The sequence below is a fragment of the Paenibacillus sp. MAH-35 genome, from assembly GCF_058135425.1.
Genome location: NZ_JBYUPU010000014.1, coordinates 1 through 57,671, shown reverse-complemented (window position 1 = coordinate 57,671; position 57,671 = coordinate 1). Strand labels below are relative to the sequence as shown.

The window sequence follows — 57,671 nt, the reverse complement described above, 5'->3', positions numbered from 1 at the left end:
CGCCGACCTGCAGCGCGACTTCGTCTTTATTTTCGAGCGACGGGTTTTTGCTGTCGATAATTTCCCGCGTCTTGTCAATCGACTGGCGCAGCAAATCTTCCAGCAGCACGACGTTGCCCTTGCGCGTCGCGAAGCGGACGCCTTCGAGACTGACGCGCCCGAACGCCACATGCACGAGCCGGTTCGCCCAGTCGTAGCCCATCAGCTCGATGACTCTGAACCACTGGGCAAAGTGCAGATTTTGCGCATAATCGGTCACATAAATCGCCTTGTCGAAATCGTACGTTTTTTTGCGGTACAGCGCAGCCGCTATATCCCGCGTATGATACAGGGTGCCTCCGTCTTTTTTCAAAATAAGCGCCGGAGCCATGTTATATTCGTCGAGCCGGACGAGATAAGCGCCTTGGTCTTCCTCCAGCAGCCCTTTCTCCTTCAGCTCGTCGACGACCGCGCCCATCTTGTCGTTATAGAAGCTTTCGCCCGCATCTGAATCGAACGTGACGCCAAGCAGCCCGTAGATCCGGTTAAATTCCTTGTAGCTGATCTCCTTGAACCAGCGCCACAGCCGCAGCGACTCTTCGTCGCCCTGCTCCAGCTTGACGAACCAGGCGCGCGCGTCGTCCTCGAGCTCCGGTCTCGCTTCCGCCTCATCGTGAAACTTCACGTACAGCCGCATCAGCTCTTCGATCTCGCCTTCCTCGACCTGACGCTCGTCTCCCCACAGCTTGTAGGCGGTAATCAGTTTGCCGAACTGCGTTCCCCAGTCGCCCAGATGGTTAATCCCGACACAATCATAGCCGAGGAACCGGTGAATCCGGTACAACGCGTTGCCGATCACCGTCGATCTCAAATGGCCGACGTGGAACGGCTTGGCGATATTTGGCGAGGAGAAATCGATCACGATCGTTTTGCCCTTGCCCAGCTCGCTCGCTCCGAACCGTTCTCCGTCATGCTCTACCGCGCGGAGCACACCTGCGGCAAACGAACGTTTATCCAGAAATACGTTGAAATATCCCGATACGGCCTTCGTCTCCGCAATCGAAGGATGCTGCGGCAGCGAACCTGCGAGCCGCTCGGCGATTTGCTGCGGCGATTGACGCAGCGCTTTGCTTAGCTTGAAGCAAGGGAGCGACAGATCGCCCATCTCCGCGTTGGGCGGCACCTCCAGCATCGACTCGATCGCGGCGGCGTCCAAGCCTTCCATCGCCGAGGCAACCAGAGCCGCCACCGTTTGTTTATACTCTCTCATTTGTTCTCCATCCTTTATATACGAGTGTCTGGTCCCGGTAACCAGCTTTCCGGTTCGCCGCGATTGTTCCTGCGAAGCCGTTCGGAAGTCATCCGTCCTCCATTCGCTTTCGTCTAGCAAAAACACCCCGAACGGGGTGCTGACGCTTGGAACAATCGCCTTCCTATCTTTTTTTCCATTATAGAGAACCGACTTGGCGAAGTAAAGCGCGCTTTGGCAGGCTATCGGTCTTCTTATCGTCCTGTCCGAGGCGGTCTCGCCACATGATAAAAAATGGCGTACACGGCTCCCGTAAACAAGCCGAATGCGAGTATAAACAGCAGCGCATCCGGCCGATGCACAATCTCTAGCGAATCGGCCGCGATCCTCCAGGGGCGCGTCACCAGATCCCAGCTGTTCCAGCGCAGCACGCGTCCCAGATAAACGCCAACCGCCCCCAGCAGCAAGACAACCGCCGCGAACAGATGACCCGCAACCGGTCCGACGCGCCGGAGCGCCTCCAGGTGCAGTCCGTACAACGAGATCGCCCCCAGAAACCAGCCCAGCATCGCAGCCAGCATGTTAACCGACAAGTCGAAGTACAAGGTCGTCTTACCGCTTGCCCAGCTCAGATGAATCAGATCCGTCACGATATAAGAAGAGTTCGGATAAAAAGCGAGCCAGACAAGCCCCCACGCCGCAGCAAGCAATCCGGGCTTGCGGCCGCCGGCCAGCGTGCGGCAAGCGAGGCGGGAAGCAGCGAGAGGTACCCAGGCCAGCAGCAGATTCGGAACTATCAGCCACCTGAACGTCCCCTCGCCGGTATAAGCGATACGCAGGCCGACCATCGCCGCACAGAGGACGCTTGACGCGATTAATGCCCACAGAACCGGGCGGGACCAGCGATCGTCCAATCTCTTCTCCCCTCTCCTAGAAAATGGTTGCTATCATCATACCGGATTAGCCGGTAAAGCGCAAAAACTCCCGGTACGGATCAAGATCCGCTGCCGGGAGCCGCTGCCTGCAAGTTGGACTCTGCCTCCGTCTCGTGACGGGCCAGAACCTGCTCGATTTGAATGTTGTAGTCTTTGCTTAAATCAATGAAACCGTCGTTTGTCTGAACGAGAGGACGCGTCTGGTGGTGAGGATGAATCAGGACGATTTTGCCTTCCGTTCCGTCCGTGAGCATGACCTTGTAACCGAGCAGCGCCTGCATAAATTTCCGGATAAGTACGGCTACGACGGCCGGATCAAACGTCCCGTACGCATGGCTCTCCATCTGCTGGAGCACCCGGTATACCGGCGACGGGTTGCGGTATTCCGTCTTTGACGACATGGCGTGGAAAACGTCGGCGACGGCTACGATGCGGCTGAACAGGTCGATTTTGCCGCTTTTCAGTCCGAACGGGTAACCGCTGCCGTCGATCCGCTCATGATGCTGTAACGCTACGGCCGCCTGCCGATGCGTCGCCCCGACCGTCTTCTTGATCATGTCGTACCCGAGCAGCGTATGCCGCTTCATCGTATCGTACTCGTCCTCGGTCAGTCTCTCCGGTTTGATCAGCAGTTCGGATGCTATCTGCGTCATGCCGGCGTCGTGAAGGATCGCGGCTGTAGTCAGCTGCAGCAGCTCCGCCTCGCCGAGGTCCAGCCATTTGCCGAGCAGCATCGAGATCGCCCCGACCGCTACGCTGTGCCGGTACAAATAATCGTCCTTCGCCTGCAGCGTAGCCAGCAGCTGGAACAAGGGCAGCTTCCCGGTTGACGAACGGATCAGCGGGATGACCCGGCTGCGAATGCCGGCGAGCGGGATTTGTCTGGAAAGCCGCATCTGCTCGAACGCTTCGCGGACGATGCCGACCGCTTCTTCGATTTCCGCGTGGTGCGAGCCTCCGGCGGACAGATCTGCATACGGTCCGACTTCTTCCACCTCGTTTACAGGTAGCTGCAGTCCGTGACCGGCTATCGTTTCCAAGTGAATTTTATTCAGAACGGTCCCGGCCGGCAGCACGAGCACGCCTTCCTGCGAAGTCATATCTTGACGCAGTCTTTTGCCGAGCAGCGATTCGTTAATAGATAGCATGCGATGATCCATGAAGGTTCTCCTCCTTACGGGAGCAACTCCATTGTACCCGAGACGGCCGGCAATCGGGATTAAAGCATGTTGAAATCTTCATTAAATATGATATTCAAATCGGCTCGTCACAAAAACCTCAATGCAGGGTGAACGGCTGCATCCCCCGCCTGCCCGCCGGCATGGAAGCGGTCGTCCGGAAAACCGATTGCCAGCACCCCTACGAGATGCTCGTCGTCCCCGATCCCGGCGAAGGCACGCAGCCCGGGGCAATCCGTATAATCGGCTACGTCCCAGTAAACGTCCAGCCCTTTGTCCGAGCCGAGCAGTTGAATATTCGTAATCAGACAGCATACGGCGGTGAAATCGTCCTGATCCATTTGCCGGTTCGCTTGTTTCTTCGAAGTGACCAGCAGCGCAGCCGATGCGTCCGACAGCATCTGCTGCAGTTCTCCATGCCGGGCCGAATCGAATGTTCCGGCCAGTTCTCGCTTTCTCTCTCCTTCCGCGTATATAAAACGCCACGGCTCCCTTAATTTATGATTGGTAGCCCATACCGCGCTCTCCAGCATATCCAGGATGTGCTCCCGCTGAATCGGGCGTTCGGCATATTGGCGAACGGGCGTGCCGCTCTGAAATGCAGCATATCGGGTCATTCGGTCCAGCTCCTTTATAAAATCGTCATCTTCTCCACGGGCGGCCTGCCGTGCGGTTACTGCGATTATAAATGCGGGGATTTTAACGGACCGGTCTTCCATCAATTTGCGGATCGCCTGCGGAACCCATCTATACTTTTTTTGCTCGGCGTAACAGTCCAATATCGCTTTGGCGGCTTTTTGCTTGCCCTCCTCGCTGACAAACAAAAGAAACCGGCAAGCCGGCTGGCCGCCCCTTATGTATGGCGGCAAGGCTGACGCCGTTCGGAGCAACTCCGCAATTGGCCCGGCCTGGAGAGATTCAGCCGTATATTTGCGTATCGTTCGTCTCTCCCGGATCAATTGCGGGAGGGAGGATAGGAAGTTGAACGTTTGTTTAACGTTTGCTCGTTTGACATACGCTTCAACCCTTTCGGTCCGATTCATCCCCCCTATTATAACGATAATGATAATCATTATCAATATTAAATTGACAAATCAAACCAGACGGCTCCGATCAGGCCATCTCCATCCATAACGAAAAGCGATACCGGAACTTGGGTAAGCAGACCTCGTTAGAAAAGTTTCCGGTAAAACCGCGTCCGGATTGTCCTCTGGTGAGCTAACCTATACGGAGGTGAACGGGTACCTTCACTCCAGCCGCTCGTGGAAATCGGTCGGTCTCGTTAGATCTGGCGGTACCAACCCGGCTTCGAATGCGGCCCGAGTGTAGTGCTGGCGAAGCTTCTGTCAAATTCACATGCAAACTTTCCGCCCGGTGCCCATTCCCTCTTGAGATTTGTTACGAGTAGTCTTCCGCATTGATCAACTCGACGCTAGAGGCGGCTCGTAAACATTTGCTTGCGTGCAGGTCGTGTCCGCCTTCGCCAAAACGTATGCGCGCAGGTTCTAAACCATTTAAGAGTCTTTGGGAGCCTCTATTTTCGGCCTGTTCCAAAAAACGAAACGAATAGAAGCGGTTTGCACCCCTTATTTCAACCAACTCGTCGCATCTGCACCCTTTCCGCCGGTTTTAGCGGCTCCAAACCGCTCTTATTTCCTCCATCCATGCAGGTTTGCACAGAATAGAGGGTACAAACCGCTCCTATTCGTTGTACCCTCCCCTTTGAAGTAGGGCAGGAAGTTCGAACAGCCACGAAAGTCGACTTGCGACACTTGCTGACTCAAACGACATCATGAAGGGACACCGTCCCGGCGGCCGGCGATTCTCTCGTCGACAGCATTGATCCTTTTCCAATTTTCCACTTTACCACGGTGAACAACTTGAACTTCCTGATCCTGCAAGAAATGTCCGCCTTAGGGCGGACATTTCTTGAAAGAATTTCCCGGCCCATCATACGCAAGGCCATCGGTTCAGGACCTATGCGCAAAGCCTCGCTTACTCGGGTACCACTCTGTACACGCACCGGTTGTCGCCTTTTATGATATGCTCGCCCCGGGTAATCTCCACCTTGTTTCCCAGGACGTCCTGGAACATCTCCAATTCTTTCAAGCACAGATTGGTGCATGCCTTGGCCGCCTCGCAGATCGGACAATGCTTCTCCACATAATGATAAGAGCCGTCAGCATTCTCGACGACATCCGCCATATAGCCTTCAGCCGTCCGTGCTTCGGCGATCGCTGCCAATTTGTCCTTCAGCGGAAGATCCGCCGGCGCCCTGCCCCGGTAATCGAGCACCTGCTTGCGGTTGCGGATCTCCAGCAGCTTCTCCAGCCCTTCGTCGCCGAACGCTTCTTTCATCGATTCGATCAGACTGACCGTAAGATCCGCGTACCCGTCCGGAAACAGCCGATTCGCCTCGGAAGTAAGCGTCCACATCTTGGCCGGACGCCCCATCGCTCTGGCTTCCTCTGTGAATGTGACCAGCTTTTGCTCCTGCAAATCATACAAATGCTGCCGCACAGCCATAGCGGTAACCCCGAGCTGGACAGCCAACTGATGGGCATCCATAGACCCATTCTGTTTGAGCAGCTTGATAATGGCTCTTCTTGTTCGTTCGGCTCCGTCTTTAGCGTGCGGTTTCATTGAGTCTCATTCCAATCTTTTTTAACTTTATCACTATCTAGATTATAAAGAAGAATATTGACAAAGTCAAAATCCAGGTATATTTTGTTTGTAAAGATCTTTGTTTATAAAGTATCCGGATACAGGAAAACCCAGATTACTCGATGGAGGGTGAACAGGTTGTCTTCTGCGCAAAGCATTTTCGGCCCGCGTTATGTGGCATTATCGATCGGCATCATCCTGGCGGCCATGACGATCGGCTTCGAGGGGCTGGCCGTAACGACGGTCGCCCCGGCCATTGCCGGCGATCTGAATGGAATCCATCTGTTCGGATGGATATTCAGTGCTTATCTGCTTGCACAAATCGTCGGCACGCTGGTTATCGGCAGGCAAATCGACCGGAAAGGTCCCGCTTCGTTATTTACGATCGCCATCTTGTTGTTCGCGGCCGGTCTCGTGCTCGCAGCCGTCGCTACCGACATGTATGTCCTGATCGGCTCACGCGCCTTGCAAGGCTTCGGCGCAGGCGCCATGTACACTTGCATATATACGGCGATTTCATTAAGCTACCCGGATGAGCTGCGCGCCAAAATATTGGGCGCTCTCGGTACAGCCTACGTGCTGCCTTCGATGCTCGGTCCTTATGTGGCCGGCCTGATCGCCCAACATTTTTCATGGCGGTTCGTTTTTTGGGGGGTTCTTCCGTTTCTGCTGCTGGCGGTTCTCCTCAGCTTGCCGGTTTTCCGGAAACTCAAGATGCCCGTCGTTCAAGAGAAAAACGAAACGGGCGTCATCGGGCTTTCCGTTCTGCTGGCGATCGGCACCGGTCTTTTTCTGAGCGGCCTGGGCATGCTGCCCAAGGCGCTGGGGATCGCGCTGCTGATTGTCGGTCTCGCTCTTATGGCGCAGCCTCTCCGCAAGCTGCTTCCGTCCGGAACGTTGATCTTTCGCGCAGGACTGTCTTCCCTGATCGCCTCGCGCGGATTATTTTTCGCCGCTTATGTATGTACGCAGAACTTCCTGGTGCTCGCCTTAACGGATACGAAAGGATTGGCGGCCGACAGAGCCGGACTTATCGTGGCCTGCGCTGCGCTCAGCTGGTGTATCGTGGCGATTCTGCAAGCCCGCTGGGATGCGGCGGATCAAGGTCGGGGCCGGAATAAACGGATCATCGCCGGCATTCTGCTGATGATCGCCGGGATCGGAATTATGGCTTGGGTGCCTGTGCTTAACATTTGGCTCGCGATACTCGGCGAGATCGTGGCCGGCATCGGCATCGGCCTGGCTCATACGACGAGCGGTACCGTGGCGTTCTCCTTCTCCAAGGAGGGGGAGTCCGGTCAAGTTTCCGGCAGCTTGCAGTTTGCCGACTCGTTTACGCCCGGCGTAGCGGTCGGAATCGGCGGCGCGATCGTGGCCCTGACCCAGACCGGCGGGATGTCCATGCAGGCCGGAATCACCGCTGCCATGATGTTTAACCTCGCCTTGGTATTGCTCAGTCTGGTGGCGAGCGTCCGAACGAAACGGGGTCAGCCGGTCCATCAGCCGGCCAGCCAACCTGCCAACCAGACGTCCACGTAATCACATAACCGCCCTTGTGCGGGGAAACGGAAGACGCCTTCCAAACCACTTGTCGAAGTGGATGGAAGGCGTCTGCGCGGGGGAGAAGCTTCAGGCGGAAAAGCCGGTTCAACGAGTCAAACGCCCCCTCAAGGTCGAGCCCGTATACCGGAACAAGCCGAGCTCCACAAGCATTGGCATCAGCTTGCCGAAAAACCACGCCATCGACGTTTCCGAACCGCCCGGAAGAGCTATAAATCCGTCGATCGCGCCCGCGTCGAACCGCTGTATAATATCGTTCAGCACATCCTCAACCGTTCCGACCGATACCCAGTGTGCCGATCCGACGACTTCCGGCCTTGCCAGAACTTCCGCTACGGTAGGCTGGTGGTTTCTGATGTACCGGCGGAGCAGCTCGGTGTGCGTTCTGCTGCGGACCGGCTGATCCGGGTCGGGAAGCATCTCTTCGCTTACCCGGTCCTTCAGATGGCAGCCGGTTAGATCAAGACCCAGTACGGACTTGAGCGCCGCATGTCTGCGTTCGACGCTGAAGTGCGCGTTCGCGGCTTCGAATAACGCCTGCGCTTCCTCGCGGGTATCGGCCAGGAAATAGTACAGCCCCGGCAATACTTCGCGTCCGCACTACGCCCGTGCTCCTCCGCTCTTCTTCTCAGATCGCCGCAAAAATAGCGTCCGCTACCGAAGAAGCGAAATCCCGCCCGATATCCGAACCGCCCGCTTGAAACAGCGGAATCGTTCCCGATTCGTAGGCAGGCATCGTAAGCGGGCCAGGCTGCCTCGTTCTCCATCTGCTCAGTCACCCTTTTTCTAACATCCATGGTGTGGGCGAAAAGATCGAAATCGTGAAGAATTAGTCTTCAATTATGGCTTGTTAAGGATTCTAGTAGTGAAAAAGCAACAAAGGCTTCCTAGCAGCCTACCGAGGCGGCTTTTAACTTGAAGACCGGAGCAACTTTGTTTTATTTTTAGCGACTTCTTCTAATGAGTCCGCTTAAATCCGCATGTATATCCAGATTAGATAGATTTCTGTATGGACTGCTTCGACAAGCTGTAGTTCGACTCAAATTGAACGCTTGCTCTCAGTTCGTTGTGCTGTAATGCAAAGTTGAAACAAACCTCACCGTGCGTCCAGTTCGTCTTGTACTTGAGCACTTCGATCGCCTTCTTTAGTAATAAACGCTGCTGCAATTCCGTCAATCCTTGCGTCTTCGTCTCGACTTGGCTGTCCGTCTCCTCCAAAGGATTCGTTCGAATACCGAATTTGCCGATAATATTGTTTCGGATTTGCGCATAAATGGTCCCGGAAACTAATTGGGACAGTTGCTGCCGCAATTCTTCAAAGACCATTTCCAATTGACGTTCCATAGACAGTTGATCGACGGTCGTATGGGGAACCGGGCTCCCCACTCTAAAACGAGGCGCTTTCTTTTCCTCCTCATAGGTGCGTTCAATCAAAAATTCTTTTATAAGCGTTTGATAACCCTTATTTCTCATCTTAGCCAAAGTGCGAATGCGCAGGAGCAAATCCTCGTCAAGACGAATGGAAATAGTTGCGGATTTTCTCTTTGGCAAGTCGTGATCCTCTTCTTCAATAATGGAAGTTTCCAACAGTTCATCGCTCAAGGTGTGGTTCGACCAGAAATCCGCTGCTTCTGCATCACTCATATGTTCCGGAATCTGGTCTCTTGAAGTGATAATTTTCATAGTTATCGATTCCTCCTTCTATAAGCTCTGGCCTCAGACTCGGTGGCATCCCGTGCGGTTATCACTCGTATTTTTCTATTTATTTTCTTTAAATAAATTACGACCAACCGTCTTCCGCCTTCTGTAGAACCGATAATACCCAAGTTACCGCTGTGGGCTGAAAATTTTATACGCTGCGGGTCCATCAAAGCATCTTCTGCTTCAAACGGTTCAACATTGTGACGTGAAATGTGTTGTACGTTTTCTTCGTCCCAAATGAATAATGACACTCAGCTTCCCCTGACCATTTATATTTTTTAGTATATACAATTGTAACACTTTTTTATACAAAAAAGGGATTGCTTACAGGAGCTTATCATTGAAAATTAATAAATATCACGTCTTTTTGAGTTTCTGCTGAATAAAGAACAGCGTCAGGCTTCTCTCTAATAAATACACAGTGATATCGTTTCTGATATTCGCAGACTTATTTTAAGATAATGAAACAAAAAGTTCGCTAAGTAGCAACCAAATCCTTCTATAATTTCACAACATATCTACATACTTAAATCTTACCTGTTAGTCCCTAGTCGACATGGCACATCCCCTTTGTTAATGGTAGTATTAGTTTATAAGCGCTTTAGTTAGGAGGTCTTGTACAATGAATTGGAATGAAGTCCGAAAACTGTATCCCGAACGATTCGTTAAACTCCACATCTTAAAGTCTCACATTGAAAACCAGGTACGATATATTGACGATATGGCCGTTATCCAAGCCTTTGACGACCAAAGGGAAGCAACCAGGGAGTTGGTCCGCTCCAGAGACGATGTAATCGTATACCATACGGGCAAAGAAAAAATCGAAATTCAAATCAAGCCTTTGTTTGGCTTCAGGGGTCAATATGACAAACATCGAGTATAGAGACGGGCTTTTGTTCACTTCAATGGAGGTTTTCTTTCGAGGGAAATCAATTGTAGTTGATAATATTGTGGTTGATACTGGAGCTGCGGAAACGATTATTTCCCCCGATGTCGTCGAGGAAATAGGAATTTTTGCGGAGCTTGACGATTATGTACATTCTTTCTATGGCGTGGGCGGGAGCCTGCACAACTTTTTCTCCAAGCAGGTTGAAGAAATCCATCTTGGGTCAGTAAGTCTTAGCAAAATGAAGTTGGATTTTGGAATTATCGACCCTCAGGGCAACATTAATGGACTTCTCGGACTTGATATTCTTATGAAGTTACATGCTGTGATTGATTTGAAGCAGCTGGCCTTAATTTTAGAGAAGTAACACAAAAGTAAAAAAGGCTTCAAATCGGAAAAAAGCAAAACCCTTCGAACTTAATCGAAGGGCCTTGCTTTAGATATGCGGTCGAGAGGACTCGAACCTCCACGGCTGTTACCCCACTAGAACCTGAATCGCGCAGGCTAAAGGGAGCCAAGCGGAAATCATCATGTTCATTCAGGGGAACCAAAAAACCGCGAAAAATCTTGTAGATTCAGGGGTTTCGGCGTTTTACATCGCCTTTTCCTATAGCCACAAGGCGTCTCGGAAAATCATCAAAAAGTAACCAGGTTCGGACGTTTGAGAGAACTCGGAGAGAACGACACTCAAATCAGCCCTGCTCCACTACCATCGACAAATTTTAACGGAGCAACGAAATACATTTTTGAATCCCAATCGGTCATAAAACCACCGGAAGCACCCATAATAATGCAACTCTGTCCGAAAATCCGGATAGTTCCGCATTTTTTTGTTACCACTTTACTTACCAAAAATCTTAAGTTTCACAATGGTCTCGCGGAGTGTCGGTGGTTTTGTTTGTAGTACCTCTACGGGGTCGAACTGCTGAACGCTTATAATAAATAATTGGTCAAATAAAGTTAAATGCCTTTGCAAAAGCATTAAGGTCATCAATGATAAACAAATCACTTCTATAATTACCTGGCCAAACAGCATACAACGTTGTGGTTTTATTCATAACCCTTTGATAGGCCTCCAGAACATTTGGTCTATCCGACTTATTCTTATGATAAACTTGCGACACGTTACCATTTTTATCTACCTCAAAATAACAAACTATACTTGAGTTATACGGAAAGTTATCAACTTCTTTAGCGCTTCTCATTAATACCACTCCTTTGTAGTTACTCTATCATAAAATCCCACATGACCATACGATTAACATAATCAGGAACAAAAACATGAACCTGCTACGTATTGAAAAACAGTTGCGTGATTAACCTGGCTTACCAAAACAAAAAAAGATTCTCCCAAAAGAAGTACCTTTACTTTAAAGGTTGGTGCGGTCGAGAGGACTCAAACCTCCACGGGTGATTAGTCAACGCGGACCTAAAGTCGGCGCGTCAGCCAATTCCGCCAAGACAGCATAGTCTTTAGATAAAACATACGTATAGCGTTTGCCTGCACTTTTTACGAAAAATAAGACTTAATTGCTTCCATGTTCTAACTCCTGCACCCTATTTAATATGTCCCTACTGGATCACAATCCTCCGCAGCTTCCCGCACCAATTGGATATAAGTAGAGAATGATTTCTTTGTTATCTCATCCTCACATGTTACAACAAATCGTTCCAACTCCTCGGCATAATCACGCAACTTGTTCGCTTTTACCCAGTTCTTCATTTGATTCTCAATGTTTTGTTTTAGTTTCTGTTTGCGATGATTATACTCTTCAAGCCGCTGAAGCTCCTGCTTCTTATCCCTTTCTATCGCTTCAAGACGTTCCTGCTCTTTTTTCTTTATCTCATATTCGCGCTCAGCTAGATGTCTAGCCACGCTTATCCCAATTGCATTTCTCAAAAAATCTGTGAGAATCTCCCCTATTTGTTTTTCAAACAGTCGATCCAGGGTTTCATTAAAACAAAGGGATTGTGCCGTTTTATTTCTGTGTGCGAAACCGAGAATCTCCGTGAACTCCATTCTGAGCAAACCACTGGGGATCTTTTCATACATGGGACTCAAACCCGTCATACCTCCAGATTGTACCTTCGACAAAAAAGAACGTCTTTTGACCATAATTTCGATCAATGAGGCGGAATACTCATGGTCTAGTAATCGTATCCGGATATTGTCCTGTTCTCCTGCGAATACGTCCACCCTTCCACCCAATTCACTAATTGCATCAATTAAGCTATTCATAATTCCATATGCCCGATTGGCTTGCTTACCGGATACGTTTATGAACAACACAGCTTTGTTCCTGCGATTTTCAAGCTTTGAATTCCTTAGCGAGTATGGATCAATCTCTTTATAAAATTGATGTTCTTCATCACGGGCCTTGCGGTAAGCAACCTCATCCTGATATTCTATGATCAATGGATGTAGGTACTTATTGTGCTTCACAGCTTGAATATCCTTGCGCCATTGATTAAATTTGGTCATTGATTCCGGTATTAGCAGTTCAAATGCATCAAGTTCTTTTAACTGATTTATCGGAAAATTGTTCATGTCTATTAGTTCTATAAAACCATGTCGCCACACCACCACCTATTCGCCCTCCTGACCGGAAAAGGAGAAACCACCTCTTAGCAGATCATCAACTAATTCTTCAAGCTCAGCTTCAGAAGTAATCCCCTCAGGCACTAAGTAACGGCTCAAGTTATCATTTAGCAACGCTGAAAATGAGCCTAAGAAATCCGAGTTCTCAGGATAATCATATTTATATAAATACGTATTTCCATCTTTATGATGTTTATAAAAAATCCCGTTCGGCTAGGAAGCCTAGACAAATGAATCCCGAGGATGCTCGTTCTGATCTCAGTAAGTAGATTGAAGTCTTCCTCGAATTCCCCCTTATAATTCTTCCGCTTGATCAGCCTTGAAATATCTATAGTAAACTTTAATTTAAACTTCATTTCCTTCACTATTTTATGGATATTTACAACATCCTCAGCTGTTTGCATCAAATACTTTAACTTTCCACTTTGCTTCTGAGGTCCATTAACTAAAGCAATTTTTATGGTTTTATATTTTTTCAGACTTTTTTCGAGAATTGAGTATTGCTTGAAGAACTCCTCTTCACCGTAGGTTTGAGACCGTAGTGGGGGTAATAATTCTAGTGTGTCAGGCACCCCATATTGGGAGAACGTATCCATCAGATTCTTTAAAACAACATCAAGTCGTGCTGCGTCTTTCCACAATAAATCATTGTCTTTCTCATAACTTAGACGCAAAATGTACGCTTCATTTGGAGCAACCTTTATAGTTCCTGTTGTCGTTTCTAGAAATAACATATTACTCTTGACATCTACCGGGTACATCATGCCTTTCGTTGTTACCGGCACTAACACATTAATCCGTTTTACCAAGCTTACTCTTCCTGTCGAAATACATAGATTTACATACTCAGGCCAATAGTCCTCATCACTTGCATCTTCAAACACCCATACATACATGATCAGCATTTCCAACTCGCCTTTACGTCCATGAATAAAAGGGCGATGCTCGTTCTCTCTATAAAGAACATCCATATTAAAAGGATTATCGTTGTATCTATGGTTGTAACGATTGATGTAATAGAAATGTTCCGATTCTCTGATATAAATGCGCTCAATGTATTCGTCAAAAAAAGTGCTTGTATAGCTCTGAGCAAATTCGAATAAATTCACGCCGTAACTGCGGTGTGTCTCCTTTACCCAGCTAACCAGCGAGTTATCCAAATACTTGAATCCAGAAATGGTCTGTCTTACCGTCTCTTTTGTTTTTATCTCTTTTGCCAGAATGATCAATTGATCCCGATACTGCTCTACTTCTGTTCCTTTCATTTTTGCACTGCTACAGAACTTATGAATCGTATTCTCATAATCCTCGGTACTATAAATAAGATGAACGTATTTCCGTTCATACATCCATGACTTCAGTAATCGATCGATCCGGCTCTATGTTTTTTTATAGTATTCAATAACAAATCCCTGACTTTCAGGAAATAAACCTTCTATCTCTTGGGTGATTTTTAATGCTGATTGTTCTGTCTTGATGTTCTCATAATCGTATTCTTCCGGATTCAGATACTGATTGAAATAATCCATGACATACTTCAGGACCGTGGACATATTTTCGGCATGATTTTTAAAATTAAATTCATCAAGGTTATCTTTTTTCTTCATCTTTGCTATGTATTGTTCAACTGAAAGCATATAGTTCCCTCACTTTCGAATCGTCAGGATTCAAATGCAAAAATTCCGAATCAACGGATTCTTCTCATCGTCAAGTCGTGTTTACCATTCTTCTTTCCCAAGGCTTGTTGGTAAACATAAACGATGATTTGCTCGAAGAACTCTTCTCGGATGCGGCGTACGACATCGCCAAGCGTCATATCTCCCATCACTCATCTATTCCTGCCGTTGAAACTCAAGGACGTGTTGCATCAGAAACTGAATGGGCCAAAATCACTGAAATCCCGTATACGAAGGCAACTGATAGTGGTCAAAGCCTAAAAGCTCCTTTAAATAAAGATATCCCGTCTCGATGCTTTTCTAAATTATCGCCGAAGGCGTATAGGCATTCAGCTGCATTTGTCTAAGGCCCAAATGGATTGCCATCTATGGCAAATCAATTTGGGTCCTTTTTGTTCTGCAAAACTTCGCCCGAATGGCCGCTATTACCATCGTGCCCCCTTACACAAGAAGTTGAAGTTTACAACAAACGAAAGCAACACATCACAGTACTCACGCCAGATGGCCGAGCGCATCCGAAGAAGGGAAAGAAACCGGGCAGGAAGCTTGAAATTAACTAACCCTGTGTGGAGATCCGCAACCGAGACAACCTGGAGATAAGAGGCGCTGCTCAATCTCCAGGTTGTATTCAAATAGAAAGGGCTACAGTTTTATTCGAATTGCGGTTATTTGCACGCGCGGTTTGATTACAGGTCAAATGATAGGACGTTGGGGAAACTTTACGAATCAGGTGGCGCATGGAGGAGATGGATCTATTCATCCTAACGTTCCTTTTCGATCTCTGTGGAGTCTTGCAGGACTTACCATTTTCTTGTTTTTGCGTCGGGCCAAGTTTCTTTTAGGGTAATCTCAGGGGCCAACTCTTTTACGGATTTTCCTGAAATTGCGGATCGTGGTGAGAGAGTAATGAAGGAATAACCGGGGAAAGCACCTGTACAAGAAGGTCAACACACCTACATAGGACGGGAAAGTAATGATCGCGCGATTTTTCTCGACTCCCCGCAGGACAAGACGGGCTGCTTGATGCGGGTCAATCATTTTGGCAGGGATTTGCGAAATGACATCCGCAGAGTCGGCGTTGAAAGTGCGCATGTTGTCGATCATGGAGGTGTGAATATAGCCGGGGCAGATCACGCTCACTTTAATGCCCAAATCCAAGCCTTCGCAGCGCATGGTCTCCGACAGCCCGACAACACCGAATTTCGCCATCGTATACGGCAGATTGGTCGGACCTGGCACAAGGCCGAAGCCGGAAGCGGTGTTCACAATATGCCCATATCCTTGTTTTGCCATGACTTGATAGGCATAGTGAGACCCGTGAAGAATACCGGTCAAATTGACGTCCAATACCTTCTTCAATTCATCAAGCGGCAAGTCCCGAAACTCGCCGACTACCGTTATGCCGGCATTGTTGAACATATAATCCAATCTTCCGTATTGCGCCAATGATGCGTCCATAAGAGCTTCTATCGATTTGGGGTCTGTCACATCCACATAGGAAGCGATTGCCGTACCGCCATGTTTCGCAATCATCTGTACGACATCGCGTGCGGCTTCTTCATTCAGGTCGGCAATGATCACGTAAGCTCCCCGATCTGCTAATTGTCTGCATATTTCAAGACCAAGCCCAGACCCGCCGCCTGTAACCAAACAAACCTTCTCGCGGAAGATACTCACTTTGCATTCATCTCTCCTGCCGATTTTGTTTCGATCGTTCGAGACATTCTCCCATTATTATACATGAAGCACGAGTAAGCTGGACAGTGAAAAGTTCTAGCGCTTAAGCTGAAAAATGTTCAATAAGAGCTAGGGTATAGCCACTATTCTACGACGGCAAACATCTAAGGCATCTTGAGTACAGTTCAATAAATTTCATCTGCCATGTCATGAGCAACACATATATGCGACGGCCTTCGTTGCAAGGCAATATGAGCAGGATCAGAAAGAGCGCTCCTGCAGGTTCCAAAAATTTTAGGACGCCCGTTGACTTCAGTTTAGACGGTGTGCTATATTAATTCTTGTCGCTGATGACAGCGTCAATTGAATACGCGGTCGTGGCGGAATTGGCAGACGCGCTAGATTCAGGTTCTAGTGGGGTAACAGCCGTGGAGGTTCGAGTCCTCTCGACCGCATATCAAAAGCGAGGCCCTTCGATTAAGTTCGAAGGGTTTCGTTTTTTTATCCGATTCGGATGCCGCCTCATAAAAAGAAAAGAAACAATTCCAAAAGGGAAATCCCGCTAATCGTCGCATCCATCATCGTTGCCGCTGAAAATACAGCCCACTCCTAGATCTGTCTATTCCTTGCCCTCTCCAAATAAATCCCCATCGCCTGCAGAGCCGCCTCATATACAGTCCTGCCGATCAGATGCCCTACCCGCGTCGCTGTTCCCGCATACCGGTACAGTTCTCCACGTCCCGTGACCGCGACGAGGACGGCGTCCGTCGTCGTGCCGGTGGCCAGCTGTGTGCTGTTGCGCGCGGTAATGCCGAGCTCCTGGAGAGCGGCTGCCTTCGCCTCGGTTGCGGTAATGACAGCGTTGACCATGGCGGCGTCGGTCATCCGGCCGTCCACGATCACGATGCTGTTGATCGTCCCCGGATACAACCGGTCCGTTCCTTCGCTTGTACCGGCCCGGGCCGCGTTGCCAAGGCCCGCCGTCACCCATGCCGACACATGCAGCCCCTCATTGGCGGCGGCATGGCACTCCCCTGCATCTTCGATGAAGGCGGCGGTCAGCATCGCGGCCGTATCGCCCGGATCGAAGCCGCTCCCCCGGATGAACTGCTCCATCTCCGCTTCCGGATCGTCGCACATGTACGATTTGGAAACCTGCCGGTTGACGATCCGCCGGACATGCTGGAAACCGCCGCCCCATATCGAAGAGTTTAACGCATACAGCCGGCTCGCCGCCTCTACGGTCAAGCACATACTGCCGTTCATGGTTCCTTTGCTGCTATGTACGCCCGATACCGGCTCCGTGCATAATTGTATATTCATTGAATCTCATCTCCGCTATCGGTCCTGGGCAGCACCGCAGATTCGGATCGGCCGCCCGCCTGTTCTTCGCTATAACGACTCCGGACGTTTGTCGCTGGCCGGCTGAATGAAATATTCTCTCGACAGCTTTACGACCCGGCGATTCGGCCTGCGGATCAGAACCGATTCATCGTCCCAAGCGACGACAATTCCCCTCACATCGTTTTCGGGGCTGGCATCCCGCACTACGCGCACTTTCATACCTTCTACACGAAAAGCGTCCAGCTGTTCATCCGTTATCATCACAAGTCCTCCCTTGTCTTCTTCGTTGACGATAAAAAAAGGACCCAAATGCCGAAACATTCAGGTCCCTCAAGCGACGCTATGATCGACGGAATTAACCGACATGTTCCTTCGAATCGTTTTTCTCGAACCATTCGTCAAGCACTTTGCCCGACATGACCCGACTTTCGATATAATCCGCCTGCTGCTGAGAAAATTGAGTTTTCCACTCGATGTCCAGCTCGTTGCATAGTTTGACGATCGTTAGGAGCTCGGACCAAGCCACATAACGTTTGTACCAGAAAAACTGAGGATGCTCGATCATATAGGGATACAAATCATCGAACTCCGTGTGCTTGCAGTCAAGAGCGCGTTCGAAATGAACTTTGGATTCCGACAGTTTCGTCATCAGAAACTCACTTGACAAGTGCTCTTTCCCCATATTGTACCCTCCTCCCATTCGCCTTCATTCATTATATCGAAAAAACGGCGGGGAGAAAAGACTCCAAATCCTCTCACTGCGATTCAAATTGTACGGCGCCGCCTTCCAGCGACTTGATGGAGACGATCGATTCGAACCGGTAGCCCATCTCGCGGATCAGTCTGGCGCCGGCCTGGAAGCTCTTCTCGACGACGACTCCGACTCCCGCCAGTTCCGCTTCCGCCCGCTCCAATATGCGGATCAGTCCGCGCGCTGCATCCCCGTTTGCGATAATATCGTCGATGAGCAGTACCCGGTCCTGGCTCGACAACACATTCTTGGAGATGAGAATATCCGTAACGATGCCCTTCGTAAAGGAAGGCACCCGTTCGCACCATACTTCCCCGTCGGTCGTGAGCGTTTTTTTGCGGCGAGCGAAGACGAGCGGTACGCCCAGCTCCAGCGCAGTCGCGAAAGCGACGGTAATGCCGGACGATTCGATCGTTAATACTTTTGTAATCCGTTCTTCTTTAAACCGGCGGGCAAATTCTTGGCCGATCTCCATAATAAGCTTCGGGTCCACCTGATGATTAAGCAGAGCGTCCAGCTGAAGCGTCTGATTCGACAAAATTACGCCTTGCTCCGCGATCCGTTGTTTTAAAATATCCATACGTCTTTCCTCCGTTAAAATAGGTCTTGGACTAACGTACCATAACGGGGTTCGCACATTCAAGAGAGGGAATAGGGGAAGCTTGGTCTTCAAACAAAAAAAACATAAGATTTCCGGCAAATGATGCAACTTTTTACCAGTTCAAACCGTCTTACTAGTATGAGAAAATAAATCATTGCTAGGGTGTTTCGTCCCGAAGTTTCCGTGGTAATATCCAAATGAATGAGCTCCACGGTGAATGAACGACATGCGGAACGTAAAGCAACGATCGGATTGGATTACCCGCATTATTCCGGCTCATTTAGGCTTTGTCAAATCCGGAACACAGTCGTACCCTAGTAGTGGCTCCGTCTCCATGCGGAGGAAAGGAAGATCATCATGACAAAACGCCGCTACGTCCGTTTTTGGCTGGCCGCCGCCATGGTAAGCGCACTTGTGGCCGGCTGCAACACCACAAAACCTGCTGCAACCAATCCGGAGGCATCCGGGTCCGCACCCCGGTTCGGACAAGAACCGGTCATCCCCCAGCCTACCGGCAACGGGCCGAATGTGACGGGGGATATTACTAAACCGGAAGACAGCGGTGCAACTACGGTTGCCGTAGAGCCGCAGACTCCGCCCAAGGTAACGCCGCCTCCAACTGACAAGAAAGTGGAAACGTCGTCCGATACGAAGCCCCCCGCCTCGAAGCCGGATTCCAGCACGCTTCAATACGACGCCAAAAAGCCCGCATTGATGGGAGTCCGTCTGACCGACTCGAAACCCTCGGTGAAGCAGAAGCTCGGCGATCCCGTTTCCGAATTCGTGATGGAGGACGAGAAAGATCCGATCGACGTTCAGGAGTACGACGGGTTTTCCATCGGCTTCAACTCCAAAGGTTTCGTTGAATTTATCGAGATTACTTCCAAAGACGTCAACCCGGGACTAAACGGCCTTCGGCTCGGCCAGAAAGTAAAAGATGCCGAGACGGCTCTCGGCAAACCCGATACGAATACAACCTATGCCCTGCATTACAAAGCGGGCGGTACGATACTGAAGCTGGACATCGACAAGAAAACGGAAGCGATCACGTCGATCAAACTGTTTGCAGACCGGAAATAACAGGTTTGCCTAGCCGGGCAGAATCGGCAAACGGCCTTCTCCAATCGGAGAAAGGCCGTTTTATTTTGCGTGAAGCCAGGTCGATTTTGAGGAAAGCTCTGTCGGTGCCAGGTCCCGCCCTCCTAGCGGCGAATCTGCATCCGCCTGCGGAAATCTTCGAACAGTCATGCCGGACGGTCCGTCCACATACCCTTGTACTATAGCCAAATGTAGTTTAGGGGGAGATGGGATGCCGTCATGGGGCAGAGCGGTACAAATCGCATTTACGTATGTCGGCACGATCGTCGGCGCTGGCTTTGCGACCGGGCAGGAGATTTTGCAGTTTTTTACGAAATACGGGGCGGCGGCCACCGCAACCATAGGGATAGCCGGCCTGCTGTTCGTCTGGCTCGGTACGAAAATGATGCTGCTCGCCCGTTCCATCCGGGCGGTTTCCTACGAAGATTTGAACAAGCATCTGTTCGGCACGAAAGTCGGCGAATGGTTCAGCTTGTTCACGCTCGTCATGCTGTTCGGCATAACGACGGTCATGCTGGCCGGAGGAGGCTCCGTTTTTAACGAGCATTTTCATCTGTCGTATCAGGCCGGACTGCTGCTGACCCTATTCCTCGCATACTGGATTATTACAAAAGGACTGCAAGCGATCGTGACCGTAAACAGTATCGTTGTACCGCTTATGATCGTATTTTGCCTGCTTGTCGTCTGGTCAACGGCGGGCTCGCCGAACGCCGGCAATTGGCTGACGCTCGGCAGCGACCGTTCGGCACTTCAAATCTGGACCGCACCGCTCTTGTACGCCTCTTATAATCTGGCGACCGCGCAAGCGGTTCTCGTCCCGCTCGGAGCTTCGGCGCCGGACCGCAAGTCGATTATTCGCGGCGGCATCATCGGCGGCATTCTGATTACGTTCATGATGCTTGCCGGCCATGTTGCGCTTGCTTCCCAGATGCCGGGCATCGCTCAATATGAAATCCCGATGGGCCAACTGATCGCGAGGCTGGGCGGCGCCGTACAATTGCTGTTCGTAGGTGTCATTTTCGGCGAAATCTTTACAACCTACATCGCCAACGTCTACGGGCTTATGCTGCAAATTCGCGAACGTACCGGCTGGGCGGCCAAGCCGATCATCGCCGTCATCCTGGCCGGTACGTACTTGATCGGACAAATCGGCTTCAGCAAGCTGCTCTCGACGTTGTATCCGCTATTCGGCCTGCTCAGCTTGATCTGGTTTGTGCGGATGATCGCCGGCCGGCATCAGTCGGCCCGTTAGCCGAAGCACCATCGCCAGCCTCACGAACGTAAACAGCATGCCAAGAAAGCTAAAAATAAAGCCGCACAACAAATAAGCAAAATGATAGTCCGGGTACAGGTCGCGGTCTTTGGACACCCCTACCAGATTGACGATCAGAAATACGGCTCCGAAGCCGAACAGAAAAAGCGCCGAATAATCCGCAACCGTCCACCGCAGAAACCAGCTCCAGGGCGGTGCCCCGGCTTCTTGCACAGCCAGCTCGCGACCGTCGGCCGCTTCCGCGGTTTGCGCCTTAACCTGATTTTTGCGGGTGGCGAAAAACGCCCAGGCGGTAAATACAGCGGCCCCGGTTACGAACAACCCGACGATACTTGCAAATATGGCTAAAGGAAGAAACATGCCCTCTCTCCTTTCCAAATACGTGCTCTAAGCTTCATTCATAAGCCGTGTTAAACCCTCATCAGCATATAAACCATCCACCAGACGAAACCGAAGGTGATGAGCGGCAATGCAATCAGCAGATACGGAATTGCCGCCAAAGGCAAAAACGAGGCGCGCCGCCATATGTACCGATCCAGCAGACGGAGCCAGAGCGCCTTCTCCATGAAAACGACCGCAGACTCGGAAGCGGTCACCTGGTTGTTCTCGCCGACCTCCAGCTTCCCTTTTTTCCAGCCTACCCGGTATGTAATCTCCCTGGCCCGCGGCTGTTTCCTCGGTTGTTCTTCCATCGTCGATCCCTCCATTTCCGTGCCGACCTTCTGGTTTATTGTACAATACCCGCTCTCCCTTGTCTTCGAAAAATTCGGTTGACGAAACACAAATCCGGGCGTATAGTGGGATCAACTTTTGGAACGCATACCGGAAGGGGACGCTTCATCATGTGGCTCGCATACTCGGTTTTGGCTGCCGTATGCTTTGGATTCAGAGGAATATTGTATCAGTGGACTTCGCAAAAGCCGATCGAGCGCAACTTGATGCTGCTTGGCGTTTACTTGTCCGGAGCGGTCGTCTCCGTCTCGGCCGCCGCCATGTTAGGTCAATCGTACACCCCGGCCGTATGGACCGGGGCTTTTATGGGCTTTTTCTCATTTATATCGAACGCCGCGATCTACAAAGGATTTGCGGTCGGCAAAGCATCGCTGGTCGCCGTATTCACCGCTCTAACTCCGATTGTAGTCGCTTCCCTGTCGTATGTCCGTTGGGGAGAAAGCTTAAGTCCCATGCAGGCGGTCGCCTTTGCCGTCATTCTGGCCGGTATCGTCATTATCCGGTACTCCAGCGATTTGTCGTGGAAAAACTTGCAGGGCGTTCAATGGGCGCTCCTCGCCATGGTTACGTTCGGCATTACCGACGTCGCTTCCAAGCAGGCGATGCTGTGGCAGGCCGACAAACTTCCTACGCTGGTCATCATGTACGGCACGGGAGCGGTCCTGTTTTTCCTGTTATGGTATGGGGGCAAGCTGAAGGAGCGAAGAATGGTCAGTCGGGCCAAGCAAGAGGTTGCCGTCGCTTCGCTCGGCGGTGAGATGCACCCGAAAGCGGGTACGGCCGCTTTTCGGGAGAAACAGCAGGCGGCGAACTGGCCGGTCGCCAAAACGATCGGCTGGGGCGGAATCGTCGGACTCAGCAACATTTCGGGCATGGTTTTCATCATGCAAGCTTTTTCGCTCGGCATTACGGGTCTCGTCTCGGCCGTCGTGACGACGAACGTACTGCTCATCCTGCTGTACGCGCGGATCGTTCTGAAGGAGCGCTGGTCGCTTCACCAAATCATCGGGATTTGCTGCGCGCTTGCCGGCGTGCTTGGACTTAGGCTGTTGGAGTAGTGGCCGGGGACCGGTTATAGGTTTTGAGGGTTGTAGAGGTTGTAGGGTTGTAGGGTTGCTGGGGTGCTTCTGTTAAAATAACAGGTACAAACGAGGCTGTCGATTCATTGTGTAGAAGTGTTAGCGGGCCGTTCCAAGTGAAAAGTTACCTTCTTCTACTCAAACAGGTTGTCTATAATGAATCGACAGCCTCACAAACCACCCTTATTCCGCTCCCGGGCGGTGCTCAGCGTCGCATGACGGCTAACAACCACAAGGACCGGCTTGCCCCTCACGGGACGAGCCGGTCCTTGCGCCGCGCCTGCTTACAGCCGGATCACCTGCAGCCCCGGAATTGCGGCAGCGGCGGCTTCCGTCACATGGCTATGGCATGTGAAGAGCAGCAGCTGTCTGCGTGCGGATAGCTCGGGTAGCAGCTCCAGGCAGCGGCGGAGACGATCCGCGTCGAAATTGACGAAGACGTCGTCCATGATAAAAGGCAGCGAAGCGGACGGTGCCGTCTCATCGGCGAGCGCGAACCGCATCGCGAGATACAGCTGCTCCGCCGTTCCGCGGCTCAGCTTGGAGGAATCGACCGGTTCGCCCAAGCCGGTCACGGCGACCAGACGTTTTTCGCCGACAGGTGCGATGACCCGGGTGTACCGCTGTCCGGTCAACGCGGCCATATAGTCCGATGCCCGCCGGAGTACGGCAGGCTGCCGCTCCGTCTCGTACAGCTTCCGCGTATGCGCGAACAGCTTTCCGGCCATCGCATGAACCGCCCAGCGGCGCATCTGCTGGCGGAGCTCCGTCTCCGTCTCTTGAACGCGCTGCAGCTTGTCGGCATGGTCGCGGCCGGATTCCAGCCGTTCCATCTCCCCTCTCAGCCTTCCCCTGCGGTCTCTCCGCTCATCGAGCTTACGCTCCAGCTCCTCTTGCAAACTGCCAAGCCGTTCGAGCTCCCGCCGCAGCTCCTCCGGCGGCTGCCGCATCGCCTCCAGCGCCTCGTCCCGCCGGTCCTTTCCAAGCATCGAGTCGAGCGTCAACAAAAGCTCCTCCCGCTCCCGCGAGAGCAGACTTCCCTCTTCATGAAGCCGGGCCCGTTCGCGGAACTGCTGCTCATCGGCCGCTCCGGCTTCCTGCCAAAGCCCGCCGATCTGTTCCCGGACCCGGGCCAGCTTGTCCCCGATCAGCCGGATCGCGTCCCGCAGCAGCTCGGCTTCGCGGGCCAGCCTCTCCCGCTCCGCAAACGCCGCCGCCTCCTTCTCCGCTTCCGCCTTGCGGCGTTTCAGCTCGAAAAGCGGATCGGCTTCCGAAGCCGTACCGCACACGTCGGCCGTCTCCCGCTCGAATGCCGACGCTTCCGCTTCCATATCTGCAAGCCGCCGCAAGCTGGCATCACGGCGCAGCAGCAGCTGTTTGCCCTGCTCGCAGACGAGAAGCCATTCTGCCGCTCCGTCCGGGCGCAGTCCGCCGGAGATGCCGCGCTGGCCCAGCCAGCCTTCCCACTCCGCCTGCCACGCCGCAAGACGGCTCTCCGCTTCGTCCAGACGCTCCGTGGCAGCCTTGGACGCTTCGCGTAGACGGGCGGCGTCCGAAGCAGCTTCCGCATACCGATTCTCCCGCTGCTCCAGCTCGATCCGCGCCTGAAGCCAAACTTCCCCGGCAAAACGCGCTTCGGCGAGCCAGTCGTCCGGCAGCAGCGTCCCTGTCCCTGTACCTGCTGTCCCCGGGCGGCGATCTGCGGATGCCGCAGCAGCCTCGGCAACACGGCTAATTAACGGCACCGCCCAGCTCCGGGTCCGCTCCAGAATCGTCCGCTCCAACCCGGCCAGCTGCCTGTCCAGCTCCGCTCTCTCCTCCAAAAAGGCATTGCCGGAACGATCATAAGACCGAGAACGTTCCCCGCTCGAAGCTCCTGCCAGCTTCCAGGCATACAGCGATATAACGGCAAAAACCAGCAGATTCAGCACAGACAGTACGGTCTCTCCCCGAATCCACAGTACCGCGGAAAGCACAACACCGGTCACGACCGGCACCAGTCTCAGCCAGAGGAGGCTTCCCCCCGGTATCCCGCCAGGCTGCCGCCTGCCCGCGGAACGGCCGCCTGCAGCGGAAGGCGCCTCCATCTGCAGCCGCCGGTAATCGTCCTCCCGCTGCCGCAGATGACGCATCTCTTGGCGGAGCCGGCTCCACTCCGCATAATCCGCGCCAAGCCGCTCCAGCTTGCGCCGCATCGCTTCCGCGGACGGCTCCCATAGGAGGGCCTCGGGGCCGCTTGCAGTCGATCTTGCGCTCGCGCCTGTTCGTATGCCTGTACCTATTCCTGCGCCTGCACCTGCGCCTGCTCCGGCACCAGTCCCGGCCGCCTCAAGCTCCTGCCGCGCCTGATCCGCCCTCCGCTCCGCCGCTTCCAGCTCCCGCGACGCGCGATTCGCTTCAGCGCGGGCGAGCTCGGCTTCGCCCCGGAGCTGCGCATGCTGCTCCTTGGCGTCCCGCAGCCGCTCCCGGTCCGATACGGACAGCGGGTACGACGCCAGCTCGGCGTCCGTCCAGCCGACGTCTAGCCGCTCCAGCGCCTGGTTCACCCCGCGCCCGAGCGACTCCGCTTCCTCGCGCTGCGCGGCGATCGCGGCTTTCGCGTCGCGGTACAAGCCGGCTCTCTCGAGCAGCGCCTCGAGCTTCGGACGCGATTCGAGCAGCGCCTGATCCGGCTGGAACGCGCCAATCGCCCGTTCCGCCTGCCCGAGCTTCGCTTTCGCTTCCTGCCGCTGTTCCAGCAGCCGCTCCTGCTCCGTGCGCATCGCCTCGAATCGAGACAAAGCGCCGTGCGGAAACTTCTCCGGCGGAGGCAGCTCCCCAAGCCTGCGCTTCACGGCCTCCAGCCTAAGCCCGTGGTCGCGGGCACGCAGCCACCTCTCCAGGCTCGCCGCCTTCTGACGCACTGTACGAAGCTGCTCGTCCGCCTCCCGGATATCCCGATCGGCGCCCTCCAGCTCCTCTATCCATTTCCGGTATAACGCCAAACTCTCCTTACTTCTTCGAAGATCGGCCTGTTCCTGCTCCCACCGTTTCAGCAGCAAGTTCAGCTCCTGGGTTTTGCCGCGGGGCCGGTACAGCCGGTCCATATCCTGCGCGAGCTTTCGTTCCGCGGACAGAATCGCCCCTCCACCCGCTCCCCAGCCGGCGTTGTACAAATAAGCGGCCACTTCCTCGGATTGCAGCGTGCCGAGCTCCTGCAGCTCCGTCAAGCTAAAGGCAAAGACGCTGCGGAACAGCTCGCCCTGCACGCCTCCCAGCAAGGCGCGCAGCGCCGCTTCGTCTTCCGCCGGGCTGCTTGGCCCGGACGCCGGGACATGATGAGCGCCTCGGTGCAGCCGGGTTAATCGCACCCGGCCGGCGGACGCCGCTTTCCCCCGTCCGCCGGACTCTCCCTGGAACGCTCGCTCGACCAGGATTACGGAGCCATCCGGCAGTTCCAGCGTCAAAGCGCCGCCGTAAGCCCCTCCGAGCGTCGGCTCATATTTGTCCGCACTTGCTCCTCGCGTTGGCTGCCCGAACAGCACGGCGCGAACAAGCGCCATCAGCGTGCTTTTGCCGGCCTCGTTCGGGCCGTAAAACAGCGTGATCGGGCCGTCGAGCTCATAGCGCCGGTCGCGTAACGAGCCGAAGGAATCGAGCCTTATACCGCGAATGTTCATTCGTCCCAGCCCTCCTCTTCGGCGACCAGTCCGAGAGCGAGCGATTCCGCCGCTTTCAGCCACTCCTCCCGTTCGTCCGCAGCCATCGCCTCGGCCAGCGGTCCCGCCTTCGGATGGGCGAACAGAGGCTGGAGCGCCTCCTCGATAAGCGACTTCAGGCTGTCCTCGTCCCCGGTCAGACCTGCCGACAGCTGCAGCATGTCGCCGATAAACCCGTTGCGATCCGCCGCCTGCTTCGGATCGAGCTCGGACGCGGTAGCTACGTCCACGGATTCGATCCAGACGAACGGCGAGTCCGGTTCGGACGATTCCGCCCTCCGGCGCTCCAGCTCCCGGAACTCCTCCGTTAATTCAAGCAGCAGCCCGGGCTTCCGCAGCGTTTTGTGCAAAGGCCCCCGTCCGTTCAGCCGAAAACGGACGATCGCAGGCCGGCCCTCCGACCGCTCCTCGCACAGACGCAACTCTTCCTCCAGCCGGTCGCGCAGCTCCTGCTCCGTTGATAACCCTTCGATCGACACGTTCGCCGTATGCCACCTGACCGCATCAAGCGGGCGGAACGATATCGCCGCGCTTCCGGATTCGGATACGTCCACGATACAGCAGCCGCGCGGCCCCGTCTCGCGGACGCTCCTCCCCTGAATATTGCCCGGATACACGATCGCCGGATTTTCGCTGAGCACGGCCCGTGTATGGATGTGCCCCAGCGCCCAATAGTCGAAGCCCGCCCTTTGCAGTTCCTTTATGGAACATGGCGCATAATTGTCGTGACCCGCATCCCCGTCCACGTTGGCATGAAGCAAGCCGATATTGAACAGCCCCGGCTTGGGGGCTCCGAACCGGGCGAGCGGATTGTCCGTTACGGCGGCGGTCGGGTACGACCACCCGTGTACGCAAGCCAGATCGGCACCCGACCGATCCCGCACTACGAAGGCATCCGCCTGCTCCCCCGACGAAAAAAAACGGACCGTATCCGGCCAGCGCAGCGACGCGCCGTTACCGTCGTCCGGATCGTGATTGCCGTGAATGACGTACACCGGAATGCCCCGCTCCGCCAACAGTCCGACGGCGCTCTGAAACCTCAGCTGCGCCTTAAGCGAACGGTCGGCCGAGTCGTAGACGTCGCCTGCGATCAGAACGAAGTCGGCCCGCTCGGTTACTGCAAGCTCGACCAGATGCCGGAGCGCCCGGAACGTCGATTCGCGTATCCGTTCGCGTATGACGGAAGGCAGCGCCGACAGTCCCTTAAACGGGCTGTCCAAATGCAAATCCGCGGCATGAATGAACCGGAATGATCTCATATAACGTTCTCCCCCTCCGATCCGTGCGAATCTCATAGATACTGACTCCATTGTACAAAGGATCGGATACGGGCACAAGTGTTCTCATCATCTGAAATCCGTTATGGCTTATTGGCCGTGATGACGCCGAGCGAATCTTCCAGCCGCTCCCTCCGAATCTCGTACCCCCAAGCTTCCAGCCGCTCCAGCAGCGGCAGCGGATCGGCGGCCCGCAGCATCGGCTTCGGATAAGCGGTCCGTGCCTCCTCGTGAAAGCGGTCGACGATGACCATCCGCCCTCCGGGACGGAGGACGCGGTCCATCTCCTGGATTGCTGCGAGAAGCTGGCGGCCGTTCAGATGCTGTAAAGCGAAGCTCGATGCGACGAAATGAAACGTGGAATCGAAATAAGGGATCGCCAGCACGTTCCCGAGCTTCGTCTCCACTTCGGGATATTTGCTATTGCAGCGGCGCAGCATCTCCCGCGATTGATCGATTCCCGCCATCCTCGCCCCCCTCGAAGCAAGCAGACCGGCCAGATTGCCGGTGCCGGTTCCCGCATCGAGTCCGCGTTCCCCGGCCGCCGGGGCGATCCGCTCTGCGGCCAGCTCGAGCAGCGGGCGGTACGACGCGCCGAATCCGGTCTCTCCGGCCTCGGAAGCAAGCCGGTCGAACGATTCGGCGAGCACGTCGTAATTCCACATATCTTTCCAGTCCGCGCGCGCAGCCTTCAACTGTTTCACGCCGTCGGCCATCTCCGCCAGATCCGTGCCGGACAATCCTTCCTCGCCCGACGCCCGCTCGATGACCCGCTCCAGCGTCTCAAGCATCTGCCTCGTCTCGACCCACCTGGCGTACATTGCACTCCGCTGCGCCTCCAGAAATTCCAGCACCGCTTCCCCGTCGCCGCTCCCGATATTCCGAAGCACCGGTGCGATGTCGTTCAGGCGGAAGCCGATCTCCTTCAACGAGACGATCGTCTGCAGCTTCCAGGCGTCCTCCTCCGAGAATGTCCGATAACCGTTCGCCCTTTCCTTGGCCGGCTGCACGAGCCCTTTCTGCTCGTAAAATCGGATGGCACGGGCGGATACGTCCAGCCGGTCCGCTATTTCTTTAATCTTCATCTCGCGTCCCTCCTCCGCCCATTGTAAACGTTGACGCTGCGTCAATGTACAGAGCGTTTCTTCCATCAGACGGGCTGTCTGCCGGTCCATACAGCAAAAACCCCGCATCCGAACGGAGCGCTCGTCAGCGGGGTGCAGCCTTGTATCCGGTTGTCGGTTGCGGTTGGTTACCGTTTGCCCATGACGAGGCTGTACTGCTGCTGTAGCTGTCCGATTACCCGGTTCAGCGAATAGGAGCTTTTGGCTTTGAGCCATGCGGAGCGGGCCAACTGGTACCGGTAGTCCGGATCGCTCATTACCTTCTCGAGCGCATCGGCGAGCGCCGCATGATCGTCAACCGGCACGAGCAGCCCGTTCACCCCGTCTTCGATCTGCTCGGACACTCCGCCGACATCGGTGCCTACTAGCGCCAGACAGCATAACGCCGCTTCCGCGAAAACCGAACCGAACGCTTCCGCCCTCGACGGAAGCACGAAAATATCGAAAAACGGCATAAATTCCTCGGGGTGCAGCATATAGCCGTAAAAAATCGTTTCCTCGTATATGTTCAGCTCCACCGCCATCCGCTCCAGCTCCTCGCGGATCGGACCGTCCCCGATCAGATGAAGCACGAACGGGAAGCCGCGCTTCTTAAGCTCCGAGCAAGCCTGAAGCAGAACGTCGATCCCTTTGGCCGGAACAAGGCGGCATACCGAGATCAGCTGGGGAACGGCATTATCGTGAGCGACCGGCCGGAACCTCCGCTCGTCGAAGCCGTTCGGGATGACGCCGATGGCTTCCCCCTTTTGAACATAACCGCCCAAATATTGTTTGAACGACTGCGAGACGGTCACGATGCCGTCGACCTGGTGCTCCAGCTCGCCGTACAGCTTGGTCAGGAACGTTTCCTCCGGGCCCCCCGGCAGGATCTTGCCGTTCAGAATCAGCTCCTTCTCGTAGCTGGAGTGAATCGTAGCCAGCACCGGCGTATCCGGGAACAGCTGCTTCATGGCGAGCGCCGCGATCGGATGATGGGCATGGATGAGATCGTACCGCTTCCGGATGCGCATCCGGGTCCACCACACGTAATCTTTGAAGGTTTGAATGTATTTGTCGACGACCGGGTTGCCCGCATACTTCCGCCAATCGAACGTTTCGAAGCGGACCTCCTCCGTCCCTTTGGCACGAATTCTCTTCGGGAGCGAGAACAGCTCCATCTCCCACCCTTTATCCAAAAACGAATGCTGAATATACGGAATCATGGATGATACCCCTCCGGGCTGTTCCGGAGGGAAAAACAACGCTTGCAGCATGTTCATCTCGCTAGTCTCTCCCATATGGTGAATGATGGTCTAAGCAGTCGAAATTCGCCGTCCCTTGGCTCGGGATACGGCACCTGCAGAAACTTCGGATACAAACAAAAAAGTGTCCGTCGATGTTTATTCGTTCTGATGATATAATGTAGTCGAATCGAGTCGAATGAACGGAGGCCATTGTGAGTTTATCTGCGCTTTTTATCGGAACGTACGCCCAGGTGTATTCGTATACCGGCATTCTGGTCATTCTGATCATGATTCTGGTCATGTCGGTTCGCCTGTTCACCAGCCGCCGGCGCAAAGCCTACTTGTCGCTGACGGTAGCGGTATTCGCTTTTGTTGTAGAATATGTGCTGCAAATCGCGCTTGCGCTCACTCCCGACAAGCCAGCCGGCTGGGCCGACCTCTTCGTACAGACGCTGGAGGTCGCCGCCTTCGTGATGATCAACCGGGCGATCTACCAGCTATATAATTCCACAAAAAGTCGTCATCACCTTTATTTTTATTTTACGCTGATCGTTACGGTTCTGCTAGCCGCATTCCGGATCAATGTGCCGCGCTTGTTCGCCGGGTCTCCAGAGCAGATCGCCACGCTCGAGCAGATCGGCCTCGATCTGTTTCTGCTGCTGATCCTGTTCGTCTGTTATTTGACGATTCCCGACCGGATCGGGCAAGCGCGGACGTACAAGTTCGGACTGTTTGTCTTTTTTATCGTCCATTTGTCGCACCTAGTCAATCTGTATATGATGGAAGAACCTCACGTCTTCCTTACGCTGACCGAGCTGTATGTGCCGCTGCTGTATTATTTTATCTTGTTCCTGCTGCTGTTCGAACGAATCGTCGAGTTGATGCAGGCCAGCTACCGCTCCTCCATAACGGACGGCTTGACCGGGTTGTATAACCGCCGGTTTTTGCTCGGCCGGGCGGCGCAATATATCAAGCACGGCTACACGGTGTCGGTGCTGTTCAGCGATATCGACAATTTCAAGAAGCTCAACGATACGCTCGGCCATCAGGCCGGCGACGAAGCGTTAAAGGACGTAGCGAACATCATGATCGAGGAAAGCGAAGAGATCGGGATTGCCGGCCGGTTCGGAGGCGAAGAGATGGTCATTCTCGTAACCGACTCCTCCGTAGATATGGCCAAGTTCGCCGAGAAAGTGCGGGCGCGCATCGAGAGCGATGCGGGAGTGACGGTCAGCGTCGGCTACACCAAGTCCCGCAAAGGGATAACGGCCGAGCAGCTGGTTGCGCAGGCGGATCAGGCGATGTACGCAGCAAAAACGACCGGCAAAAACAAAGTGGTCAAATATGCCTCGAATATGCCGGCCGCCTCCAAACATGCGCAGTCCGCCGAGCGGTAACACACCCAGCCCTGGTCGGACCCGGGAACATCCGGAGATGCACATCTCCGCTATAAAAAAAGGCTGGGGCGGGCCGTCGGCCGACGCCTTGCCTCCTCGGGACAAGCTCAGAATGGTACGGGAGGACTCCTGCGATCTACATAACCACTCCAAAGCCGCGATTGCGGCTTTTTTTGGTTTCAATTTCACGAAACCGAAACCGGGCACGTTGCGCCCGCAGGATAAGCGGTCGCCTACGCTGCAGGTCGCACGCGATGAACAGCTTTGTTCAGCCGGATCTTTTTTACGCGGCAGGCTTCTATCTCGGTCCGGCTCCCCTACGGTTAATCCCCGCTCCACCCCCGGTTCGCCTTCCGCTGCAGCAAAAAACTTTTCTCCGGCCTCATCGGCGAGTATAATAATCATGTTCTTGTTAGAGAAAGGTTGACGCCTTCTTGTGCATTTTAACGAACTCTAACAGCGACTAGCCCCGATACCGAAGGAGAAAAAACGGAATGATACAGCTCCCTCCCCTTTATATAGACCGGATTCGCTCCCAACTGGGGGATGACGCCGGCGCTTTCCTGCAAACCTACGAACTGCCCCGTCTGCTCGGGCTCAGACTGAATCCGCTAAAAGCGACAACGGGGCGACTTACAGACGATCCGCGGCTGGACCCGATATTCCGTCAGTTCGGCCTTAGCCCGGTACCGTGGTGTCCGGACGGTTACTATTATGAAGAGTCGGTCAGACCCGGGAAGCATCCGTTCCATCAAGCGGGCATTTATTATATTCAAGAGCCGTCCGCGATGTCTTCCGCCGAGCTGCTCGATCCGCAGCCCGGAGACATCGTTCTCGACCTGGCCGCCGCTCCCGGCGGCAAAACGACGCAAATCGCAGGCAAGCTGGGCAACCGCGGCGTTCTGATCGCCAACGAAATCCACCCGGCCCGGGCCAAAATATTGTCCGAAAACGTGGAACGGATGGGCGTCGCAAACGCCGTCGTCACGAGCGCGTCGCCGGACGAGCTGGCCCGCAAGTTTCCCGCCGCGTTCGATAAGATTATGCTGGACGCCCCTTGCTCCGGAGAAGGAATGTTCCGCAAAGCTCCGGACGCCGTCGCCGAATGGTCACCGGACCATGTACGGATGTGCGCCGACCGCCAGCTGGACATTCTGGAATCCGCAGCGTTGATGCTGAAGCCCGGAGGAGCGCTCGTTTACTCTACCTGTACGTTTAACCGCGAAGAAAACGAAGACGTCCTCGAACGGTTTACGCAAGCCCACCCGGCCTTCTCGGTACTAAAAATCGAGCGGCTGTGGCCTCACCGGGTTCGCGGAGAAGGGCATTTCGCGGCTTTGCTGCGCAAAAGCGGGGACAGCGCAGCACCTGTCTCTTCCGGCTCCCGCAACAATCAGGGCCGACGCGGCAAGGGCGGGGCGGAACCGCCGGATAAGCTTCTGCGGGAAGCCGTAAAGCTCGCGGACGCGATGATGAAGGAGACGGTTCCGGGCTTCGAACCGCCGCAGGGCGAGCCCGTCCTGTTCGGCGATCAGCTGTACGTGCTTCCGGCGGCTCCCGGCCTGAAGCTCTCGGCAGCCGATCTGAACGGCCTCAAGACGCTACGGCCGGGACTTCATCTCGCCCATATCAAAAAAAACCGCGCCGAGCCCGCTCATTCGTTGGCACTCGCCGTCACAGCCGGCATGTGCCGGCATACCGCCGACTACGCTGCGGACAGCCCCGAGCTCAGCGGCTACTTGAGAGGCGAGACGATCGCCGCCGCAGACGATTTACCGGGGTGGACAGCGGTAACGGTCGAAGGCTTCCCGCTGGGGTGGGGCAAGGCGAGCGGCGGACAGATCAAAAACCATTTGCCAAAAGGGCTGCGCATTCCGGGCTGAATTCGATCAACGCCCCTCTTTCCGTCTTCGGCAGCCGGTCGTAAAAAACGGGCACCTCCCGATCAACCGGAGATGCCCGTCTGCGCCGCGAACGGAAATCACCGGCTTAATGCAGCGTTTCCGTACCGAACCATATTTCATCGATTCGTTTGTTGTTCACCAGCATCGTCAAGTTAAGCGACCGGCATTCCCGTTCTTTATCGAGCTCCCGCATAAGCAGCATCCCGATCAGCTCCCGGTCCTCCGGGCTTTCCGGATGACGGAAATCGATAAAGCCGGTCAGCTCGCAGCTGCTGGTGTCGACGGTCGCCTGACCGACCGGCAGTCCGCCGTGAGACTGCTCATACAAGTCGTAGGTTAGCGTATCTCCGTCGTCCCGGACCAGAATGACCGAATAGTTGTTTCCGCTATCCGGCTCCGGCATCACCAGCTCCGGCTCCAGTTCCAGTTCCCTGTCTGCCAGCCAGCCGTGCTCATCAAGCAAGTCCTCGTGCGTCAGCTCGATCGTCTCGACGATCCTGTCGTCGAATTTCATATTGAGCACGAACGTGTCGACTTCGTCGGGATTAAAATCGGATACGATCAGATCGGCCAAATGTTCGGTCGCCTCGTCCGAAGGTTCGACCTTCCATTCGATCTCCCCGACCACATCCGCTCCGAATAAACGGACCGTCGATTCCGCAAGCAGATCTCCGTCGCGATCGTACAGATGGTATTCGACCCGGTTGCGGGTTTCCCCGATAATAACCAGCTCCCAGTCCATGTTCCCGAACCGGGAAACCATCTCCATCGTATCGATCTCGTCCGGATCGATATCGGTAACCTCCAGGTCCTCGTCATCGTGGAACCGGACTGGGTCATATCGTCCGTACGGGTCCTCCTCGCCGGACTCGGAAGACAGGAGGTGTTCGTAAGCGCTGCAGGTAACGATCACTTCGCACTCCCGGACTTGCAGCGCATCCGCCAACTGCCTAACGTAATCTTTGGCGGCGCGGAGCGCGAGGTTCTCCGAGACGGCGGATAACGACTCGCTATCGAGCTGAATCGAGCCGGACAATCGCTGGCCTTCCCGGTATACCAGGGTCATCGCTCCGACGAATGTACCATCGAGTAGGAGTTCGGTTACTTCTCCGCCGGCCGTTTTCAGGTCAGGCCTATAGGTGATCGCTGCCACTTTGATCTGTCCCCTTTCGGTAAAATCCCATTTCCCCCTTTATTATCCTAAGCGCGCCTAATTTCTATGCGTACGGGCAAATGTCCAGTCCTTTGTGTGTCCGTCGCCATATGTTATTTGTATACCGGGTGCGTAACCTTACAGTCAATGCCCACCGGCACCTGCATGGAAGCGCAGGGCGCATCCGGGAATACAATCACTAGGGGAGGAATTGCAATGTCTGGAGTTGGAGGACTTGTCACGTCGACTGGCGTTATTCTTGTTCTGTTCATCCTGTTGGTGATCGTATCCCGTCCGTTCATCTACTAATTTCGGGCTCTGTCCACATTCGCTTACGAAGAGACAGCAAATAAGATCGCCCTCTTGGCAGTAACACTGCCCCCGAAAGCGCGGTTGTGCTCCGCAACGAACGGCCGCCGCTTTTGGGGGAGCTCCGTTCGTCACAGGAAACGGCAACGCCTGTGTTCCTGTATAACCAAAAAGGATTGGCGCCTCCGGGCGTCAATCCTTTTTGGTATGCAGCGGTTCTCCAGCCTCCAGCACATGCCGGACCAATGCCAGATGCACGCCGTCTTCGTTGTTGGAGGCGGTGACGGCGTCGGCCGCCTCCTTTACGCCGTCCGGCGAATTGTCCATGGCAATTCCGAGGCCGGCAAACCGGATCATCTCCACATCGTTGAAATAATTGCCGATCGCCATCACCTGGGAGCGGTCGATGCCGAGCGAATCGGCCAGCCGCTTCAGCGCGTTGCCCTTGGTCGCCTCCGGATGCATCACATCGATGAAGTAATCGCCGCTGCGGATAATCGCCAGCGGCAGCTCCATCGCCAGCCAATCGCGCTCGACCCGGTCCATCGTTTCTTTATCGGCGAACGCGGTAAATTTGACGGGAGAGACAGACAACCGGGCAAGATCGTCCGTCCGCGACGGCTCCAGCATAAATTTCGCATACATCGCCGTCTCCGTCTCCCCGATCGCCCCTTCGACAAACGAGTTGAACGGCGTGCACAAGTCCATGTGGACCCGGTGCTCGCGGCAGTACCGGATCAGCGGATGCAGCTGTTCCATCTCGAACGGGCATTCCGCAACTACGCTCCGATCGGAGGAGAGGACGGTCGCAGCTCCATTATGCGTAATAAGCGTCCCTTCCAGGCCCAGCTCCTCCATGATCGGCAGCGTATTAACGGGTGAGCGCCCGGTGCACAGCACGATCGTCGCGCCCGCTTCGTGTACGTCCCGAACCGTCCGCTTCGTCCTTTCCGTAAGCTCGTACCGGTCGTTCAGCAAAGTTCCGTCCACATCGAGTGCAATCAGCCTGTAGTTCATCGTTTCTCTCCCTCTTTATCTGTTTATCCGCCTTGTATACGAATTTGCGGTTAATGTCCCGCATCGCCCTTCAACTGCGCCAGCTCCTCCTCGGTTAGCTCCCGGAATTGTCCCGGCGCCAGGTGCTCATCGAGCAGCAGCGGTCCCATCGAGATCCGTTTCAGGAACACGACTTTTTTGCCGACCGCCTGGAACATCCGCTTTACTTGATGAAACTTCCCTTCCGTAATCGTCAGCTCGATTTTGGATACCCGGCCGGCGGCAGGGTCGCCCTCCGCCAAAACGACGAGCTTGGCCGGCATCGTCACATAACCGTCGTCCAGCGCAACCCCCTTCTCGAAAGCCGCAGCATCGGAAGCTCCGACAGCCCCCTCGACTTCGGCAAAATACGTTTTGGGCACATGCTTGCGGGGGGACAGCAAATTATGGGCAAGCTTGCCGTCATTGGTCAGAAGCAGCAGCCCTTCTGTATCTTTATCCAGACGTCCTACCGGAAACGGCTCGAAATGAACGTATTCGCCTTCCAACACGTCAAGCACCGTACGGTCTCTCGTATCCTCCGTGGCCGAGACGACTCCTTGCGGCTTGTTCAGCATCAAATAGATAAACTCGCGAAACTCGACCCGTTCTCCACCGATCGTTACCGTCTCCTGCTCGGGATCGACCTGCAGCCCGAAATCTTTGACGACCTTGCCTCCGACTTCTACGTTTCCCTGCTTGACCAGTCTTCGGATCTCGCTTCGGGAGCCGTAGCCCATATGCGCAAGGATTTTATCCAGTCTAAGTTTTTTCCCCATTGAAGTCGACCTCCAGCTTGCCGGTATTCGTTGTTCAGCATCCCGTCCGGCGATTTCGCCCATCCGGGCGGGAAACGTTGATGCAGGGCAGGCGTTGCTTGCTTTGTTCATAAAATGATCATCTTTTTCCCAGACTTGTCCGGGAGGAAAACAAGGAGTGGAGGTAGAATACGTAATAGAATGGTGTGCCCCAAACTTGATCATCTTGAGGTGAATTTGTGAAAAAGCTAATGATTTATTTGGGAGTCATTGTAGCGCTTTTCGCTCTTTTGTTCATTGTAAATCAACAAAGCGAAAAGGCCAAGGAACAATCCCGCGCCAGCAAAATCGATGCGGCGACAAATGAGAAAGCCAAGCAGCTGTACGGAGTCGAAGGCGCCAAGCTGCGTCCGGAGACGCTCGCCCAGCTGAACGATCCGAACTACCAGAACATTATTAAGCCGGCGGATCTGAAGGCGGCGCTGGACGACAAGAAAGATATGTACGTCTACTATTTCTCGACGACGTGCGTCCACTGCCGGGCGACTACACCGGTATTGAACCCGATCGCCAAGGATGCCGGGGTCGATCTGAAGCAGTTGAACGTGTGGGAATATGAGGCCGGCTGGAACGAATTTAAGATTACGGCAACGCCAACGCTCATCTACTACAAAGGCGGTAAGGAAGTCCAGCGTCTCGAAGGCGGCGTCAGCCATGACGGGCAGCCTGGTCATTCGAGCGATACGTTCAAGACCTTTTTCGAAGACGCCAAGAAAAAATAAGCTTAAGCAAGCCAGCACATCGTCGCAAGGCAGACACAACAGCGGTTGTTCCCGGTCGGGACGGCCGCTGTTGTCTTTTTCCGGACATCAGGCGGCGTCCTGCCGGTAGCGGAGGTGTCTCTGCTTTGCTCCGTCCGGAATCAGAATCGATTCGCCCCCCGTCATCTACTCGTCCTTTACCGGCGGAAACTGCTTCAGTTCCTCGACCATCGCAGCCAGCTCGGAATGTACGATCGCAATATCGAGATCGTAGAAGTCGAACGGCTTCTCCTCGATCTGTTCCAGCTTCGCCAAATACGCCTCCGAGTCCGCCAGCAGCTTGCCCAGATCGATCCCCATCGTCATCTTCGGGTAAAACTGCAGCTTCTCGATTCCTTGGTTGAACAGTTTGATCGCCCCGCCGACGTTGCCGTTGCGGTGATGATACAGAGCGACTGCAATCTGAAGCAGCCCTTGATGAAGCGGATTGCGTCCCTCTTCCATCCAGAGCTCCTCCATCACCTCATGACATTCGAAATAGTCCCGCTCTACGTTAAAGTAGTACAAAAACTCGATGTACAGATTATCATAACCGATAAACATAACTTCGCCTCCAGCGATCGATTGAAGGAAAGGAGCCCGCTCATCAGACGCCGGCGGCGAATATGAGGGGCTCGGGCACAAACCGATAACGCTCGCCGGCTGACGTTCACGTAGGGTCCGTTTTTTTAGCTCGGAGAACCGCTTCCTCGACCTGCAAAGACAGCAGCCGCAAATTCCAGATGTCTTCCGACTCCCACAGCTCGTTAAATTTCAGTTGAAAGTTAGCCGCTTCGCGAACCCGGTGGTAGTAGTACAAGTCCTGAATATGGTTCAACACCTTCGACACCAGGTTGGAGTTATCTTCAAACAGCTTCTGGGCATCCATAATCTCATTACGTATGCTCGACATCTCCTGATCGAGCGCGTTAGCCGCCTCGGCCGCTTTTTGCAGCCTCAGCTTTACCTGCTCGGGCAATCTTTCCTTATATTTGTAACTGAGCGAATGCTCGATCGTCGCCCAGAAGTTCATCGCCAGCGTCCGGATCTGGAGTTCGGCCAATACGTTTTTTTGACCGAGCGAGGTCTGAACGGGGTATTCTACGATGATATGGTAGCTGCGGTAGCCGCTTTCCTTGTAGTTGGTAATATAATCTTTCTCGTAAATAACCGACATGTCTTTCCGCTGCCGGATCAGCTCCGACAACCGCTGTATATCCTGGATGAATTGACACATGATGCGGATTCCGGCTATATCCTCGATCCCTTCCTCCAGTCGGTCCATCGGTACATGAAGCCGTTTCGCCTTATCCAATATGCTCGAGATCCGCTTCACTCTTCCCGTCACGAATTCGATCGGGGAATATTCATCCCGCGCCTTCATCTCTGTGCGGAGCGTCTTGAACTTCACTTTCAGCTCCTCGACCGACTGTTCGTATGGAATCAAAAACTTTTTCCAATCCCTGCTATCCATACGCCCGCCTCCTGAAACGTTGTCACGCCTTCGCGTCCGCGCCTACGGCTTGCGAAATATGCGTATAGCCGTCACGCTGCAATAAGCGGAGCAATCCATCGTTTAGTTCCCTCAGCAGCTCCGGTCCCTTATAGATCAGAGCCGTATATACTTCGACGAGGCTGGCCCCCGCCCGTATTTTTTCATATGCGTCTTCCGCCGTAAATATACCCCCGGAGCCTATGATCGGCAGCTTGCCGCCGGTAAGCCGGTAGACGGTGCGGATCACTTCCGTCGACTTCGAGGTCAGCGGCTTACCGCTTAAGCCGCCGGTTTCTTTCGCATGAGGATGGGTCAGTCCTTCCCGGCCGATCGTCGTATTCGTGGCGATCACCCCGGAGATGCCGCTGGCGGCGAGCGTCTCGACCATATATTCAAGCTCGGTGCCTGTGACGTCCGGCGCAATCTTCACGAACACCGGCTTGAGCGGCAGCTTCTTCGCGGCGCTTTGCTGCTGCATCTCGTCTTTGACTGCGGCGACCAGGCTTTGCAGCTCCGCTCCATGCTGAAGGTTGCGCAGTCCCGGCGTATTCGGCGAGCTGATGTTCACGACGAAGAAGTCGCCGTACGGATACAGCTCGCGGACACAGATCCGGTAATCCTCTTCGGCCAGCTCATTCGGCGTATCCTTGTTTTTGCCGATATTCACCGCGACCGGAATACGCTGGGCTCCCGCCTGCCTCAAGTGGGCGGCCATCACCCTCGCGCCGACATTGTTGAAGCCCATCCGGTTAATAAGCGCATCATCGCTCGGCAGCCGGAACAATCTCGGCTTCTCGTTGCCCAGCTGCGGTCTCGGCGTTACCGTCCCGACCTCCATAAACCCGAAGCCGAGTGAGGCAAAGCCGCGAACCGCCTTTGCATTTTTATCAAGCCCGGCGGCCAAGCCGACCGGATTCGGAAACGTCAATCCGCATAACGAAACGGTCGTCTCCGGCTTGCTGACGACTCCGAACAGGCCTTGCAGCACCCCGGTCATGCCGGGAACGCGGGCGGCAGCACCCAGCCCGTCCACCGTGACATGATGGGCTTTCTCCGGATCGAGCCGGAACAATACCGGTTTGGCAATAGTGCGGTAAAGCATGAGAAGTACACTCCGTTCTGTCTTGGACTCTATCGAACAGTTTATCTGTTTCTGAAGCAAAAAGAAAGTGGCGGATATCATTTCGGGATTGTTGACAACCCCTGCGATTGAAAGCCCTTTCAGGGCGGCTGTTATTTTGCTATAATAGGCTTAAATGCATGCTGGGCATGTTCGGAAGGAAGGTTGATTCATTTGGCGAACCGGAAACCAAGCTACTCCTACAGAAAGAAGGATAAACTGAACAAGAAGGCGATCATCTGGGTCGGCTCGATCCTTGCCGCTTTTGTTTTGTTTATGATTATTCTTCTGATCTGGAATCCTTAAGGCTCGAACCCGGACCCCCACACAGCAAAATCCCCGTACAGACGGCAAGCCGCTGACGGGGATTTTGTCGCTTCGGGTAACCGCTCACACTGCCTGGCTTCGGGTGCCGTCTCTTCGTTTCATCGTCTCTCGCTTCATTCATGCTCCTTGTCTGATGCGTTTGCGTTTGCGCTTGCGTCAGCATAACCCAGCTTTACTTTCTCCAACAGCTCCAACGCCCGCCGTACGAACCGCTCCCCGGCCTCCGGCTGCAGCCTGCTGTATTTCCGGAGCCGGTTCTCGTACCCTCCGCTGCCGTACGCCTCGGGCGTGCACACATAACCGCTCACCGAACCGTTGGACAGCTCGTTAACGATCGTGAGCCGGAAGGGGGAGCTTTGTTTGATCGCAAGACCGAACTCGACGAAAAGTTCGGCAGGCAGGCAAACGAGCGCCGTATCCGGTCCGAAACCGACCGCGTGAATTTCAGCCTCCGTCTCCTCTTCCTCCCGTGCCGCAAGCTCCATCGCCTGACGGGCGAAGTTTACCTCGTTTCTAGGGTAACGCTCCTCCGCTCGCAGCACCTGCCCCGCAACCGCCAATTCTTCCTCCGATGGCTTCCTGTAGCGGATTGGAACGAACACACGTTCGACGCGTATATCGAGGCTTGCGTGCGTCTCCGCTTTTTCCCGCGTGCGGATCGCTTCTCCCGCCAGAATCCGGCCCATTTTCTTGTAATGCACCGACCGGTCAAACGATATTCGTCCGCTGACGTCGATATGATTGATATTCCCGCTCGCCCCTTGAAAAAAGAGGCTGACCGTCTGATCGCCGTACACGCGCTTGATCGCCGCGCTTAATTCGCCGGGGTAATCGCCGCTGTATTCCAGTCCGCCCACCACGTCGGCATGACAAGCATAGTTCGTAACGATCCCGATCGGGCGGCCTTCGGGATCGTCGATGCGAATCACCGGAACGTCAGGGTCGGTCGGCCCTTCCGGTCCGACAATATCCGGATGGCCGATGCCCGGATTGGTGCGGACCGATCCGTCCCGCATGCGGAATCTGCGGTTGAACGCGATGTCGCGCTCCACTCCGAGACCGAAGCCGATCCGCGCCTCCCGCCGGCTGGCATAAGCGATTGCTGCCGCATCCGCGGCTTTTTGAATCATCCACTGCACATAGGCGGCGTCCACCGCTTTCACATAACTCGTCTCGATCGTCGGACCCGACGTATGCGCATGCGTCGCCGAAACGATAATATGCTCGTATGAGATGCCGGTCTGCTCCTGCACCTTGCGGCGAATCGCCTCCGCGTCCGGCCTGGCGATATCGATCGCGTCCAGAACAAGAAACGCGACCATGATCCGGTCCGATTCAAGCACCAGCGCCTTGACGAACAGATCGTCCTTGACTCCCGTCGAGATGCGTTCGTTCCCCGCCCCCGGAATGGGACTGCCAAGCGGCGGCGTTATTACGAGCTCACTCATTCCGCACTTGATCATGGACATCCTCCCTCATCGGCAGATCATCCTTCGAATCCTGCTTTAATTTCCAGCTTCATTCCCGCTACTTCTCATTAAACACCGGATTGCACATGACGTCCAATGTATAATCTCTATCTATTCGATGTTATTATGTAATCAATAGAATAAGTGATGTAAGGAGACGAAATGATGGAATGGCAGCAGCTGGAGTATTTGCTAATCGTGGCGCAAGAGGAGCATTTTACGCGCGCAGCGGAGAAACTGGCTGTCTCGCAGCCGACCTTAAGCCGCTCGATCGCCAAGCTGGAGCAGGAGCTGGGAGTCCCTTTGTTCGACCGGATCGGAAGGCAGGTGAAGCTGAATCGTTACGGCGATATGTTCTACCGGAGAACGACGCGCGTGCTCCAGGAAATCACCGACGCCAAGCGGGAAATCGCAGAGCTGCAAGACCCGGATCGCGGAACGGTCTCTCTCGCTTTTTTGAAGACGCTCGGCTTTAGCTCCGTCCCCAATCTGGTACGGTCCTTTCTTCAGCTATACCCCCAAATTCATTTTCAGCTGTTCCAAAACTCCACAAGTGTAATGCTGGATCAGTTGGAGCAGGGTGAGCTTGATTTCTGCATGTCTTCGATTACAGAAACAAGACCCGGGATCGAATGGGCACAGCTGTGGACGGAAGATATGTACGTCGTCGTGCCGGCCGGTCACAAGCTGGCGGGCCGCGAGCAAGTCTCGCTTCACGAGCTGGCCGAAGAAACGTTTATCGTCCTGAAGCGCGGTTACGGGACGCGGACTATATTCGAGGACGCATTCGAACAAGCGGGAATCGCACCCGACATCGCGTTCGAGAGCGATGAAGCGGTAAGTGCCCTCGGCTTCGTCAAAGCGGGTCTCGGCATTACGCTGCTGCCTCACGTGTCGGGCATCGATATGACGAACCTCGCCCGCCTGCCGATTGCAGATCCCGTGTGCCGTCGGACGATCGGCTTAGCCTGGAGCGAGACCCGGCATCTCACTCCCTCTGCCGTCAAATTCCGTGATTATGTGCTCCAATACCCGGGATGGCCGTCCTAGAAATGCCGGTTAGTCCAGCCATTTGTATACCTTGTTCGGATTCGTCTCGTCCGATACCGAAGGCAGCTTCAGCGGCTCCGCAGCACGCAGCGTCTCGTTAGGCAGCGGCAGATCCCGCCCGATCGTTACTTTCGTGCCGATCGGAACCATATCGAACAGCTCCTCCACATCCGGCTTCAGCATGCGGATGCACCCGAGCGACTTGTCTTGGCCAATGCTGGAAGGCTGGTTCGTGCCGTGTATCGCGTACAACGTATCGGAGAGCGTCATGCCGCGGCTGCCGAACGTACCGTTGTCTTTTCCGTTCGGATTGCGCACTTTCTCCGAGATATGAAATTCACCTTCCGGCGTGCGGTCGCCTCCCAAGCCTACGGGGTAGCTGCGCAGCAGCACATTGCCGCTCACAACCGCCAGACGGTGTGTCGTAATATCGACCATAATGCGCAGCGGCTCCTTCAAAGCTTCCGATGCCGGCAGCAGTTCTCCGTTCCCCGGATTCGCTGCGGCAGGCGCCGTCCCGGAAGGTTGTCCCGGCTGCGGCTCGCCGCCGGAAGCGGCGGACTGCCCGTTTTTCCGTTCCGCCAGCCATACCTCGAACTCTCTCTTCATCGCAGCGGTATAACCGGTCATCAGATTATCCGGGTAGTTTTGTGCCATCTGCTCGATCTGCTCCGGCGGCATTCCGTTTCGCTGCTCATAGGCCGCCGCAGAGGAGCGGACAATCAGCTTCTGCAGCTCGTCGGTTTGCCATTTCGCGTATTGGGCCGAAGGCACGGCAGCGTCAGCAGGCTCGCACTGGCAAGCCGCAGCATCGTAATAAGTAAGCTTGGCGTCGGGAGCGGCATGGTCCGGCCGCTGTGCCGTCACGATCGGCTTCGCAGGCGCCGTCCATAGCAGCCATCTGCCGTCCCCGCTCCACGTCGGATCGGCGAGCAGCAGCGATTCGGCTTTCTCCTGCGATCTGGAGTAAAGCCGGTTCAGCATATCCGCGATCTGGTTCGTCCGTGATGATCCGGAACCGGAACCGCCGCCAGGCCGGGTATACACCACGCCGAACTTCCCGCCTGCGGCGGATTCGGCACTGCCGCCCGTTTCCACAGCCGGGTTTTGTGCATCCTGTCCGAGCCGGTCGACTGCCGCCGCTTCCGCCTCAGACCGTTCGAACCGGTCGTCCTGAAACGGAATGTGGCTTCCGAGCAGCAGCAGGAACACAACGGCGATTTTACGCCAGCGCCCCGGCCTGCCGGTGACGGTCTGCTCCGTCCGGTCTGCCGTCTCCTCCTCCGGTTCTTCGTCTTCGAGTGGATTCGTAAAAACGGCGCTGTTCTCAAACGCACGGTACACCTCGCCAGCCTGGGCGAAGCAGTAGTTCGCTTTCCCTTCCTCTCCCTTGGCGGCATACTGGCGCCCTAACAAATACCACGCCATTTTATTGGTCGGATGTTCTTTAATATAGTTTTTTAAATATTGCGGATCTTCATTGTTCGGATCCATGCTGCCCCTCCTTCCATCAGGAAGTAACGCGATACGCCCCTGTTCTGCCTTCTGTATATCTTTGTATATCGGCCGGACTTTCAACGTTTTGAAGACAGCGGGCAAAAATGGGTCCACGGGTCCGTTTTGCGCACAAAAAAAGAAGAAGCCTGTCGAATCGACGGCTTCCTCCTATGATAAGGACGTATTCTGATTTCTACCGGTTATCCCGCAAAATAACAGTGCTTGTCGCTTCGTGCCACTCGACGTTTAACCCGAGACCTTCGGCGAAAAACCGGACCGGCACGTACGTAAGATCCGACTGGATATAAGGCGCAACGTCCATCTGCAAACGAGTTACGGTCGCGTCTTGGGCGATCCGCTTCAGCTCTTCCTGGCCGATCGTCAGGCGGATCGTAACCCCGTCCTTGCTCAAATCGACGGTTCTCTCCCCGGTCGACTCATCCACATTAAACGTAACTTGAAAGCCAAGCGCTTCCGTAATGGCCCGGACAGGGACCATCGTACGTCCGTTGCTCAGCTCTGGCAGCGCGTCGAAGCGGATTGGGCTTCCCCCGTATACGACTTTAATCGTGCCGTCCGAAGCAATGCCTGCCGGCAGATCATAAAACGTGATTTTTCTGATTTTGTTGTTATAGGCGTCCGCTACGAGAATGGTACCGTCATTCTGCACCGCCACATCGGCAGGGTGATGGAAGCCGGCATACCGTTCCGTTCCGTCCCGGTTGCCGCCGATGTTATCCTTTTGTCCGGCTACTGTGCGGACGACGCCGTCCTTGAAGTAACGGACCGAATGGTTCAGCGCATCCGCAATAAGCAAACCTCCGTCCGCCGTAACCGCGATTCCTTTCGGGAAATTAAACCGGGCTGCTCCCGCTTCCCCGTCGGCGAAATCGCCGGCTGCATACATCTGGTTTTTCCCGTAAGCCGTCTTGCTGTCGCCTGCCACCGTTGTAACGGTGCCGGTGCTAAAATCGATATAACGAATCACCTGATTGCCGGAATCGCTCACGTACAGATTGCCTTTCGCGTCAAGCGCAAGCCCCGCCGGCTCGTTGAACTTCGCCGACTTCAAGGGGCCGTCCGCATAATCCCCGGCCGGAACGAGCTGACCCGGCGTCACTTCCACGGCACGCTCCGATAACGCATTTAACGTCGTCACGGTTCCGTCTGCGGTTATTTTGCGGATCGTATGATTCAACGTATCGGCTGCATATACCGTTCCGTCAGCCGCCACCGCTACGTCCTGAGGCGTATGAAAGGCAGCTTCCTTCCCTCTCCCGTCCTTGCTGCCGAGAACCCCGCTGCCGGCCAGCGTCGTCACCTCGCCGTCCTTGCCGATTTTGCGGATCGCATGGTTTTCCGTATCCGCCACATACACGTTGCCGGCTTGATCGGCCGCGAGTCCTTTCGGCTGCTGGAATACCGCAGCGGCTGCCGTGCCGTCGATCATCCCGCCGATCGGGTAGGAATAGTCGTCTTTGCCGATCGTAATCCCCGCGTAAGTCGAAACTTCCGAGGCGGCCAGCTTGCGGATCAAGTGGCTGCGCGCATCCGCCACCAGCACCGAACCGTCCGGAAGCGCCAGCAGACTCCATGGCGCCCGGAACGTGGAATCTGCAGCTTTGCCGTTCGCTTCGCCCAAGTCGCCTCTGCCCGCGACCGTTGTAACTTGAGAGAGCGGTTGTCCTTCCCCGCCGGTTACGGCCAAACCGATGCCGGCGCCGGACGCCGCCGTGCCTCCAAGGAACAAAGAAGCGGCCAGCAACGGAGCGATGAGCAGTTTATCCTTTTTTTTCATGGGTCTCTCCTTTGTCCGTTAATCGAATAGTAAAGTTGGTGCAAGAATTCTGAGCAAAATATTCAAATCTTCCTTGGTTACATCCCCATCCTGGTTCATATCGTAGAAGTATTCGGGGGACTGGAAGTTTTGCGCGAACCAGACCAGATCCTTCAGTTGGAACTCCGAATTCGGATCGTTGCTGCCCGGCCGCTTCAAAGCGGTTACTTTGAGCTGCGTCTCGCCGGTATCGTTGTTCCAGAAGTCGGGACCGATCTGAATAAGCGCAGGCTTGTGCCCGTTGCCTCCGTCTTCCGAAGCCAGATTATACGTATAAGGGAGCTCTACCGAATAACTGTCAAAATCGTAAAAAGTCGCTTTTCCCTGACTGTCGGTATACGTATACATCGGATTAAATGAAGGGTAGTCATCCAGATTCAAATACACTCTGACGTTCGAAAGAACGCCGCCCGGCATGGCAGGGTTCGCATGGACAAGCGTCACCGTTCTCCAATAATCCGTATTAATCGGAATGTAATGAGAGTTCTCATAAGGACTCTGTTCCACAGGCGCCGTATATATAACCGTTAACAAATGCTTGACTCCGCCTGATGTCGGGTTGTTCGGACTATTTCGAGTCGCTTCCAATACAATTTCTTTGTGAACCCACGGAGGGGCGGGTTCATTATCCAGCAGGTACAGATGATTGCCAAACCGCGCAAGCAGGTTCAACATCGCATCCGTCCGGACTACCTGATCGAGCGTAACATCCGCCTGCCCCTCCGGATCGAGTACAACCTTAACGACTTGGCTCGAATCCGGCAGATGACCGATCAGAACGGACTCGATCCGTCCGCTCCCTTGACCCCCCGGGGGCGTATATACAGCATAAATTTGTCCGTCTGCCGGAACCGGAACTTGGGGAAAGGAGTGGCGGCCGTCGTTGTTCAGAGATACGGCCGAGACGCCGGATAACGGCTGTCCGCTGGAGTCGACCAGTTGGACTCCCCATTCCGCATAACCGAAATAATCGATGAATAAGTCATAGCTGCCGGATTGTGAAGATTGCCCGTCCGGATTCAGCTTCAGCACTCCGTTCGAATCCGTATGGCGGCTGTATGCCAGCGTGCCGCTAGGCTTCGCATATACCGCCGGTCCGTAGCTGCTGCTCGTTCTGACCCCGATCTGCAGGGTATTCGTTCCTTGCGAGATGATGAAACTCCCGGACAGCTTATGGCTGAGGGATTGCATATATTCATAGCTTGGATACGGCTCGTAATTATACTGGTATTCTATCAAAGCGTTTTGCCCGAATTCGGGCATATGCACGGTGACTTCCATCTGGTCGCCGACGCTGCCTGTAAATTGGAAAAGGCTCGACTGGTAGCACAACGTCTGACCGGAGCTTTTATTATAGACGGATACATAGACCGTTTGCTGCACGGCTGGTTCTTCGCAAGCGACAGGGGGAGCAAGAGTTACCCCGACCGACTGCGCAGCCGCCGTGCCTGCCTGGAACATACCGGACAAGCCGATGCAGCCCACTGCCAGCATCCATACCAGAACGACGGCAATCTTTCTCTTGAAGTTAGTTCGGTTCATTTTAATTTCCTCCCGCATGACCCGCAACCTGATACAAGATCGGATTGGCGGTAAAGCTGATGCCCGCGATCTCATCGCCGTTTGCGTTAACCACGGTTACTTTGGTAATTTGAATCGTTCCCTGCTTGGCGATCTGACTGTCATTAATCGCAGTGAACGACAGCGTTACAAGCTTTTTCTCCGAACTGATCGGAGGCAAATTGTCCGTCGTCGAAAATTTTGTCGCTACATACGTCAAAACGGTAGGCTGATTTCCGTTTCTTTGCTGCCCTGCCGTACTTACGCTCGTATCCGGATCGAAAATGTAATCGTCACCGCTGTCCGTGTAGCCATACGGATTGGCATACAACTCGCTGCCGTACGTAAGCTCAACCTCGACTGCATAAAATGCATCGTTTGCCGCAAAGTTGTTCAAAACGATGTCGAGCTGGAACGAATCCCAACCTTGCAGCTCCATCATCTCTTGTGCCGATTTGTCCGTCCGGAGAGAAACCGACGGCTGAACCTTGTATTCGATCGAAGCCGATACCGGAGCCGACACATTGCCCGCCGTATCCTGCAGCTTCACATATACTGTCTTGAGACCGTATCCGCTCGATAATTGGTGGCTTAGCGCCATGAAATCCGCTTCGGACGATTTCTGGAACGGAATCCACGACGCTCCGGCGAAGTCTAACGCTTCCGACACCATCACATTCGCCGTATCCGAAGACGCTGTGATATACAGGGTGACCGCAGGCAGCGTTGTCGTCGGCGCGGATTCGCTGCTGTTGTTGATCTTTACCGTGCCGGTCGGCGGCGTCGTGTCTACGTATTCGATCGAAGCCGATACCGGAGCCGACACATTGCCCGCCGTATCCTGCAGCTTCACATATACCGTCTTGAGACCGTATCCGCTCGATAATTGATGGCTTAGCGCCATGAAATCCCCTTCGGACGACTTCTGGAACGGAATCCACGACGCTCCGGCGAAGTCTAACGCTTCCGACACCATCACCTTCGCCGTATCCGAAGACGCTGCGATATACAAGGTGACCGCAGGCAGCGTTGTCGTCGGCGCGGATTCGCTGCTGTTATTGATCTTTACCGTGCCGGTCGGCGGCGTCGTGTCCGGCGTACTGCCCGGATCTCCGCCGCTGTCGCTTCCCCCGCTGCCGCCCGTGCCGCCTGGCGAAGGCGTTCCCGGATTCGGCCGTGAAGGCGTAGTGCCCTCCTGCTTACGAAGCTCCTCCTGATGTTTCCGCTGGTCTTCCAGGAAGCGCGTACGTTCCTCCATCTCCAACTGCCGCTCATACTGCTCACGGGCTAGCCGCTCGCGCTCCTCCTGCGCTTTCCGGTTCGCTTCCTCCAGACGTTTGCGCTCCGCTTCCAGCCGTTCGACCAACGCCGTATGCTGCTGTTTTTTGACTTCTTCCAGCTGCTTTTCCTGCTGCTTCATTCGTTCCCGCTGCTGTTGAAGCTCCTTCAATCGATCCAGCTTGGCCTTTTGTACGTTCGGATCAAGTCCGACCGACGGATCAAACGGCTTGATGTTGCCAAGGTCAATCGGGTCGTGTCTGTATTTCTCGTTCGCTTTATCGATCAGTTCCTGCACGCTGCTTTCCGACAGCTTCTTCGTATCGATCGCGCCCTTGGCTACGTTTGCGAGCAAATTTTTCAAGTTCTCGCCGAATTTACGCAAGGCGTCCTCGGATGAGAGCTCCAAGCCGGTGCTCGGATCGATTTCCTTGGCGCCGCCCGCAATATCGCGGATAAATTGATCGTTCTCTTCGCGTATTTGCTGAATCGACTTTAATAAAGCGTTGATCACTTCCGGCGTAGCCTCGTTAACAAACGACTGCACATCCAGCGGAGTTACATGATCCGCCCCGACGTCAGGCGTTCCCGGCAATTGGATGATCTGCTGACCCGGGTATACCAGCGCGGGCTCTCCCGTTCGGGCTCCGCTTGTCCCTCTCGTCTCCAGCACACCGGACGTCATCAAGGCAAAAAGCTGCCCGTATCTCGCTTCAATATAACCGTTCGAGCCGCGAACGCCCATAACGGCGGTCGGTGTTTCCACCTCGAATTCATCGTCGGCGTTCACCAGCTTTTTCACTTTGAACCATAACGAGCCGGCCCACATTTTCAGCTTGGACTTCTTGCCTCCCTCGTCGGCTTCGACGAGAGACGATATGTACATCTCCGTGTTCTCGCCGATCGTTACTTCGTCCTCCCCGTCCGCCACACGCAAGACGATACGGGAGCCTTCCTCCGTCCGGATATGGTCTCCCTGATTCAAGCTCATCTCCTCGACAGCCCTAAAGGGGGACGATCCGCCCGCTTTCGTTACCATGACGGTGCCCTGAACGCTGACCACGATCGCCGCACGGCTCTCCTTGGCATTCGCGATACCGGCTAGCGGGCCCGTCAGCAGACTGATCAACAGTGTCAGGCACAACATCACAGACAATACGGATCTGCTTTTCATTCTCCCATTTCTCCTCTTCCTTGGTAAGATCTCCTCTTTTAGTTTCCTGTTCCGCCGGATTCGGCAGCGCAAAACGAAGTTGTACGTTTATTTTATCAATTCTTTCGCATGATTGGATACCGTTCAGTCCTTACTTCTCTGCGTGCACCTGATAAATGTTTACCGGGAGCTCCTTGCCCTTCACCTTGATTTCGCCCATACTTTCGATCTCGAACAACTCTTTAACCCGCTCGTACATGGCCTCGCTGATCAAAATTTGTCCGGGCTTGGCGTTGGATTCGAGCCGGGCCGCCAGATTGACGGTGTCCCCGATCGCCGTATAGTCGAGACGCAGCTCCTCCGAACCGATATTGCCCACGATCGCAGGGCCGCAGTTAATGCCGATGCCGAACCGGACGGTAAAGCCCAGTTTCTGCATAAGCCGCTCTTCGAGACTGGCCGTCTGCTTTTTCATCTCGAGCGCGGCTCTTACCGCCATTTCCGCATGGTTATCGTACTTGACCGGCGCCCCGAACATCGCCATCACGCCGTCGCCGATAAATTTGTCGAGCGTCCCGTTGTATTTAAATACGGCCTTCGTGCACACGTCCAAATATTCATTCAAAAACTGAATGACCTGTTCGGGCTCCAGCTTCTCGGACAGTGTCGTGAACCCGCGGATATCTACGAATACGAGCGATATGTCCATCCGCTCTCCGCCGAGCTTCACCTCGTTGCCCGAAGCGAGCATCTGGTCGACGACCGCCTTCGGCACGAACCGTCCGAAGATGCCCGTCACACGCCCGCGCTCCCGGCGCTCCGCCAAATAATGGTCGACGATCGACCAGACGTACATCAGAATGATCGCCAGCAGCGGATAAAAGATCGGCAAGTAAGTGCGAAACGCTTCATTGGCGGCAATGAACGCTCCTATGTAGAAGACTGAAAGTCCGATAAACCAGAATAGGGCGGCTCTGCCTCTGAACGTTCCGAACAAAAAGGCGGAGAGCAGCACGACCAGAGCAAGAATGGCGGTACCGGCCGGCTTGCCGGCTTCGTTCCAGAACCGGTTATCCAGTATCGACTGCACCATATTGGCATGAATTTCGACCCCGAACATTTTGATCGCCCGGCTCATCGGCGTCATATATTCGTCCTGAAGAGCAGTCGTGTAAGGTCCGATCAATACGATGTCGTTTTCGAACATGTTCGCGTCGATTTTGCCGCTAAGCACGTCGCTGAACGAGAACGAATCGTAACCCGTGCTCAAATCTTTCTCTTGCCGCGGCTCGCTGTAAAACTGCGTGATCACCTGGTTTCTTGAGTTAACGGGAATTGACGAGCTGCCGCGGTACCATTTGCGCTGCTCCGCATCCCAGCGTACTTTCTCGGTATCGCCAAGAGCGTAATTAGCCAGCTTGACGCTGAACGCCTCGATCATCTCCCCCGACTTCTCCGGCAGCCCTACGATCAGCCTGCGGACGCGGTCGTCATTGTCGGGGAACACGTTAATGTGCGCCAGTTGACTTTTCGGAGCCTGAATGGCCGGTGCGGGAACTTCAATCCGGTCATACTCCAGCAGATTGCTGGATTGCTGTTTGGCGGGAAAGTTGAAATTAACGGGAAGCACCACGTTGTCGTATTTGCGCATGACCTCCGCCAAAGCCTGGTCCTGCTGCGGGTCCTTGCTCGGCTCCGGGAACGTGACGTCAAGCCCGATCGCTTTTACTTTGCCTTGCTCCAGCTTTTCGATGACGGCTGCGTATACGGAACGGTCCCATGGAAACTGACCGATCGCATCCAGCGATTTGGAATCGATTTTCAAGATTTTAATTCTCGTATCCGGCGTTCGCTGCCATACGTTTTTGGCGCCAAGCGCGTCGCGCAGCGGATTCTCGATATAGTGGAACGTTCCGCCGGTTCCGGTCGTATACGTGAAGACGGCAAATAAAAAAACAACCAATGCCGCGACGACCGTTGTTTTCCAGTTTCTCTTATTCATCGGCTCCTCCCCGAACCTCTCCGTACGATCTGTCGTAATAGGAAAATAGACGCATCGCGCCCCTCCCATATGCCTATTGTATTCCGCGTATCGACTTATAGCAACGACAGATTTACAATTGGTGTGAAAATTAACAATTCCGGTCTGCTCCTTGGCCAGTATACGATATCCAGTTTAAATTTTCTTTAAGAACATTGAAAAAATGCCTGCTTTCGCGTCTCTTCAGAAACGTTTTTTCATGACAAACTTCGTGCGTAAAACGGCGGTTTACCGTGGTTTCACTCTAACTCACATAATAAGAGTCTCTGGCCCCCTCTATTCTCGGCCTGTTGGGAAAACAGAGACGGATAAAGGCGATATGTACCCCTTATTTCAACCTGCTGGCCACATCTGCACCCTTTTCGCGGATAATAGAAGCTTCAAACGAGGCTGTCGATTCAATGTGGACAACCAAGTGGAAAGGGAAAAGATTACCTTCTGGCGAGTTTTGTCTGGAATCCCCTACCTTACAATCCTTATTCAATCTAGGGATTCCGGACAACCTGTCTGAGCAGAAGAAGGTAACTTTTCACTTGGAACGGCCTGCTATCACTTCTACACAATGAATCGACAGTCTCGCAAACCACTCTTATTCCGTGCCCAGGCGGGTTTTCGGACAAAATAGAGGGTGCAAACCGCTCTTAATCGGTTCCCCTTGCTCATAAGCGGGCACACGTGACCGAGCTTCCATGATGAACGGTCGCCAGTATGTCATATTAAGAAAAACTTCTAAAAGAAGCCTTGCCACGATGAATGACCCTGCGTAAGTGGAGGCTTTCTTGGTAAAGTATGTTTTGATTTACCGCTTTAATGCTTTAGTAAACTAAAATATTCTTTAACGTTCAAAAAAAGCCTTCCCTAAACGGGAAGACTTCGCTCGCACAGCTTATTTATTAAACGGAGTATCGGCGATTTTGATCGAATCGGTCGGGCAGCCGTCGGAGGCATCTTGCAGATCGTCGTACAGATCGTCCGGAATTTCCGTAATGCCGCGGTTGTTGTCGTCTTCGAAAATAACTTCCGCAAGCCCTTCATCGTCGTAGTCGTAAATGTCAGGGGCAGTTGCGCCGCATGCGCCGCATGCAATGCATGTATCTTTTTCTACCCATGTGTACTTAGCCATGAATAATTCCTCCTCAAATAGTAACCTCTACTGTCCACTATAATACAAAACTATATAAAGTTCAAACCTTTTGAGGCTTGCCAACCTTTATATAGGCTACGCTTTCACGTCTTTAAATATACGAAAAACGGCGCAAAACAAACGAGGCGACCCCGTCCGGGTCGTCGATGTCCAGGACCGGAATATTCCGCTCTCCCGCCGCCCGATACGTTCCATCCCCGCTCTTCTTAAGGACGAGCGCCACCGTATGGTCGTCGATCAGACTCCCGTCTCGTACCTGCTCCTCCGTCCGCATCAGGACGAGCTTGGGGATCGGCTCCTTCTTGAACCCCTCCACGACGATCAAGTCGAAGCCGTCCAGTCCTGCGAGCGCATCGCGAAGGCCCGCTCCCCCGCCGGTTTTCTCGTACTTGTACGTGTAGCCGGGGCCGGCAACGATTACCGCTTCGGCGCCAGTCGCCGCATAACGGGCGGAATCGGTCCCTTCCGCTTCCCGGTAATGGCCGTGGCCGTCGTGCTTGACGACGGCCACCTTCAGTCCGTGCCGGCTGACTCTTTCGACGACCTGAACGGCAAGCGTCGTCTTCCCGCTTCCGGAGTAGCCGGCGAATCCGATTATATGCGGCTTTCTTCCCTTCATTCGTCCAGCCCCCTCTCACGAAGATGGTCCATCTGCAGCGAAGTGCCTCTCCTCTTATGATTGCGGATCCATGTCGACGGATCGGTGCCGACCATACCGGCGGTAAGGATCGCGTCTTCGCCGTATTTGTCGCGGATGCGGTCCATCGTGGCGTTGAGCTGTTCTTTCTTCGGAGGTTGCTCGTACTCGAACAGATCCAGCTGGATCGCCGCCGTATTTTTCGGCTGCAAGCTCTGAAGCGTTACCCCGAGCAAGCGGACCGGCTTTCCGTACCCCCAATGCTCCTGGAACAGCTTGACCGACAACCGGTGAATTTCATCCGCATTTTCCGTTGGCACGGAGATGGTATGGGAGCGCGTAATCGTCTTCATATCCGGGTCGCGGATCGTAATCTGGATCGTGCTTGCGAGCAGCTTTTGCCTCCTCAGCCTTCTCGCCACCTGATCCGACAAGTTTAGGAAGACGCGGGAAATATCCGACGCCTCCGTCAAATTTTTGGGCAGCGTCGTCGTATGCCCGATCGATTTGCTTTGCTCCCGCTCCGGATTGACCGGCGATTCGTCGATACCGTTCGCCGCCTGCTTCAGCCACAATCCGTTTACGCCGAAATGCTTCACCAGAAACGATTCGTCCGCTTTCGCCACATCCCCGATCGTGTACAAGTTCAGCTTGCGCAGCCGGTCTCCCATCCGGTGGCCGATTCCGAACAGGTGCGAGCACGGCTTGTCCCACAGCAGCCGCTCGACGTCGCGCTTGCGAAGCACGGTTATGCCGTTCGGCTTCTTCATATCGGAAGCCATCTTCGCCAGCAGCTTGTTCGGGGCGACTCCGATGGAGCACGGCAGACGAAGCTCGTCGCGGATTCGCGTCTGAATAATTCCGGCGATCTGCAGCGGCGTGCCGAACTGCTTGGAGCCCGTAATATCGACATAACATTCGTCGATGGACATCGCTTCCACCAAAGGGGAGTAATTGTAGACGATCTGCATAAACTTGCGGGAAAACTGGCGGTACAAATCGAAGTCCGGCTGCAGCACGATCAGGTCCGGGCACACTTTCAAAGCTTGGCGGATGTGCATCCCCGTCTTGACGCCTTTCGCTCTTGCCGCATAGGAGGACGTGACGATAATGCCCTTGCGCAGCTCGATATTGCCGCCGACGGCAAGAGGCTTTCCTTTATATAAGTCCGGCTCCACCGCCTCGTGCACCGAGCAGTAAAACGCGTTCATATCGATATGCAGAATGACTCTGCCGTTTTTGGGATAATGGCCGTCTGTTGCCGTTCGATTCATAACGGACCGGTACCGTTTGCCATTCTCGAAGCCTTATGCTCCGCCGGAGCGTGCAAGTATGGCTCGTTCGCGAATTTCATCGGGCGTTCCCCCTAATCAGCGTTCCATCCCAGCATACCTTTGCCGGCGCTTCGGGTCAAGCGGGGCCCGCTTTTCGCGCGTTCGTGACAATATACCAAAAAGACAGGACTAATACCGGACAACTTTGCAAAACTACTTCAATATTTCGGTCAAAATGTTATAATGGAGGGAATGCAGCGCGGCTAATGCTTCAGAATGCGGAGGAGGAAGTTCATGGCAACCCCAGTAATTATTTTTGACACGACTTTACGGGATGGAACGCAAGGGGAAGGAATCAGCCTTTCCGTCGAGGACAAATTGAAAATCGCCCAAAAGCTCGACCGTCTGGGCGTTCATTATATTGAAGGCGGATGGCCGGGCAGCAACGGCAAAGACATCGAATTTTTTCACCGCTCCAAAGAGCTGAACCTGACCCACGCCAAAGTGACGGCATTCGGCAGCACCCGCCGGAAAGACTCGAAGGCGGAAACCGATCCGAATCTGAACCGTCTCGTCGAATCCGGTGTCAGCGTGGCGACGATCTTCGGCAAATCGTGGGATTTCCACGTCCATACGGCGATTCAGACGTCGCTTGAAGAAAATTTGAACATGATTTACGACTCGGTCCGTTATTTGAAGAGTCAAGGACTTGAAGTGATTTATGACGCGGAGCATTTCTTCGACGGATTCAAGAACAATCCGGAATACGCGCTGGCCACGATCCAGAAAGCGGAAGCGGCAGGCGCCGACTGGGTCGTCCTGTGCGATACGAATGGCGGCTCCCTGCCCGGCGAAGTGTCGGATATCGTCAAGACGGTATGCAGCAAGCTGAAAACGCCGGTCGGCATTCACGCTCATAACGATTGCGAGCTGGCGGTCGCCAACAGTCTGGCCGCCGTTCAGGCCGGCGCGCGCCAAGTACAAGGGACGATCAACGGCTTCGGCGAGCGCTGCGGCAATGCCAATCTATGCTCCGTCATTCCGAACCTGCAGCTCAAGCTCGACTACAACTGCGTATCCGAACAGCAGCTGCAGAGCCTGACCTCGGTCGCCAGATACGTCAGCGAGATCGCAAATGTCAACATGGCGGTCAATCAGCCGTTCGTCGGCTCAGCCGCTTTTGCCCATAAGGGAGGCATTCACGTCTCGGCGATTATGCGACACGCCAAAACGTACGAGCATATCGTGCCCGAGCTGGTCGGCAACAAGCAGCGCGTGCTCGTATCGGAGCTCGCCGGACAGAGCAATCTGCTGGTCAAGGCGCAAGAGCTCAATCTCGATATGAGCAACGAGACGAATCAAACGAAGCAAATTATCGAGAAAATCAAGGAGCTGGAGCATCAAGGCTACCAGTTCGAAGGAGCGGACGCTTCGCTGGAGCTGTTGCTGCGCCGAGCGTTCGGCGATATCGAAGATATTTTCACGATGGAGTCGTTCAAGCTGATCGTCGCCAAATCGCCGGGAGACTCGGTCGTATCGGAAGCGATCGTGAAGATGAAAGTTCACGGGGAGACGGTATATACGGCGGCCGAAGGCAACGGACCGGTAAACGCTCTGGATAACGCCCTTCGCAAAGCGCTCGTCCAATTTTATCCCGATATTCGCGACATGCATCTGTCCGACTACAAAGTCCGCGTCATTAATGAAAAAGACGCTACCGCGGCGAAGGTTCGCGTATTGATCGAATCGACCGACATCAACAATACATGGAGTACAGTAGGCGTATCCGAGAACATTATCGAAGCAAGCTGGGAAGCGCTGCTGGACAGTATCCGCTATGCGCTGATCGGCAAAACCCGGATTGAACCGCAGGCGAACCGGCAAGCACAGCTGGGACTTGTCAATCACTGACGCCTCCGGAAACGGGAAACGGAACTGGCATAAGCAGGAACAATCAGACGATACGCGCGTTATCTTTATAATCGAGTAGGCCCATGCACAGTTGCATGGGCCTCTCACAGATCCGGACGTGCGGGTCATCGCATCCGGCTCCTCCAAGATTATCCCCTTTGGGGGTGATGTTCATTGTAAAGCTCAAGAAGACTGCATAGACCCATTTCCTCAAACCA

The 57,671-nt window shown here is 54.5% G+C and carries 50 protein-coding genes, 1 tRNA gene and 1 pseudogene (1 of these 52 running past the window's edge); 14 read left to right on the top strand and 38 right to left on the bottom strand.

The window, feature by feature from the left end; translation table 11 throughout:
• The 5 genes from argS to AC3Y2E_RS16915 all read right to left on the bottom strand — a co-directional run.
• On the bottom strand, window positions 1–1,249 hold the 5' portion of the coding sequence (gene argS / locus AC3Y2E_RS16935) for an arginine--tRNA ligase (protein ID WP_379212346.1). 470 nt of this gene lie to the left of the window's left edge; the window shows 1,249 of its 1,719 coding nt (coding positions 1–1,249); the start codon lies at window positions 1,247–1,249; the stop codon falls past the left edge of the window.
• 233 nt (window positions 1,250–1,482) lie between these two features.
• On the bottom strand, window positions 1,483–2,142 hold the full coding sequence (locus AC3Y2E_RS16930) for a DUF1361 domain-containing protein (protein WP_379212343.1): 660 nt from the start codon (window positions 2,140–2,142) through the stop codon (window positions 1,483–1,485).
• An 80-nt stretch (window positions 2,143–2,222) separates the two neighbouring features.
• Window positions 2,223–3,323, bottom strand: coding sequence for an HD-GYP domain-containing protein (locus AC3Y2E_RS16925; RefSeq protein WP_379212341.1), 1,101 nt, complete (start codon window positions 3,321–3,323; stop codon window positions 2,223–2,225).
• Window positions 3,324–3,430: 107 nt separating this feature from the next.
• Window positions 3,431–4,384, bottom strand: a complete 954-nt coding sequence (locus tag AC3Y2E_RS16920) for a nitroreductase family protein (protein ID WP_379212339.1) — start codon at window positions 4,382–4,384, stop codon at window positions 3,431–3,433.
• Window positions 4,385–5,336: 952 nt separating this feature from the next.
• The gene (locus AC3Y2E_RS16915) at window positions 5,337–5,984 is read right to left on the bottom strand and encodes a helix-turn-helix transcriptional regulator (RefSeq protein WP_379212337.1); all 648 of its coding nucleotides are present in this window, start codon (window positions 5,982–5,984) and stop codon (window positions 5,337–5,339) included.
• Window positions 5,985–6,134: 150 nt separating this feature from the next.
• Here AC3Y2E_RS16915 and AC3Y2E_RS16910 point away from each other — a divergent pair, with 150 nt between their 5' ends.
• The gene (locus AC3Y2E_RS16910; RefSeq protein WP_379212335.1) at window positions 6,135–7,544 is read left to right on the top strand and encodes an MFS transporter; all 1,410 of its coding nucleotides are present in this window, start codon (window positions 6,135–6,137) and stop codon (window positions 7,542–7,544) included.
• A 108-nt stretch (window positions 7,545–7,652) separates the two neighbouring features.
• Here the strand turns inward: AC3Y2E_RS16910 and AC3Y2E_RS16905 are convergent.
• The 3 genes and pseudogenes from AC3Y2E_RS16905 to AC3Y2E_RS16895 form a co-directional block, all read right to left on the bottom strand.
• Window positions 7,653–8,313 (bottom strand): annotated as a pseudogene (locus AC3Y2E_RS16905) (LLM class oxidoreductase); the annotation flags it as partial.
• A 245-nt stretch (window positions 8,314–8,558) separates the two neighbouring features.
• Entirely contained in the window at window positions 8,559–9,248 is a 690-nt protein-coding gene (locus AC3Y2E_RS16900; protein ID WP_379212332.1) for a CopG family antitoxin, read from the bottom strand.
• Window positions 9,249–9,250: 2 nt separating this feature from the next.
• Entirely contained in the window at window positions 9,251–9,517 is a 267-nt protein-coding gene (locus tag AC3Y2E_RS16895; RefSeq protein ID WP_379212330.1) for a BrnT family toxin, read from the bottom strand.
• 612 nt (window positions 9,518–10,129) lie between these two features.
• On the opposite strand from AC3Y2E_RS16895, the gene AC3Y2E_RS16890 reads away from it, so the two are divergent.
• On the top strand, window positions 10,130–10,519 hold the full coding sequence (locus AC3Y2E_RS16890; RefSeq protein ID WP_379212328.1) for a retroviral-like aspartic protease family protein: 390 nt from the start codon (window positions 10,130–10,132) through the stop codon (window positions 10,517–10,519).
• Between the two features lie 583 nt (window positions 10,520–11,102).
• On the opposite strand, the gene AC3Y2E_RS16885 is transcribed toward AC3Y2E_RS16890, so the two are convergent.
• The 4 genes from AC3Y2E_RS16885 to AC3Y2E_RS16870 form a co-directional block, all read right to left on the bottom strand.
• Entirely contained in the window at window positions 11,103–11,357 is a 255-nt protein-coding gene (locus tag AC3Y2E_RS16885; RefSeq protein ID WP_379212326.1) for a hypothetical protein, read from the bottom strand.
• 356 nt (window positions 11,358–11,713) lie between these two features.
• Window positions 11,714–12,739, bottom strand: a complete 1,026-nt coding sequence (locus AC3Y2E_RS16880) for a hypothetical protein (protein WP_379212324.1) — start codon at window positions 12,737–12,739, stop codon at window positions 11,714–11,716.
• Window positions 12,740–12,879: 140 nt separating this feature from the next.
• Window positions 12,880–14,016, bottom strand: coding sequence for a hypothetical protein (locus tag AC3Y2E_RS16875; protein ID WP_379212322.1), 1,137 nt, complete (start codon window positions 14,014–14,016; stop codon window positions 12,880–12,882).
• A gap of 114 nt (window positions 14,017–14,130) precedes the next feature.
• Window positions 14,131–14,388, bottom strand: coding sequence for a hypothetical protein (locus tag AC3Y2E_RS16870; RefSeq protein WP_379212319.1), 258 nt, complete (start codon window positions 14,386–14,388; stop codon window positions 14,131–14,133).
• A gap of 661 nt (window positions 14,389–15,049) precedes the next feature.
• Between AC3Y2E_RS16870 and AC3Y2E_RS16865 the strand changes: the two genes are divergently transcribed.
• The gene (locus tag AC3Y2E_RS16865) at window positions 15,050–15,274 is read left to right on the top strand and encodes a prolipoprotein diacylglyceryl transferase family protein (RefSeq protein ID WP_379212317.1); all 225 of its coding nucleotides are present in this window, start codon (window positions 15,050–15,052) and stop codon (window positions 15,272–15,274) included.
• A 2-nt stretch (window positions 15,275–15,276) separates the two neighbouring features.
• On the opposite strand, the gene AC3Y2E_RS16860 is transcribed toward AC3Y2E_RS16865, so the two are convergent.
• Window positions 15,277–16,104 carry an SDR family NAD(P)-dependent oxidoreductase gene (locus AC3Y2E_RS16860; RefSeq protein ID WP_379212315.1) on the bottom strand — a complete coding sequence of 276 codons (828 nt, stop codon included), beginning with the start codon at window positions 16,102–16,104 and terminating at the stop codon, window positions 15,277–15,279.
• A gap of 371 nt (window positions 16,105–16,475) precedes the next feature.
• Between AC3Y2E_RS16860 and AC3Y2E_RS16855 the strand changes: the two genes are divergently transcribed.
• A tRNA-Leu gene (locus AC3Y2E_RS16855) sits at window positions 16,476–16,559 on the top strand.
• 154 nt (window positions 16,560–16,713) lie between these two features.
• Here AC3Y2E_RS16855 and AC3Y2E_RS16850 read toward each other — a convergent pair.
• From AC3Y2E_RS16850 to AC3Y2E_RS16835, 4 genes are all read right to left on the bottom strand, one after another.
• Window positions 16,714–17,427, bottom strand: a complete 714-nt coding sequence (locus AC3Y2E_RS16850; RefSeq protein WP_379212313.1) for an adenosylcobinamide amidohydrolase — start codon at window positions 17,425–17,427, stop codon at window positions 16,714–16,716.
• A gap of 69 nt (window positions 17,428–17,496) precedes the next feature.
• Complete coding sequence (locus AC3Y2E_RS16845; protein ID WP_379212483.1) at window positions 17,497–17,709, bottom strand: hypothetical protein; 213 nt, start codon at window positions 17,707–17,709, stop codon at window positions 17,497–17,499.
• A 94-nt stretch (window positions 17,710–17,803) separates the two neighbouring features.
• Window positions 17,804–18,130, bottom strand: a complete 327-nt coding sequence (locus tag AC3Y2E_RS16840; RefSeq protein ID WP_379212311.1) for a hypothetical protein — start codon at window positions 18,128–18,130, stop codon at window positions 17,804–17,806.
• A 73-nt stretch (window positions 18,131–18,203) separates the two neighbouring features.
• Window positions 18,204–18,779: a xanthine phosphoribosyltransferase gene (locus AC3Y2E_RS16835; RefSeq protein ID WP_379212309.1), complete on the bottom strand. Its 576-nt coding sequence runs from the start codon at window positions 18,777–18,779 to the stop codon at window positions 18,204–18,206.
• 378 nt (window positions 18,780–19,157) lie between these two features.
• Between AC3Y2E_RS16835 and AC3Y2E_RS16830 the strand changes: the two genes are divergently transcribed.
• The gene (locus AC3Y2E_RS16830; RefSeq protein WP_379212307.1) at window positions 19,158–19,880 is read left to right on the top strand and encodes a hypothetical protein; all 723 of its coding nucleotides are present in this window, start codon (window positions 19,158–19,160) and stop codon (window positions 19,878–19,880) included.
• A 229-nt stretch (window positions 19,881–20,109) separates the two neighbouring features.
• On the top strand, window positions 20,110–21,150 hold the full coding sequence (locus tag AC3Y2E_RS16825) for a YkvI family membrane protein (protein ID WP_379212305.1): 1,041 nt from the start codon (window positions 20,110–20,112) through the stop codon (window positions 21,148–21,150).
• Here AC3Y2E_RS16825 and AC3Y2E_RS16820 read toward each other — a convergent pair.
• A complete protein-coding gene (locus AC3Y2E_RS16820) occupies window positions 21,082–21,531 on the bottom strand; it encodes a hypothetical protein (protein ID WP_379212303.1) in 450 nt (149 codons plus the stop codon). The two genes, AC3Y2E_RS16825 and AC3Y2E_RS16820, sit on opposite strands and share 69 nt — an antisense overlap.
• A 50-nt stretch (window positions 21,532–21,581) precedes the next feature.
• Window positions 21,582–21,863 (bottom strand): hypothetical protein, encoded by a 282-nt coding sequence (locus AC3Y2E_RS16815; protein ID WP_379212301.1) that lies wholly within the window; start codon window positions 21,861–21,863, stop codon window positions 21,582–21,584.
• A 150-nt stretch (window positions 21,864–22,013) separates the two neighbouring features.
• On the opposite strand from AC3Y2E_RS16815, the gene AC3Y2E_RS16810 reads away from it, so the two are divergent.
• Window positions 22,014–22,961 (top strand): EamA family transporter, encoded by a 948-nt coding sequence (locus tag AC3Y2E_RS16810; protein WP_379212299.1) that lies wholly within the window; start codon window positions 22,014–22,016, stop codon window positions 22,959–22,961.
• Window positions 22,962–23,266: 305 nt separating this feature from the next.
• On the opposite strand, the gene AC3Y2E_RS16805 is transcribed toward AC3Y2E_RS16810, so the two are convergent.
• From AC3Y2E_RS16805 to AC3Y2E_RS16790, 4 genes are all read right to left on the bottom strand, one after another.
• Window positions 23,267–26,641 (bottom strand): ATP-binding protein, encoded by a 3,375-nt coding sequence (locus tag AC3Y2E_RS16805; RefSeq protein ID WP_379212297.1) that lies wholly within the window; start codon window positions 26,639–26,641, stop codon window positions 23,267–23,269.
• Window positions 26,638–27,939, bottom strand: coding sequence for a metallophosphoesterase family protein (locus tag AC3Y2E_RS16800; RefSeq protein ID WP_379212295.1), 1,302 nt, complete (start codon window positions 27,937–27,939; stop codon window positions 26,638–26,640). The genes AC3Y2E_RS16805 and AC3Y2E_RS16800 overlap by 4 nt, the downstream gene beginning before the upstream one ends.
• Window positions 27,940–28,040: 101 nt before the next feature.
• Window positions 28,041–29,042 (bottom strand): MerR family transcriptional regulator, encoded by a 1,002-nt coding sequence (locus AC3Y2E_RS16795; RefSeq protein ID WP_379212293.1) that lies wholly within the window; start codon window positions 29,040–29,042, stop codon window positions 28,041–28,043.
• A 167-nt stretch (window positions 29,043–29,209) separates the two neighbouring features.
• A complete protein-coding gene (locus tag AC3Y2E_RS16790; protein ID WP_379212291.1) occupies window positions 29,210–30,340 on the bottom strand; it encodes a glycosyltransferase family 4 protein in 1,131 nt (376 codons plus the stop codon).
• A gap of 176 nt (window positions 30,341–30,516) precedes the next feature.
• On the opposite strand from AC3Y2E_RS16790, the gene AC3Y2E_RS16785 reads away from it, so the two are divergent.
• Together AC3Y2E_RS16785 and AC3Y2E_RS16780 are read left to right on the top strand one after the other, a co-directional pair.
• Entirely contained in the window at window positions 30,517–31,701 is a 1,185-nt protein-coding gene (locus AC3Y2E_RS16785) for a GGDEF domain-containing protein (RefSeq protein ID WP_379212289.1), read from the top strand.
• Between the two features lie 494 nt (window positions 31,702–32,195).
• Window positions 32,196–33,584, top strand: a complete 1,389-nt coding sequence (locus AC3Y2E_RS16780) for an RsmF rRNA methyltransferase first C-terminal domain-containing protein (RefSeq protein WP_379212287.1) — start codon at window positions 32,196–32,198, stop codon at window positions 33,582–33,584.
• Window positions 33,585–33,690: 106 nt separating this feature from the next.
• Here AC3Y2E_RS16780 and AC3Y2E_RS16775 read toward each other — a convergent pair whose 3' ends face one another.
• A complete protein-coding gene (locus tag AC3Y2E_RS16775; RefSeq protein ID WP_379212285.1) occupies window positions 33,691–34,758 on the bottom strand; it encodes a hypothetical protein in 1,068 nt (355 codons plus the stop codon).
• 216 nt (window positions 34,759–34,974) lie between these two features.
• Between AC3Y2E_RS16775 and AC3Y2E_RS16770 the strand changes: the two genes are divergently transcribed.
• Entirely contained in the window at window positions 34,975–35,067 is a 93-nt protein-coding gene (locus AC3Y2E_RS16770; RefSeq protein WP_190931046.1) for a sporulation protein YjcZ, read from the top strand.
• 192 nt (window positions 35,068–35,259) lie between these two features.
• Here the strand turns inward: AC3Y2E_RS16770 and AC3Y2E_RS16765 are convergent, their stop codons facing one another.
• Together AC3Y2E_RS16765 and AC3Y2E_RS16760 are read right to left on the bottom strand one after the other, a co-directional pair.
• The gene (locus AC3Y2E_RS16765) at window positions 35,260–36,084 is read right to left on the bottom strand and encodes a Cof-type HAD-IIB family hydrolase (protein WP_379212283.1); all 825 of its coding nucleotides are present in this window, start codon (window positions 36,082–36,084) and stop codon (window positions 35,260–35,262) included.
• 50 nt (window positions 36,085–36,134) lie between these two features.
• Window positions 36,135–36,881 (bottom strand): pseudouridine synthase, encoded by a 747-nt coding sequence (locus AC3Y2E_RS16760; protein ID WP_190931048.1) that lies wholly within the window; start codon window positions 36,879–36,881, stop codon window positions 36,135–36,137.
• A gap of 218 nt (window positions 36,882–37,099) precedes the next feature.
• Between AC3Y2E_RS16760 and AC3Y2E_RS16755 the strand changes: the two genes are divergently transcribed.
• Window positions 37,100–37,642: a thioredoxin family protein gene (locus tag AC3Y2E_RS16755; protein ID WP_190931049.1), complete on the top strand. Its 543-nt coding sequence runs from the start codon at window positions 37,100–37,102 to the stop codon at window positions 37,640–37,642.
• 165 nt (window positions 37,643–37,807) lie between these two features.
• Here the strand turns inward: AC3Y2E_RS16755 and AC3Y2E_RS16750 are convergent, their stop codons facing one another.
• The 3 genes from AC3Y2E_RS16750 to AC3Y2E_RS16740 form a co-directional block, all read right to left on the bottom strand.
• Window positions 37,808–38,224, bottom strand: a complete 417-nt coding sequence (locus AC3Y2E_RS16750) for a DUF309 domain-containing protein (RefSeq protein WP_379212280.1) — start codon at window positions 38,222–38,224, stop codon at window positions 37,808–37,810.
• 106 nt (window positions 38,225–38,330) lie between these two features.
• Window positions 38,331–39,134 carry a GTP diphosphokinase gene (gene yjbM, locus AC3Y2E_RS16745; protein ID WP_379212278.1) on the bottom strand — a complete coding sequence of 268 codons (804 nt, stop codon included), beginning with the start codon at window positions 39,132–39,134 and terminating at the stop codon, window positions 38,331–38,333.
• A 22-nt stretch (window positions 39,135–39,156) separates the two neighbouring features.
• Complete coding sequence (locus AC3Y2E_RS16740; RefSeq protein ID WP_379212276.1) at window positions 39,157–40,257, bottom strand: quinone-dependent dihydroorotate dehydrogenase; 1,101 nt, start codon at window positions 40,255–40,257, stop codon at window positions 39,157–39,159.
• Between the two features lie 192 nt (window positions 40,258–40,449).
• On the opposite strand from AC3Y2E_RS16740, the gene AC3Y2E_RS16735 reads away from it, so the two are divergent.
• A complete protein-coding gene (locus AC3Y2E_RS16735) occupies window positions 40,450–40,581 on the top strand; it encodes a hypothetical protein (protein WP_379212273.1) in 132 nt (43 codons plus the stop codon).
• 134 nt (window positions 40,582–40,715) lie between these two features.
• Here AC3Y2E_RS16735 and AC3Y2E_RS16730 read toward each other — a convergent pair whose 3' ends face one another.
• Window positions 40,716–42,065, bottom strand: coding sequence for a hypothetical protein (locus AC3Y2E_RS16730; RefSeq protein ID WP_379212271.1), 1,350 nt, complete (start codon window positions 42,063–42,065; stop codon window positions 40,716–40,718).
• Between the two features lie 168 nt (window positions 42,066–42,233).
• Between AC3Y2E_RS16730 and AC3Y2E_RS16725 the strand changes: the two genes are divergently transcribed.
• Entirely contained in the window at window positions 42,234–43,121 is an 888-nt protein-coding gene (locus tag AC3Y2E_RS16725) for a LysR family transcriptional regulator (RefSeq protein WP_379212269.1), read from the top strand.
• 9 nt (window positions 43,122–43,130) lie between these two features.
• Here AC3Y2E_RS16725 and AC3Y2E_RS16720 read toward each other — a convergent pair whose 3' ends face one another.
• From AC3Y2E_RS16720 to AC3Y2E_RS16685, 8 genes are all read right to left on the bottom strand, one after another.
• A complete protein-coding gene (locus AC3Y2E_RS16720; RefSeq protein ID WP_379212267.1) occupies window positions 43,131–44,615 on the bottom strand; it encodes a L,D-transpeptidase in 1,485 nt (494 codons plus the stop codon).
• Window positions 44,616–44,811: 196 nt separating this feature from the next.
• Window positions 44,812–46,416 (bottom strand): stalk domain-containing protein, encoded by a 1,605-nt coding sequence (locus AC3Y2E_RS16715; RefSeq protein ID WP_379212265.1) that lies wholly within the window; start codon window positions 46,414–46,416, stop codon window positions 44,812–44,814.
• Window positions 46,417–46,434: 18 nt separating this feature from the next.
• Window positions 46,435–47,997 carry a hypothetical protein gene (locus AC3Y2E_RS16710; RefSeq protein WP_379212263.1) on the bottom strand — a complete coding sequence of 521 codons (1,563 nt, stop codon included), beginning with the start codon at window positions 47,995–47,997 and terminating at the stop codon, window positions 46,435–46,437.
• 1 nt (window position 47,998) lies between these two features.
• Window positions 47,999–50,467, bottom strand: coding sequence for a FecR domain-containing protein (locus AC3Y2E_RS16705; protein ID WP_379212261.1), 2,469 nt, complete (start codon window positions 50,465–50,467; stop codon window positions 47,999–48,001).
• A 130-nt stretch (window positions 50,468–50,597) separates the two neighbouring features.
• Window positions 50,598–52,448 (bottom strand): CHASE2 domain-containing protein, encoded by a 1,851-nt coding sequence (locus tag AC3Y2E_RS16700; protein WP_379212259.1) that lies wholly within the window; start codon window positions 52,446–52,448, stop codon window positions 50,598–50,600.
• Between the two features lie 925 nt (window positions 52,449–53,373).
• Window positions 53,374–53,610 carry a ferredoxin gene (locus tag AC3Y2E_RS16695; RefSeq protein ID WP_332070206.1) on the bottom strand — a complete coding sequence of 79 codons (237 nt, stop codon included), beginning with the start codon at window positions 53,608–53,610 and terminating at the stop codon, window positions 53,374–53,376.
• Between the two features lie 112 nt (window positions 53,611–53,722).
• Entirely contained in the window at window positions 53,723–54,250 is a 528-nt protein-coding gene (gene mobB / locus AC3Y2E_RS16690; protein ID WP_379212257.1) for a molybdopterin-guanine dinucleotide biosynthesis protein B, read from the bottom strand.
• Entirely contained in the window at window positions 54,247–55,542 is a 1,296-nt protein-coding gene (locus AC3Y2E_RS16685) for a DNA polymerase IV (RefSeq protein ID WP_379212254.1), read from the bottom strand. The genes mobB and AC3Y2E_RS16685 overlap by 4 nt, the downstream gene beginning before the upstream one ends.
• 294 nt (window positions 55,543–55,836) lie before the next feature.
• Here AC3Y2E_RS16685 and cimA point away from each other — a divergent pair, with 294 nt between their 5' ends.
• Window positions 55,837–57,453, top strand: a complete 1,617-nt coding sequence (cimA, locus tag AC3Y2E_RS16680; protein ID WP_379212252.1) for a citramalate synthase — start codon at window positions 55,837–55,839, stop codon at window positions 57,451–57,453.
• The last annotated feature ends 218 nt before the right edge of the window (window positions 57,454–57,671 follow it).

Coding starts and splice junctions, on each gene's coding strand:
- AC3Y2E_RS16815 (WP_379212301.1), bottom strand. CDS start 21,863: ATGGAAGAACAACCGAGGAAACAGCCGCGGGCCAGGGAGATTACATAC.
- AC3Y2E_RS16780 (WP_379212287.1), top strand. CDS start 32,196: ATGATACAGCTCCCTCCCCTTTATATAGACCGGATTCGCTCCCAACTG.
- AC3Y2E_RS16875 (WP_379212322.1), bottom strand. CDS start 14,016: ATGAAAGGAACAGAAGTAGAGCAGTATCGGGATCAATTGATCATTCTG.
- AC3Y2E_RS16800 (WP_379212295.1), bottom strand. CDS start 27,939: ATGAGATCATTCCGGTTCATTCATGCCGCGGATTTGCATTTGGACAGC.
- AC3Y2E_RS16845 (WP_379212483.1), bottom strand. CDS start 17,709: ATGATAACGGATGAACAGCTGGACGCTTTTCGTGTAGAAGGTATGAAA.
- AC3Y2E_RS16720 (WP_379212267.1), bottom strand. CDS start 44,615: ATGGATCCGAACAATGAAGATCCGCAATATTTAAAAAACTATATTAAA.
- AC3Y2E_RS16820 (WP_379212303.1), bottom strand. CDS start 21,531: ATGTTTCTTCCTTTAGCCATATTTGCAAGTATCGTCGGGTTGTTCGTA.
- cimA (WP_379212252.1), top strand. CDS start 55,837: ATGGCAACCCCAGTAATTATTTTTGACACGACTTTACGGGATGGAACG.
- AC3Y2E_RS16725 (WP_379212269.1), top strand. CDS start 42,234: ATGATGGAATGGCAGCAGCTGGAGTATTTGCTAATCGTGGCGCAAGAG.
- AC3Y2E_RS16795 (WP_379212293.1), bottom strand. CDS start 29,042: ATGAAGATTAAAGAAATAGCGGACCGGCTGGACGTATCCGCCCGTGCC.
- AC3Y2E_RS16810 (WP_379212299.1), top strand. CDS start 22,014: ATGTGGCTCGCATACTCGGTTTTGGCTGCCGTATGCTTTGGATTCAGA.
- AC3Y2E_RS16685 (WP_379212254.1), bottom strand. CDS start 55,542: ATGAATCGAACGGCAACAGACGGCCATTATCCCAAAAACGGCAGAGTC.
- AC3Y2E_RS16830 (WP_379212307.1), top strand. CDS start 19,158: ATGACAAAACGCCGCTACGTCCGTTTTTGGCTGGCCGCCGCCATGGTA.
- AC3Y2E_RS16730 (WP_379212271.1), bottom strand. CDS start 42,065: ATGATCAAGTGCGGAATGAGTGAGCTCGTAATAACGCCGCCGCTTGGC.
- mobB (WP_379212257.1), bottom strand. CDS start 54,250: ATGAAGGGAAGAAAGCCGCATATAATCGGATTCGCCGGCTACTCCGGA.
- AC3Y2E_RS16790 (WP_379212291.1), bottom strand. CDS start 30,340: ATGAACATGCTGCAAGCGTTGTTTTTCCCTCCGGAACAGCCCGGAGGG.
- AC3Y2E_RS16715 (WP_379212265.1), bottom strand. CDS start 46,416: ATGAAAAAAAAGGATAAACTGCTCATCGCTCCGTTGCTGGCCGCTTCT.
- AC3Y2E_RS16920 (WP_379212339.1), bottom strand. CDS start 4,384: ATGAATCGGACCGAAAGGGTTGAAGCGTATGTCAAACGAGCAAACGTT.
- AC3Y2E_RS16900 (WP_379212332.1), bottom strand. CDS start 9,248: ATGAAAATTATCACTTCAAGAGACCAGATTCCGGAACATATGAGTGAT.
- AC3Y2E_RS16740 (WP_379212276.1), bottom strand. CDS start 40,257: ATGCTTTACCGCACTATTGCCAAACCGGTATTGTTCCGGCTCGATCCG.
- AC3Y2E_RS16710 (WP_379212263.1), bottom strand. CDS start 47,997: ATGAACCGAACTAACTTCAAGAGAAAGATTGCCGTCGTTCTGGTATGG.
- AC3Y2E_RS16825 (WP_379212305.1), top strand. CDS start 20,110: ATGCCGTCATGGGGCAGAGCGGTACAAATCGCATTTACGTATGTCGGC.
- AC3Y2E_RS16805 (WP_379212297.1), bottom strand. CDS start 26,641: ATGAACATTCGCGGTATAAGGCTCGATTCCTTCGGCTCGTTACGCGAC.
- AC3Y2E_RS16835 (WP_379212309.1), bottom strand. CDS start 18,779: ATGGATATTTTAAAACAACGGATCGCGGAGCAAGGCGTAATTTTGTCG.
- AC3Y2E_RS16765 (WP_379212283.1), bottom strand. CDS start 36,084: ATGAACTACAGGCTGATTGCACTCGATGTGGACGGAACTTTGCTGAAC.
- AC3Y2E_RS16885 (WP_379212326.1), bottom strand. CDS start 11,357: ATGAGAAGCGCTAAAGAAGTTGATAACTTTCCGTATAACTCAAGTATA.
- AC3Y2E_RS16695 (WP_332070206.1), bottom strand. CDS start 53,610: ATGGCTAAGTACACATGGGTAGAAAAAGATACATGCATTGCATGCGGC.
- AC3Y2E_RS16870 (WP_379212319.1), bottom strand. CDS start 14,388: ATGCTTTCAGTTGAACAATACATAGCAAAGATGAAGAAAAAAGATAAC.
- AC3Y2E_RS16850 (WP_379212313.1), bottom strand. CDS start 17,427: ATGAATATACAATTATGCACGGAGCCGGTATCGGGCGTACATAGCAGC.
- AC3Y2E_RS16915 (WP_379212337.1), bottom strand. CDS start 5,984: ATGAAACCGCACGCTAAAGACGGAGCCGAACGAACAAGAAGAGCCATT.
- AC3Y2E_RS16750 (WP_379212280.1), bottom strand. CDS start 38,224: ATGTTTATCGGTTATGATAATCTGTACATCGAGTTTTTGTACTACTTT.
- AC3Y2E_RS16925 (WP_379212341.1), bottom strand. CDS start 3,323: ATGGATCATCGCATGCTATCTATTAACGAATCGCTGCTCGGCAAAAGA.
- AC3Y2E_RS16705 (WP_379212261.1), bottom strand. CDS start 50,467: ATGAAAAGCAGATCCGTATTGTCTGTGATGTTGTGCCTGACACTGTTG.
- AC3Y2E_RS16760 (WP_190931048.1), bottom strand. CDS start 36,881: ATGGGGAAAAAACTTAGACTGGATAAAATCCTTGCGCATATGGGCTAC.
- AC3Y2E_RS16770 (WP_190931046.1), top strand. CDS start 34,975: ATGTCTGGAGTTGGAGGACTTGTCACGTCGACTGGCGTTATTCTTGTT.
- AC3Y2E_RS16890 (WP_379212328.1), top strand. CDS start 10,130: ATGACAAACATCGAGTATAGAGACGGGCTTTTGTTCACTTCAATGGAG.
- yjbM (WP_379212278.1), bottom strand. CDS start 39,134: ATGGATAGCAGGGATTGGAAAAAGTTTTTGATTCCATACGAACAGTCG.
- AC3Y2E_RS16840 (WP_379212311.1), bottom strand. CDS start 18,130: ATGGGGAAAGAGCACTTGTCAAGTGAGTTTCTGATGACGAAACTGTCG.
- AC3Y2E_RS16700 (WP_379212259.1), bottom strand. CDS start 52,448: ATGAATAAGAGAAACTGGAAAACAACGGTCGTCGCGGCATTGGTTGTT.